We start from the raw sequence: 57,671 nt of genomic DNA on the forward strand, positions 1-57,671 counted from the left end.
TTACCTGGACGAGTTTTGTTACAAGCTCAACAGAAGATACTTCGGTCAAAAACTCTTTGACAGACTCATCATTGCTTCGATTTAATCATACTGGCAAGATTGCGGATATACATATAAAAAAAATTCAAATTTTACTTGATTAATAAAGCTTATTTCAATTTGAAGAAGAATACCGGAGTGTTTTTATGAATTGCACTAAATCTGGAATTTCTTCTTTCCATTTAACCTTCTGAAGGCGATGTTTAATTACTTACATCGCCTTCAGATTTATCAAGAATCAAGTCTTGAGATTTATTTCGAGGTCGAAAAAAATCCATTTTCACAAGTCCTTTTTCATATTGAAAGTCGGTAGGGTATGCTGATACAATCTGTCCCATTTTGATACTGTCAAAATAGTCTTTCTCCTCTGGAGATTGAGCGGATTTGATCGATAAGTTACCATTGAAGTAATACTCCTGTAGAAATAATGTAATACCAGCGTTGGAGCGATGCACCACTTTTCCTTGGATTTGTTCTCCTTCCTCCATCTTCTCGAGAATTATTTTGACACTTTTTCGCTGCGGGATGTCGAGTACATATGCACAGACTTTTTCCTCATCTTCACTTTTAGTTAAAATAAAACGAACCCAATACCCAACTTTTTCACCGAGCCATTCCTCAGGTTTTTTGGAAGATAAACTTATGTTTACATTGACTATCGCTTGGGTTTCTCGATGTCGGATACAGAAGTTTTTCCCGAAACTCATCAGGGTTCCCACAAGAAACTCGCGCTGAGTACTCATCCGAATCATATCCAGACGATGAAAGTTTGCCATCCGAATCAATCCAGCTGCAACCGGCGGATCATCATCTCTAAAGTTGGGCCTTAAGGTAAAGGATACGGTATCTCCAACCGTGGCATAGTATCGCTTGAGAATCAAACCTTCTTCTAGATCGACTATAAAATTTTGCTCTGATTGATAAAAAAAATATTTTGTACCACTCTGATCCTCCACAAAACCAAAATGCTTTTCAGGATTAAAAGACACAATCTCTCCAAAAATCCGACTGGCATGTATAGAATCTTCCATGGCAAAAAAATACAAACTGAATTGTTAATTTTAATGCTTTCTAAAAAAATATTTTGGAGTTTTTTTTTAAACCTTAACTAATCAGTAATCCATTACCAAATAAAATTCGGTTTAAATCAATTTCCTTACCTTTGCCCCCTTGATTTACCTGAGAAAGGGGGGAATTGAAAAAATTCCTTCTTGCCTAAACCTATTATTCCGATGAAGAACTATCTCAACCTCTTTGACTTCAGTCAGCGAGTCGATTATAAAACTGAAGTGCTTTCTGGACTTACGGTCGCAATGGCTCTGATTCCAGAAGCAGTTGCTTTTGCATTCATAGCAGGTCTTTCTCCACTTACTGGCCTATATGCCGCGTTTATGATGGGGTTGGTAACTTCCATATTGGGTGGAAGGCCGGGAATGATCTCTGGCGCAACAGGAGCTGTGGCAGTAGTGATCGTTTCACTGGCTGCTACGCATGGTGTTGAATATGTTTTTGCAGCAGTAGTTTTGGCTGGAATACTTCAAGTATCTGCAGGAGCTCTGAAACTCGGTAAATTCATGCGTCTAGTTCCACATCCCGTGATTTTTGGATTTGTAAATGGTCTGGCGATTATCATTTTCATGTCCCAACTAGATCAGTTCAAGGACAGTACCGGTGCTTGGCTAACAGGCACTTCACTCTACTTGCTTCTCGGATTGGTACTTTTGACTATGCTGATTATTTGGGGATTACCGAAATTGACCAAAGTAGTTCCATCTTCCCTAACAGCAATTTTGGTTGTATTTGGGGTAGTATCCCTTTTAAACCTAGACACAAAAACCGTCGGTGATATTGCCAGTATCCAAGGTGGCTTCCCTCCTTTTCACCTACCGGCAGTTCCCCTGACTTTTGAAACCCTACAAATTATATTTCCCTATGCTGCAATTGTGGCAGGAGTTGGATTGATCGAAAGCTTATTGACACTGAATATTATCGACGAAATCACAGAGACCAGGGGTCGAGGTAATAAAGAAGCCGTAGCGCAGGGCATTGCAAATATGCTTTCAGGAGTATTCTCAGGAATGGGTGGCTGTGCGATGATTGGTCAGTCGCTGATCAATATCTCTTCCGGAGCTCGTGCGAGACTTTCCGGTATTGTCGCTTCCGTGATGCTTTTGGTATTTATCATGTTTGGAAGTAGTCTAATTGAGCAAGTGCCAATGGCTGCTCTAACCGGTTTGATGATCATGGTATCAATAGGAACCTTCGAGTGGGCGAGTTTAAGAACCTTCACCAAAATGCCAAAATCAGATGTATTCCTGATGGTTTTGGTCACCTTGATCACTGCAGTGCTACACAATTTAGCATTGGCTGTATTGATCGGAGTGATCTTAGCTGCACTATTCTTTGCCTGGGATAATGCTAAACGAATTCGAGCTCGTAAATCAATTGACGCAAATGGGGTTAAGCACTATGAAATGTATGGCCCGCTTTTCTTTGGATCTGTAGCTGCTTTCGCAGAAAAATTTGACATTCAAAATGATCCAAGCGAAGTTATTATTGATTTTGCGGAAAGTAGAATCGTGGATATGTCGGCGATCGAAGCGCTCAACCGGATTACAGAACGCTACCTGAAAGTAGGAAAGACTGTCCATCTGAAACACCTGAGTCCAGATTGTCTCAAGCTTATTGCCAATGCAGACAAATTGGTCGATGTCAATGTGATTGAAGATCCAAAATACAAACTAGCGATTGATAAGCTTTAAATAGCTGCTATAAACCAGCATTCCATTCGGAAGGAAAATTAAAAAGGATCAAATCTTCTGACTTGATCCTTTTAACTTTGTGTTCTTCGTGTCACACCTCAGCGATCGCTGTGGTTAAAAAAGCAGCTTATTCCACTGCCGCAAAAACCATTTGTCGGAATTTCCAACCGGTTTGATCTCCGTTTCCGCCTTGGGTTTGCTTCATCAGGATTCCAATCGTTTTGGTCACCGGATCAGCAAAATATTGGGTATTGAAATAGCCTCCCCAATCAAAGGTTCCGACACTTCCATTTCCCCCGTTTAGAAAACCTGCTTCGTTAACGATTCCAAATGCTAGCCCATAGCTTTCCGCTCCGCCAGAAATCAAATCCCCCACTTGGTTGGACATGATGAGTTCGATGGTTGTAGGACTCAAGATTCTTTTCCCATTATATATACCTCCATTAAGATACATCTGAAGAAATTTAGCATAATCCTCTGCAGTGGAACTCAGCCCTGCTCCTCCGGAAAAAAATGCTTTCGCTCCCTTCTTAGGATAATCCGGATCATAAAAAGTCACTGGCATTGGCCGCCATTGCCCATTTGCAAATTGATGAACTGTAACCAGCTTTTCTCCTTGTGTTTCATTTAGGTAAAATCCGGTATTTACCATTGTCAAAGGCTGAAAAATCCGAGTTTTCAAAAACTCGTCAAAGGGCATTCCTGATACAATCTCAATAAAATAACCCAAGACATCTAGGCCTTCAGAATACGTATATTTTGATCCCGGATCATGGTGGAGCGGAAGCTTTGCAAGCTTCTTGATATTTTCCCCAATGGTAACCGGCTCCGTGGTATATAGATCAATGATTCCTGCTTTTTGATAAATCATTTTCATCCGCTCATCACCATCAATCATCCCATAGCCAATGCCGGAAGTATGTGTAATTAAATCTTTAACTGTAATCTCTTTTGAAGCAGGCCGGGTGGAATAGGTACTATCTGCAAAACGAAAACCTGTTATCACCTGAGGATTTTTGAATTCAGGAATCCACTTCGAAATTGGATCGTTCAGTTGAAATTTCCCCTCCTCCCAAAGCATCATTACCGCAGTAGAAGTAATCGCTTTAGTTTGGGAGGCGATTCTAAAAATCTGATCCTTCTCCATTTCACGCTGGGAAGGCAGATCAGCTAATCCTTTCGCGGAATGGTAAACTATTTTCCCATCTTTGACAATCATCGCCACCAAACCAGGAATATGATTGGCTTGGACGCTTTCCTCGAGCATCTGATCGATTCGATTGATTCGATCTTGGGAGATTCCTTTGGGAGGTGCCGTGCTGGCAGGCATTAACACTTGAGCATGCAATCCGATAGCGATCAAAAATGCTAAACTGGCTATTAGGGCTTTTTTCATAGATAATCAATTTGTTAACCATCAAATTACAGAAAGCTTTTGAATAGACATAAAAAAAGCAGGCTGGAAAATTCCAGCCTGCTGTCAATTAGAAGTTCGGGGTGATTAATCAACTTCTACTTCAAAGTAGTATTCTGTCCCATCCTGGAACATTCCAAGCACTACAATTTCTTCTCCCTGAAGATCATTTAAAATCTCAACAAGTCCTTCAGCACCTTGCACTCTCACTCTTCCATCACTAGAAATAATCGAGGTGATGATAAATCCAGGTCTAGCACCTGCACTCCTCCATTTTCCTCCAGAAACTGTACTGATCACAGCTCCTCCTTGGATTCTCAGAGCCTCTTTTAGTGAATCTTTGATATCTTCAAAAACTACTCCTTCAAATTCAAAAGTCTTAGGAATCACTTTTTTCACGATATCTGTATCCCCAGCAAAATTTTTCAGAGTTGCAGTTGTCTTATAGGTCTTACCCTCTCGAATATATTCCACTTCGACTTTATCACCAGGTCGTTTTCTAGCAACCATTTCCTGAAGATTTGCGACTGAATTGGTCTTTCTTCCATCAACACCGATAATGATATCACCTTCTTTCAATCCTGCTTCTTTGCCGCCACTATTATCATTAACTCCTCCGATATATACACCTTGCTCCACTGGGAATTCTTTTCCTAAGAACTCTCCTAACTCAGGACTGATGTCTCGAATATTCACTCCCAATAACCCTCGCTGCACAGTTCCATACATCATCAGATCATCCATAACTTTCTTGACAAGCGTACTTGGAACAGCAAAGGAATACCCGCTGTAGGAACCTGTTTTGGTGGCAATAGCAGTATTGATTCCGATCAATTCTCCTGCTAAATTAACTAATGCCCCTCCTGAATTCCCCGGATTTACTACCGCATCAGTCTGCAGGAATGATTCCACCTGAAGATTATTTTCTACGTTCTCAAGAATCCCAATATTTCTCGCTTTTGCAGAAATAATCCCTGCTGTAACGGTTGAGTTTAGATTAAAAGGATTACCAACGGCTAGAACCCACTCTCCAACTCTAGTTTTATCTGAATCGCCAAATTTCACGAAAGGCAAACCAGTAGCTTCAATTTTCAGGAGTGCTAAATCTGTACTGGGATCAGTACCAATAATTTTTGCTACATAGCGCTTATTGTTTTCAAGGGAAATATCAACTTTGGTAGCTCCATCCACTACGTGATTGTTAGTCACGATATAACCATCGGACGAGATAATAACTCCAGAACCGGAACTCATCGGCATAGGCCGCCCCTGATCCCCTCCATCTCGTTGAGGAAACTGGAAGAATTCCTGAAGTGGATCACGCTGCTGCCTTCCTGAATAAGAAATAGTCGTATTTACATGAACGACCGCAGGAGTTACGATCTCTGCGGATGCCACGAAGTTGATTCCATCGGGAATCGTAAAATCTTTGTCTGACAACAAGTTTACAAAACTTGTTTGTTGTTTTTCATCAAAATTTGACTGGGGCTGGGGTTGAATAAAAAAGCTCACACCTGCCAATGCCACCACACCACCTATCAAGGAGGCTAGAAACATTCCTAAGAAGAATTGTTTTTTGCTCATATCTTTTATTCTTTTTGTTGTAACTGATAAACGAACTACAGGAATTAACATTCCAAAAACCGGGCTTATTTCTGCGTCAGAATCTCCAAATTAACAAGAATTAACCGCTTTTTTAGGCTCTTATTAAACTAAACAAAATATAAAGAGTGGGGTTTTCCCACTCTTCACATTATTTCACTTCGATAGCCTTTTTTACTTCAGTTTTCTCTTTTTTAGGAATAAGTACTTTAAGAAGTCCGTCTTCATAAGTCGCTTCTATAGCATCTGCTTTCACATCTTCAGGCAGAAAGAAAGATCTTTTGAAAGAACCATATTGACTCTCAATACTGTGAAAATTTTTACCTTCTTTCTTTTCTTCCAGCTTTCGCTCACCGGATATGTTAAGCTTACCATCAACAAATTCTACGTTGAAATCTTTCTTCTGAACTCCAGGAACTGCCACATGGATTTCAAAATTCTTCTCATCTTCGGCAATATCCACTGCTGGATTAAAGGGCTTCTCTATAGCGCCAAATGAATCATTGAAGAACTTATCCAAAACACTACTAAAGTTTGATGGATACATTGGATCAAGTTGGTTTGTCTTTACGATTTTCATAATAATTGTTGGTTTTAGTGAATAATTCAACTTTAAAATCAATTTAGAAAAATCCGTTCCACTACTATTTTTAAGTCATTATGACTTATTTTTCCTGAAAATTGATGGAGAAGACTGCCTATCTGGCAGAAAAACAGAGGTTTTTGTATTATTTTTACTTTTACTAAATTGAAAACTCAGATTAAAAAATCATTTGTCAATCTTCGCTTTTACTTTCAATTTGGTAATTAGTAAAAACCCAAAAAATATGTCAATCCGAGCTTTGTTCTTCCTTCAATTTTTTTTCTTTGGATTATCGTTTTTGGGTTTCGGACAATCACAAACACTCCCTGATTCTACAGTAAATGAATCTTCTTTGGTTGTTGATACCCTTTTCTTGACTTCAAAGGAAAGCGTTAAAAACAATCGTATTGGTACTTATTTGAGCCAAGTGCTAAAAGGGTCAAAAAATTATGCAATTGAACTCGGGAAATTAAAACTAATCTTATCTGAATTCCCTGATACTACTGAAATCAGTGAACGTTTACCTACTTTAAAACAATCGACTGAAACGTTGAAGGACTTGACCTCAAGAGATCGTGATTTATTGAATCAGCGCTACTTGAAAGGTGTAGAAAACTTTATTAAATCACTTGAAAATGAAAAGGAATCTTATGAAGTATTAGTAAATCGACGGATGGATGATCTAATTGATGTCGGTAAGTCACTTGCAAGTATTCGTAATGACTCCTTATTGAATCTTACCTTACGAGACACCACAAGTTTCCCTCTAATAACCAAAGAAATAAATAATCTAAAAACCACCATAATAGAATTGGACAGCGTCCTCTTCCAACAAGAAATAATCCTCTCAAATTTTCAAGCGAGTCTCTCAGAGATTACGATTTCAATACTCGACTTATCCCAATTTTTTAAGCAAAGCTCTGTAGCAATCAGACAAAGATCATGGCAAAAGGAGGTTAATTATATCTGGGAGCCCAAAAACTACAAAAATCAAGTCCCAGTAACGACTGAATTTTTAAGCTCCATTAAGGTAAATATGTTTGTCCTGAAAAGATATTTAGAGGAAACCCAAACCTTACTTGGGATTCTATTTATTGTAGTCCTCCTTCTCTATTTCAAATTAAAAAGCATACTCGATTCCATATCAAAAAGAAAAGAATTTGCTGATATTATCTTGGAGCGTGTAACCTATTTAAGAAAAAATCTTTTTGCTTCTTGCATTATCATCGTTTTACCCATTTTTTTTCTTTTTTTCACTAATCCGCCCATTGTCTTTAGCTCGATCTTTTCACTCATCATGGTTCTGTTTTCGGGACCTATCCTACTTTTCCATTTTGGAAAAAGGATCTTTCTTATTTGGTTATTATTCATGCCTCTTTATTTGGTAGGACCTACTATCGGGCTTCATTGGCAACTAACCTATGCTGAACGTCCGATTATTTTTGCAATTGCATTAGGAGGCTCACTTTTGGGAATCTTGATGTTTAGGGAGACAAAAGGAAAGGTATTTAATGAATCCTGGGTATTACAATTTCTATCAATTTTTATTTTGGCATTTTCAATTTTCTCTTTGGGAGCCAATTCATTGGGGAGATTTAGTATTGCAAAATCTTATGTCATCCCAGGAATCACGGGGTTTTACAGAGGACTTGCACTTTTCTTGTTTACGCAGGTCTGTCTAAAAGCAATCTATCTGTGGATCGAATCTAGAAAAAAAGAGACTGATGTCATCTCCACATTTTTTGATTTTCAGGAGATTCAAAAAAGAATTCAAAGTATCTTAAATATTCTGGCTTTAGCCATTTGGACCTATAGCATTATTTATTACCTGGGTTTCTTCGATCCTTTATATGATTCAATTGTTAAATTTCTTTCAGATGAACGGACTTTGGGTAATGCTACTTTCGAGTTTGGCACTATACTTCTTTTCTTCCTGATTTTAATAATTTCATCTTTTCTGGCAAATAACATCGCTTATTTTGCTTCTATTCAGGATCAAAAAATCGCCCAATCAAGAACAAAGCGACTCGGTAGCTCGATCCTTTTGATCCGTCTTGGAGTCATAATAATCGGCTTCTTTATAGCGATGACTGCTGCCAAAATCCCTTTTGATAAGCTTACGATTGTATTGGGAGCCTTATCTGTTGGTATCGGTTTCGGTTTGCAAACCATTATAAACAATCTGGTATCAGGGATAATTTTAGCTTTTGAAAGACCGATTCAAATTGGTGATGAGATCCAAGTCGGTACGCTAATGGGTACTGTCAAGGAGGTTGGAATTCGAGCGAGCAAAATACAGGCTTATGATGGATCTGAAATAATATTACCAAATGGTGATCTGCTTTCTCAAAGTTTGATTAATTGGACTTTATCGGATAAGAGAAAAAGAGTAGAACTTATGATAGGCGTGGCATATAATTCGGATATGGAAAAAGTAAAAACCCTGATAGAAAAAGAGCTGGAGAATGAAAAAATCTTAAGCACCCCTAAACCTAAGGTCTTGATGCAAAATTTTGGAGATAGCTCGGTCGATTTTAGAGTATTGTTCTGGGTAGAAAGCTTCGATTATTGGATCGATATCCGAGCAGAAGTCATGAGTGGTATCTTTCAATCTTTTGCTGAAAATAATATCGAAATACCGTTTCCGAAACGAGATCTATATTTAAAATCTGTTCCATCTTCTTGGCAGGAAAAAATCTCCAGACCGTCTGAAAACATTTCCATTCCAACCAAAGAAAGTGATCCAAAAAGCGATGAAAACAAAAAATCCTCCGAGATCTAAATCTCAGAGGATCAATTAACAAGAACTTCAAAAATGCTTTATTAGGCTCTTCTGACGTTAACGGCATTTGGTCCTTTTTTGCCATCCTTGACGTCGTATGTAACTTTGTCGTTCTGGGCAACCTGGTCCACCAATCCGGTAGCGTGTACGAAAACTTCGCTTTGCGTGTCATCGTCTACGATAAATCCGAATCCTTTGGCTTCATTGTAAAATTTTACTGTTCCGGTAAACATAATAAATTGTTATAAATAATAAATAATTGCGTTAAAAGTAAAGATTCAGATAAAAAAAACAAAATAATCGTCTCTATTTTAAGGGTATGAGAAAAATAATCTTCCTGCGGCACGCAAAATCATCTTGGGATAATGCATATCTCGAAGACCATGATCGTCCACTTTCCGAGCGGGGATTACGAGACGCTCCAAGGATGGCCAAACGCCTTAAGGAAAAAAACATTATTCCGGATCTTATTCTTTCTTCTACTGCAAAAAGAGCTAAACAAACAGCCGAAATAACAGCTAAAAGTCTGGGATTAAGTCAATCCATCATTTGCTTCGAGAAAAATCTTTACCATGCTTCTCCAAAAGAAATCCTGAACCAAATCAAAATACATGCTGACCAATCCATTGAAACCTTGATAGTGGTGGGGCACAACCCCGGATTCAATGATGTCATCGAATACCTCGGGGGATCGATCGAAAATTTACCTACAGCTGGTCAATTTGGATTCAAATTATCCATTCGAGAATGGTCTGAAATCTCACCAGAAAAGACTGAAGTTTGGTTTTTTGACTATCCGAAAAAAGAAAACTAAGGCAAATCAAAATCCCTTACATCCTGAATTACCCCTTCAAACTTATCCGGATTACTCAATAAATAATCTATTTTCCGAGACACGGCCTCAGCCGAAGAAAGCGCCCCCTGAGACTTATAACTTTTGAATCGCTCCAAATCCGGAAAATCATCTTCACGGACCGACCTTATCTCACCCTGCATCCCTGTATCCACTATTCCCGGTGCCAGACTGAAGAAACGAATTCCGGTATGCTCATTTTCCTTTTCGCAGACCTTCGAAAACATAGCTAAAGCAGCCTTACTACTACAGTACTCCGACCAACCTGAAACTGGCTTATGAGCTGCTCCTGAGCTTATATTACATACTATCCGCTTAGAATTCTGATTTTGATACGCCGCTACAAATGCATTTGTCAAACAGATCGGCGCTAATAAGTTGATGCTCATCAATTTTTTAAGATTGGAGGGTTGGAGTTTTCCAACTGGCTTAATTTCTCCAATCCATCCTGCATTATTTATCAAGTGAATTTCCTCAAAATCTCCTTTGGGAAATAAATTTTCTAAGACCTTTTCCAATTTATCGAGCTCGCTAAAGTCAAGGCTTATCTCTTTAAGTTGAGGAAAGTCCAAGCCCAAACAAGTTCTGGAAATAGCAAGTATTTCAAATCCTTCCTTTTGTAAGTAAGTATCCAGAATAGCTCTTCCGAGTCCTTTACTGTGACCGGTAAGAATTAATAATGATTTTGCCATAATGAAAAAAAGCACCAAAAACGGTGCTTTAGATTAAAGTATGTATTGAGAAAGATCTCGATTTTTGACCAAGGTACTTAAGCGATCTTGAACCATTTCACGAGTTACCATTATCTTGGAGTTAGCCTCGATTGTATCAGGGACATCAAACAGAAAGTCATTTAACAAGTGACTCATCACTGTATGTAATCTTCTAGCCCCGATATTTTCCACTTCTTGATTAATCAAAAATGCAAGCCGCGCAATTTCCTCGATTGACTCATCATTGAATTCCAGGTATACTTCTTCCGCTTCAAAAAGTGCCTGATATTGCTTTGTCAAAGCATTTTTTGGCTCTCTCAGGATACGTGAGAAATCCTCTTGAGTCAAGCTTTGCAGCTCCACTCGAATTGGAAACCTACCTTGAAGTTCAGGGATCAAATCGGAAGGTTTAGCTACATGAAAAGCACCTGCAGCTATAAACAAGACGTGATCCGTATTGACTACTCCATATTTGGTATTTACAGCGGAACCTTCCACGATAGGAAGTAAGTCACGCTGTACACCTTCTCGGCTGACATCCGGTCCACCTCCACCTTTGCCTGATTTGGAAGCAATTTTATCAATTTCATCGATGAATATGATACCATTATTTTCAGCAAGCTTAATTGCTTCCTCTTTTACTTCATCAAAATCGATCAACTTTGACATCTCTTCCTCAAGTAATACTTTTCTAGCCTCGGAGATTGACAGCTTTCGTTTTTTTACTTTTTTAGGCATCATGTTGGAAATCATATCCTGAAGACCAGCCATGCTGGCATCGTCCATCATTCCATTTCCAATCATTCCTACTCCTACAGGAGATCCAGCTTTTACATTGATCTCGATTTTCCGATCATCAAGTTCACCATCTCTGAGTTTTTCTCGGAACCTCTCCCTGGTTCGCTCATTCAATTCATGATCATTAGACGGTTCTCCAGATTCATTAAGATCCACCGTTGCATTTCTGGTAAATCCTGCACTTTTGACAGGTGGAATCAGAATATCCAAGATGATCTCTTCCACGGCTTCCGAAGCTTTGACTTTGACCTCCTCGTTTTTCGACTCTCGAACCAATGCCACAGATTGCTCCACCAGATCTCTAACCATACTCTCGACATCTCTTCCCACATAACCTACTTCGGTAAACTTTGATGCCTCAACTTTAGTAAAAGGTGCATTTGCAACTTTGGCTAGTCTTCTGGCTATTTCGGTTTTACCAACTCCTGTCGATCCAATCATCAAGATATTATTGGGAACGATATCCTTTTGAATATCTGATTTCACCATCAGGCGGCGAATCCTATTTCGAAGCGCAATGGCAACATTCCGCTTGGCATCATTTTGACCGATGATATATTTATCTAACTCAGCAACAATTTGTCTTGGAGTTAGTGATGGAATTTGACTCATGTTTTTTTTGGTTTAACTCTGGAATATCCTGCCAGAGTAGAATAAAACTTGTACTTCCTGAATCGAAAGTTTAATCGTTTTTAGCACTGGGTTCTGGAGAAAAACTAAAATGAAGAGGACGGTCTACTTTTGATTTCAAAAGTGCGATATCCAACACCTCTTCTACTCGATCTACAAAATGAAAATCGATTCCTTTGATATATTGTTCATCTATCTCCTCAATATCCCGCTTATTTTTTTTACAAAGAATAATCTCTTTAATTCCAGCACGCTTGGCAGCAAGAATTTTCTCTTTAATTCCACCGACTGGCATCACTTTTCCAATCAATGATATTTCTCCAGTCATTGCTACTTTAGCTTTCACTTTTCGCTGTGTGTAAACTGAAGCCATTGCGGTAAGCATGGTAATACCTGCTGAAGGACCATCCTTTGGAACCGCTCCTGCGGGCACGTGAATGTGTAGATCATACTGATCAAAGACACGGTGATCTATCCCCAAGGTTTCAGCCTTCGATTTCAAATAAGATAACGCAGTCATTGCAGATTCTTTCATCACATCTCCAAGTTGACCAGAAAGTGTCAGTTTCCCTTTTCCTCTACTCAAACTAGACTCAATAAATAAAATCTCTCCTCCTACACTTGTCCAAGCCAATCCTGTAACTACACCTGCCACACTATTGTCTTGGTAAATTTCCTTGTCGAAAATCTCCGATCCAAGAATTCTCCGAATTGCTTCCGGGGTGATTTTTGAATCATATTCTTCTTCCATCGCAATGGATTTAGCCACATTTCGAACTACTTTACCTATGACTCTTTCCAGACTTCTTACACCAGATTCTCTAGTATAGTCTTCTATCAATTTCACCAAAGCCTTTTTCTCAAAAGTAATTTGGGTAGCCTTCAAGCCATGCTCCTTTCGTTGTTTTGGAACAAGATGCTTTTTAGCGATTTCCACTTTTTCTTCTTGGGTATAGCCCGTTACTTCAATGATCTCCATACGATCTCGAAGTGCGGGCTGGATTGTATCCAACGAATTAGCTGTTGCGATAAACAACACCTTGCTCAGGTCATATTCTACTTCTAAATAGTTATCCAAAAAGGCAAAATTTTGCTCGGGATCAAGTACTTCAAGAAAGGCTGAACTTGGATCGCCTCTAAAATCTGAGGATAGTTTATCAATCTCATCCAATACAAATACCGGATTGGAGATTTTTACCTTCTTCATATTCTGGATGATTTTTCCAGGCATCGCTCCAACATAAGTCTTTCGATGACCTCGAATCTCAGCTTCATCATGAAGACCACCAAGTGACATTCGAATGTATTTTCTGCCCAAGGCTCTGGCGATGGATTTTCCTAATGAAGTTTTTCCAACGCCCGGAGGACCATATAAGCAAAGAATAGGACCTTTTAGATCATTCTTTAACTTTAATACAGCGAGGTATTCAATGATTCTTTCTTTGACTTTCTCCAAGCCAAAGTGATCACTATCTAAGATTTTCTTGGCATGCTTCAGGTCAAAATTGTCCTGCGTATATTCATTCCAAGGCAACTCCACCATCGTCTCAGCATAGTTGAGTGCAATTGGATATTCTGCTGCAGCAGGATTGATCCGTAGTATTTTGTTAAGTTCTTTTTCGAAGTGATTATGAACCTCTTGATTCCAAAGTTTCAGATCACCTCTTGCACGAAGGTCTTCCACCTCTTTTTCAGGCCCTTCTTCCCCAAGCTCGGTTTGAAGTACCTTCATCTGTTGACGTAGAAAATAATCACGCTGCTGCTGGTCAATATCGGTATGCACTTTCTTTTGAATCTCGGACTTCAACTCCAGCATCTGGATGTCTTTCATCATAAATTCAAGCAAAAGGGTTGCCCGCTCCACTCCATCGTTGATTTCCAACAGGCGCTGCTTCGATTCAACCGGAGCATTGATGTTGGATGAAAGGAAATGGGTAAGGAATGCCGTATTGTCAATATTATCCAAAGCAACTTGCGCCTCACGCGGGATCTCTGGATTCAAATGAAGAATTCGAGTTGCCGAGTCTTTCAAAGACTCCTCCAGTGCCTGGATTTTTTTGGAGCTTTTTGGAAAGTTCTCCTCCAAGTAATCCACTTTGGCAATGAAATAAGGATCATCAGTAACCTGCTCCTTAATCCTGAATCGTTTTTTCCCCTGTATAATTATCGTCGTATTTCCATCAGGAAGCACTATCATTTTGATGATCTTGGCGATTGTCCCTACTTGGTAAATATCTTCCCATGAAGGGTCATCATTACTTGCATTGATCTGAGCACATACTCCAATCAACTTATTTCCCTTTTGTGCTTTCTTTACCAAACGGATTGATCGCTGTCTCCCCACAGTAATTGGAATCACTACTCCAGGGAAAAGAACAGTATTTCTAACAGATAGAATCGGAATTTCCTCCTCGAAGCCTTCCTTTCCAGGTTCTTCACCTTCTTCTTCGGTGATTAGTTGGATCAAATCCCCTTCACCTGCAAACTCCCCTACCATTAGATTTTGAAATACAGTATTTTCGAATTGGCTCATATAGACAGATTGACAGATACGCTGTCGGTTTATTGCTAAAATAAAAGAAGAACCTTCCAAAAACGAAGGTTCTTCCTAAAATGTCAAGGGCTATGCCAATTGAGGCGAATGGTCAGATTGGCAGATAATCAGGTACATTTTAATAATTTCAAAACTAATCAATCAAAATATTCTGGATCAATCCTAAAAAGTAAAGACCTGGAGGTATTGCCCAGGATTATTATCTCTCCATCTGACATAGCCATGGTATTGGCCAAAAGCGGGTAAAAACGCGCCCTACTTTTTACTTTTTTTGCCTCAATATCAAGTTGGATATTTTGCCCTCCCTGATGAAAATATGCGTAATTCCCTTGAACAACCACATTAAAGCCATAAGTGGGATAGTCACTATAATCCAAAATCTTTTCAAGTTGGAATTGTTGAATGGAAGAATCCCAAGTAAATAACCCAAATTCCAAATTCGAATTCTTATCAGGGCCTAAGCCTAGAACATATAATTTACCTCCATATTGAAAGTCAGCATAGGTATTTACAAAAAACTGGTTATTTCCTTCAACCCTATCCCACTGACTTTTGCTGAATTCATAGCTGTACCTGAGGTATTCCATTTTTCCATCTTTGTAATTCCATAAGTCAAAAAACAACTTGCCTTCTACTACAAATGTGCCTATCAAATTGCCATTTTCGGGAATATTTCCAAGTTGGCGTAAATTCCCACTCTGTGGATCAAATTCAAAAAAGGGAGCTGGACTTTGCGATTCAATTTCGCTGAAATTAGAAAAGTAAATTTTGTTATTATGCTGCTCTACAAATCCAAATCGACTATTTGGGGTTTTCGGAAATACTTGGATCTCCTTTATGCTATTCTGGGATAAATCGACAGAATAAATTTTATCTAAATCGATCAAGTAACTCTTATCTCCTAAACTGACCGACATTAATTGATTAAGTAGACTTAAACTTGAAGGAAGTCCTAAGATTGGAAATACAGGATTTTGATAAATAAGGCTAAATTTTGTGCTTGACTTTGATCCGAAATTATTAAGGTAAAAGTCAAACTCCCTTGCGGTAAAAGGCCCTGTAGGAAAAATAGAAAAATCAAAACTAGTGTTTGATACGGAAGAAACATTCAGCTCAACCTCCTGAGGATAAGAATCAAAGATAATTTTACTACCTAAAGCCTTTGTATTAATATTTTGCCCCTTTACAGTAAAAAGAGAGTTATAAGATTTTTCAACGAACTGTTGCCCCGCTAAAACATTGCTATCATTGATTTTTATTTGATTTGTCGTATGCTTTCCATTGCGGATCCTAACCTCAAGAACAGGATTTTTCTCTTCAAAATAAGTGTCAGGCTGAAATCTGATCGTCTCATCATCATGATAGACGACAGGAAGTGATTTAGGAACAACCCCGTTGAAATAAACCACCTGTATGCCGTTAGAGAATAAATATTCTCCTTTCAACTCCCATTCATCAGCATAATCGAGTGCTCTCTCCGGTCCAAATTTAGGTTTCTTGAATTTCAGGTTGATTGGCAAATCATAGATTTGATCACTTATTTGGACCGTAATCTTAATGATCCCCTGCTCAAAAATCCGATCGTCATATCTGAATTCCCTTGGGACTTGGATTTTAAATCCTTCCAGAGAATAATCAAAAATGGGTACTTCCACATCTTCGAATTTCACCTTTAACAAAAACTCAGTAAAATCTTTGAGATTTGCTGCCTGGATGGTAATAGTGTCACCGAAGTACACCTCTTCGTTAGAAATTATATTTTGAAGGATGAAATTTTTAGACCCTTTACTTACAAAGTCGATGGCTTCAGAATAGTAAGTCGTGTTCGAGGTTCGAAGAAACGAAGCCACATAATAAGTTTTACCATTGAGTAAATCCTTATCAGCCTTAAGGGTAAATGACTGTGGCGGCACTCCTGCCAAAGACACTTTGGGGTCTGAATCTAAATCAGGCCGATCAGAAACCCCATAGACAAACCCATATTCCAAAACAGGATCTATCCCCAAACTTTTGACTTCCGCACTGAACTCTGCACCATTTTCATCAACTAAACCAACGGTCGGAACCGACACACTCATACCAGATATCGGTATCAAATCCTCTTCCTTGCAAGACCAAAGCAAAAATAAAATACAAATAAGGAGTCCAAATGCTTTCATGTGTTTATAATTTGCTTTTCAGTTGCCACATGGAATCTCGCATAGGTTACAATCATTCCAATGTGTGTCGATTCCGACATGCTCGATTTCATAGATCCTAAAATTCTATTCCAATTTGAAAAGAAACGCCTGCACGACTGAAACTTGATCGCTTCGCCAAAATATTGGTTGTATAGTAATCCAGCTGTAAATCCCCCTGCAACTCTGAGAAGATGACCATTTTTCCAAACGGGAATTTTGCGCCTAATTTCAATCCAGGCACAAAGAGTCGATCTACTCCAACCAAAAATGAGTCTTCGTATAGATTAGTTCGTTCACTATTTAAAAACTGTTCTTCAATCATTGCCCCTTTTGATTTTATACTACTAAACCAGACCGATGTAACCAGTCCAGCATAGACATCCAAATTTTGTCGCCTAAATACACTGTAATTGAAACTTAAAGGGATGAACAAATTGGTTTCGGAAAATTCTTCCGAAGCGGAAATCCTCACAACTCCCGGTCTCTCGAAGCTGCTTACAAAATTCGAATTCAAAAGCTCCACCCCAACTCTGAAATCAATTGAAAGCCTTGGTAACTTTCTGAAATCATGCAGACGTATTCCGGCCTGAAGTCGCTGAGTCATTTTACCGTCCAAGTCATTAATCTGCCCTGTTTCCACAGATCTGTCATAAATCGAGGCTGAACCCAAGCCGGCCATCACAACCGGTGAAACTTTTAAGAATTGAACATTGCTGACGTGGACTTTATAGGGTAAACCACTACACTCGTGATACTTGCTGAATAAACGAATAAAATCCAACTCCTCCATTTTTGTGTTTTCAATCAAGTCATTCAGTTGAGTACCACAGTCACCTGCCATCTGGATTTTTAGGGTACTAATGTATGCCTTCACATAGCGCTTGAGCTTATTTCCATCGATTTGCCCTTGAGTATAAAACGCCCTCAATTCAAGCATTTCAACACCGTTGTCTAGAAAATATCGATTATCATAAAAATTAAGCTGCAATTCCCCTGATAGCAGTATTTGGACAAACTTTGGGTCAGATTCTCCTGGAAGAGTTTTGGTCATGAAGAATCGGGAATTAGTCAACCCAAATGCCTGTAAATCTTTAGGACTATAGGTAGTCTCTACTCCATCATTTGCAAAAACCACAGCCCGATAAGTAGCTTCATCATATTTACTGATGATCTTGCCAAATACCTTAACACCGGATTGAGTAATAATGAAATCCCCGACTTCTCCAGTACTTGGATTGATATTTCCCCAGATACTTTCTGGAATAAATCCGCTTTGAGCATTAGCGGAAAGTGAAAGGATCAGAAGTAAAAAACTTACTACCCCAACTGCAGTTTTTCTCATCATACGTAATGAAATTTCCTGCATAACTATTAAAAAAAATTGAACTAATACACAAAAGAGTAAAAAATAGTTTTTCAATTAGTGACTAGGCCTAAACAATAAAAAAACCGAGCCTTTCAGCACGGTTTTTTTGAAAAGAATTGGGCGCTAATTATCAACCAGTAAATATTTTCAGAATATCATTTCCTATCGCAAAGACCATCAAAGCAAGCAAAACTACCATCCCGACTTTCTGAGCATTCTCAAGAAATTTATCCGAAGGAGCCCTACCTGAAATCATCTCATACAATAAGAAAATAACGTGCCCTCCATCCAATGCTGGAATCGGAAGTAAATTCATAAATGCAAGAATCATAGAAATCAAACCGGTAATGCTCCAGAATTTTGTCCAATCCCAGGAATCACCATAAATCTTTGCCATCCCGATCGGTCCAGAAACATTTCGAGTCGAAACTTCTCCCGTAAACATCTTCCCAAGTGCTTTAGCATTTACAATCACCACACTGAAAGCTCTTTCTGTTCCTTTGGACACGGCTTGTGCAAAACCATATTCCCTGCGAACAGGCTCAATCAAAGGCTTAACCGCAATATCAATCGTCCCACGCTCTGTTACGGCTACTTGTGTAAAAGTGGTGTCACCATTAGACAGCAGGGTAATTTCAGCTTCTTGACTTTTAACTTTTGCGAGCTCGGATTGCAACTCGTCAAAATAATTCACAGGATTACCATTTACAGCCAAAATCTTGTCTTCAACGGTGATCCCAGCTTGATCTGCTGCGCCGCCTTTATCAATAACTGACAGTGCAAAGGGATATCGAATTTCAACGAAATTACTTAACGCTTCTTTGCTGTCAAATGAATTGATAAATCCACGAGGAATATCGATTTTCATTTGCTGGCCATCACGCTCAATTGTGTAAAAACCATTTTCACTCAACAAAGCCGATCCACTACTCAGATCATTAATTGAAGTATAAGGTTCTCCGCTGATATCCAGAATTCTATCACCAGTCTTAAGACCAATAGATTGTCCGATATCATACGCTACAATACCATTTTCCACGACTTGATCTCTGGAAAAATAGGTCTCCCCATTATTATAAACCAGGTAGACAAAAATGATGATACCTGTAATCACATTGACGATTATACCTCCGAGCATGACAATTAATCTCTGCCAGGCAGGCTTTGATCTAAATTCCCAAGGCTGAGGTTCTGCAGACATTTGATCCGAATCCATAGATTCATCAATCATCCCAGAAATCTTTACAAATCCTCCCAAAGGAATCGCTCCTATGGAATATTCTGTTTCTCCCCATTGGAATCCCGCAATTTTTGGAGGAAATCCGATCGAGAACTTCTCTACCCGCATGCCAAACATTTTGGCGGTAAGCAAGTGGCCCAACTCATGTAATCCAACCAGGATGGATAATCCCAGCAGCAATTGGCCCACCATTATTAAAGTATCCATTATTTATTCTTCTTAATTAGTTCTTGTGTAATTTCTCTAGCTCTCAAATCGGTGGCAATGTAATCGTCCAAAGTTGGATGAGCAATAAACTCAGCTTTTGCCAATGCTTCCCCTATCAAATCAGACATTTCCAGAAAGCCAACTTCTTCCCTCAGAAAAGCAGCAACGACAATTTCATTCGAAGCGTTCAAAATGCAAGGAGCGTTTCCGCCTTTTGCCAAGGCATCAAATGCCAATTGAAGGTTTTGAAAGGTGTTTTTATCAGGTTGCTCAAAAGTGAGATTAGGATAATTTAAGAAATCAAATCGCTCAAAATCACTTTTCAGTCTATCTGGATAACTTAAAGCAAACTGAATTGGCAAACGCATATCCGGAAGTCCAAGTTGTGCTTTCAAGGATCCATCTTCAAATTGAACCAGAGAATGAACAATACTTTGCGGGTGCACGATGACATCGATCTGTTCAGTTTTCAACCCAAAAAGCCATTTAGCCTCAATCACTTCCAACCCTTTGTTCATCAGAGATGCAGAGTCAATGGTGATTTTGGCTCCCATTTCCCAATTAGGATGTTTAAGCGCTTGGGCCTTAGTGACAGACTTCAGAAATTCCCGATCTTTTCCACGAAAAGGCCCACCGGAAGCGGTTAGGATAATTTTTTCGATGGGATTATGAAATTCACCCACTAGGCACTGGAATATAGCCGAGTGCTCCGAATCCACCGGATAAATATTTACGGCATTTTCTTTTGCCAAAGCAGTGATAATTTCTCCAGCCACTACCATGGTCTCCTTATTGGCCAGTGCAATTTGTTTACCTGATTTAATGGCATGGACTGTAGGGATCAAGCCAGAATAACCCACCAAAGCAGTAAGTACTACATCAATGGTTTCCATTTCCACTACTTGAGCAATTGCCTTTTGTCCAGCAAAGACTTTGATATCTTTTGGAATTAAGGCTTCTTTTACTTTCAGATAGTGCTGCTCATTTCCAATTACTACAGCGTTTGGGTTGAACTCCAAAGCTTGTTCGATCAATAAGTCAGCATTATTTTGAGCTGTAAGCACTTCAACTTGAAAGTCGGAAGCATGTTGGCGGATCACCTCTAGAGTTTGGGTACCTATACTTCCGGTACTACCTAAAATGGCTACGCGCTTGGGTTCTGTCATTCGTTTGGATTTTGATCAAATAAAAACCTTCTCAATTTGCAGAAGGTTTTATTATCAGGCTGACAAAATTACAAGATGCCTAGACTTTTTACATACAATTCGGCAGTTTTTCCGAAATGGGCTGATTTTTGTCCAAATGAGGATCAGTTCAGAAGGAATACTTCTTAAAAAATGTGAATCACTCGATCAACGACGAGTTCTTCCCGTCAAAAGAAAAAGCTTATGAATAATTCAATCAAAACAATCGGAATCTCTTTTTCCATGGGCCTTTTAGGCGCAGCTATTTGGACCAATTTCTTTTTAAATGATCCGAAAACTGGGATCATGCTAGAAAATCGGGATTCTCAAGAGATAAGTTTTACCAATCAATTTGCAAGTGGAAATGAGTCTACTTTTCGAAACGACCCTCCTATCTCATTTGTAGAGGCTTCAGAAAACAGCACAGAATCCGTGGTGTTTATCAAAAATTTTTCCGGAACAGACCCCAGAAGATATAGTATGTTTGACTATTTTTTTGGAAACGGGCCCTCACAACAAGTAAGTACTGGATCAGGCGTAATCATTTCGGAGGATGGCTACATTGTTACAAATAATCATGTAATTTACAGAGCAGAAACAATTGAGGTAATTCATAAAAAAAGAACCTATACCGCTCGATTAGTTGGGACAGATAAAAACACGGATATCGCCGTATTAAAAGTTGAAGGGGTAAAACTTCCGGCCATCAAAAAAGGAAGCAGCCGTGATTTGAAAATAGGAGAATGGGTGCTTGCAGTCGGAAATCCATTTAACCTGACCTCCACCGTGACCGCTGGTATAGTATCTGCTAAAGAGCGGCAGATCAATATTCTTGGTGGTGATTTCCCGTTGGAAAGCTTTATCCAAACTGATGCCCCAATTAACCCAGGCAATTCTGGAGGAGCTTTGGTGAATATCAGTGGGGAATTGGTAGGAATCAATACAGCGATCCTATCAAGAACAGGCTCATACACGGGCTATGGATTTGCAGTCCCAGTAGATATAGCGATGAAAGTAGCAAATGACTTGATCCAATATGGAGAGGTTCAAAAGGCAATACCAGGAATCGAGGCAGTAGAAATCACGCCTGAACTTGCAGAAGAAATGAAGCTAAACACCCTGGATGGAGTCATCGTATTGCACGTGCTCAAGGATGGGGCTGCCTACCAAGCAGGAATACAGAAAAATGACGTCATCACAAAATTAGGAGATCAAGCTATCACCGGAATGGGAAGTTTTGAGGAAGCCCTATCTTATTATTATCCTGGTCAAAAACTAACGGTATCTTTTAATAGAGGTGGTTCCACAAAGACTACACAGCTTATTCTTCAGAATTTAGAAGGTGGGGAAGGCGTGCTCAAGCGAGAGTATTTCAGTTCGGCCATCCTTGGAGCTAGGCTAGAGGCTGTAAATGCGATCGAAAAAGATCGATTGGGAGTTGATTTTGGTGTAAAAATCACAGCTTTGACTCGTGGATATTTAAGAGATCTTGGGTTGCGAGACGGGTTTGTGATCACTCAAATCAATCGTGAGTCTGCTAAAGACCCCAAAATAGTCGGTAAATACTTAGAGGAATTCAGCGGAAAATTACTTTTGGAGGGAGTAGCTCCAAATGGGCAGCCATTTATGCAAAGCTATAATGTGAGATGATGATGCCTTTTTAAAGAATTTTAGTACCTTTTTAAAAAGATCACTAATATGAAATTTCTCCCAAAAAGCTGCGAAGACTGTCTCAGTGAATTTTCTACTGCACTTGATGACTTACGGACATTTATCAAACGTGCTAAAAATGGAAACTTGACAGAAGCTCAATCACGAGAGTTGATCATCAACTTTGAAGTTACTCATGAGTTGGCTCTAAAAGTTCTTACCGCCTATTTCAAAAAAGAGGAGAAAGGACCGTTTACAGGCTCAAGGGATTTAACTGTTGAGGCTTTTCATGCTGATCTGATCGATGATGGTAAGTCTTGGCTGGACATGATTATTGATAGAATCCAGTACAATCCAATTTATGCTATAGATACCCAAGGGAAGTTTTTAGATAATATTCAGAAAAAATATCTGAGACTTTTGGATCGTTTTGAAAACACGATGGAGAAAAAAATGGAAGCCTAGTATCGAATCAGCTGATATAACGCCGATTTAATAAGATCGCATCTTGAATTTCTTCTTCAATTCGTTTACTGCGTTTCGAAATGAGGAATCCGTCTCCATGATATCGTTGACAGTCGTGATTGCATGAATAACAGTAGAGTGATCTCTTCCACCAAAATGATACCCAATCGACTTAAGCGAATGATTTGTGAATTCTTTGCAGAAATACATGGAAACTTGACGAGCTACTACGATTTCTTTCTTTCTGGTTTTTGCTTTTAGATCTTCGATTGCAATGCCATAATATTCGGCAACTGATTTCTGGATAAAATCAATTCCCACCTCAGTTTCAATATCCTTGATGATATTTTTCATCACGGTCTTAGCCAATTCCAAACTGATTTCGACACGATTCAAAGATGCATGAGCAATCAAAGAAATCAGGATACCTTCCAATTCTCTGACGTTGGTATCCACCGTGTAGGCCAAATATTCTACCACATCATCAGGGATAATAATCCCTTCTGATTGCATTTTCCTTCGAATAATCGCTACTCTGGTTTCAAAATCCGGCATCTGAAGATCAGCTGTCAATCCCCACTTGAATCTGGAAAGCAATCGCTCTTCAAGGCCTTTCAAATCCCGAGGAGGACAATCTGAGGTCATGATGATTTGCTTTTTACTTTGATGCAAATGGTTGAAAATATGGAAAAACATCTCCTGAGTTCGGTCTTTTCCTGCCAAGAACTGAATGTCATCAATGATTAATACATCGACTTGCATGTAGAAATTGGTGAAGCTTTTGACATTTCCATCCTTAATCGAATCCATGAATTGATTCACGAATTTTTCAGAAGAGACATAAAGCACAAATTTATCCTCAGGACCATTTTTGATCTCATTACCGATCGCCTGTACAAGGTGGGTTTTCCCCAGACCAACTCCACCATATACCATAAGTGGGTTGAAAGAAGTAATCCCAGGTTTGGTTGCCACTGCAAAACCTGCAGACCTGGCAAGTCGATTACAATCTCCTTCTATATAGGTAGTAAAAGTATAAGTAGGATTTAAATTACTGTTTGTAAGTGCCTCTGCATTGAGCGATTGCATCTCAAAAGGAGTCTTATGATTCTCCTCCACAGTAGGTTTTTTAGAACCCGAATTACCCTGCGGATAGGAGACTACGTAAGGTTGATTCGATGAATTACCCTTATCCACTACCACAGCATACTCTAATTTACCTCCCTGACCAAGTGTCGTTTTGATAGCAAGTTTTAAGACTTGAACATAATTATCCTCCAACCACTCGAAAAAAAACTGGCTAGGCACCTGTATGGTAAGGTTTGTACCTTCCAACTTAACAGGATTGATAGGCTTAAACCAAGTTGAAAAGCTCTGCTCATTGACGTGCTGTTCAATAACACGTAAACACTCATTCCAAACTGCGGTAGCTTCTGAACTCATTAGAGAAGATTTCTGAAAAACATTGACCCGAAGGCGGGTCCAAGGGTGTCAAAATTGAAGAAAATTAAGGTAAATAAAAAATCAAATTCTTTATAAAAATGTCATAATTCTGTAAATCTATACGAAAGCCCGAAAAAAACTTGGTCTATGGAAATAAACTTGCATAACATTTTTTTTCTCGCGAAAATCACACAAGAATAATAAGCTCCATAATTTCTATTTCTATCCTTTTTAGACACGATTAAAATCTTGGAACCCTAATCCACACCGGGGGCTTTAATCATTTCTCTTGGATTTCACTATTTTTGAAAGTAAGTGCCAAATAAGCCTTAATCAAAACCCAAATATGATCGAAAGAGATTTTTATCCATTTCCGGATTCTTCATATAACGATTGGATTGAACAGATTCAAAAGGATCTAAAAGGAAAAGATTTTGATTCAACTCTGACTTCCAAAGTTTGGGAGCACATCAAAATCTCTCCTTGCTATACAAAAGAAGCTGGAAAAGCATTTTCCCATCCTATTTTATTTAATCAACCTTCTCCATATCCCGGTCAAAATCCCAGAATCTCGTCAAATGTTGTTTCCATTTTTCCTGAGGATGAAAAATCTGCCAATAAGGAAATTCTTGAGACCCTCAACAATGGAGCTGAAGGACTAGTCCTGCACCTCACAGGTATAGAAAACCTCAATCAAATTTTAAGAGGAGTTCTGACAGAATATATTCAAATCTACTTCAATCCAATTGATGACCCTGCGGCAATGTTTAGTCAAATCGAAAATTGGATCGAATCGATCAGTTTGCGAACTGACATGCTTAATGGAGGTATTTTATGGTCACCTTCCTCCTCGCTATTTATGGGGCATGAGCAGTGGGATCAAGAGATTTCGACTGGAATTAGTCTTTTAAATTATTTCAAAAAGTTCAAGAATTTCTTCCCTATCACCATTGATCTCGCGCGCTATGCAAATGCAGGAGGTACAGGAATTCAAGAATTGACCTTTGGTCTCGGGGAGCTAGTAGAACTATTGGATGCCTTTGTGAGTAAAGGAATATCGGTAAGTGAGGCAATCGAACAGTTTGCTTTTTTGGCTTCTGCAGGTGAATTGCATTTTCCTGAAATCGCTAAGCTTAAAGTACTCCGGATTCTTATTTCCGAATTGGCTTTAAATCTTGGAGCGTCTAATTCTGAGGATTCATTTCACTTAATCGTATCGACTAGCCTGTGGACAAAAAGTCGAATGGATAAAAATTCAAATTTGATCCGGCAGACGTATGAAACTATGGCTGGAATAATCGGAGGAGCAAATTCAATTTGGGTAAGGCCGGTATCAGAAAAAACAGCCTCTGTTCTTGAAAAAAGGATTGCTCGAAACATCCCGATTATTTTGAAAGAAGAAAGTTATCTGGACAAAATCATGGATCCATCCGCAGGAGCTTATTTTCTGGAGGACTTAGAAAAGCAAATACATGAAAAAGTCTTGGCCCAATTAGCTGAATTGGAAAAAAACGGAGGTTGGAAAGTCAATTTTGATTCCCGCATAATTCATGAACAGATCAAATCCACAAGAAACTTCATTCAGGAAAGCGTACTTCAAGGTGATAAAAAACTGGTAGGTGTAAATAAATATCAAGGGAAAGCAGGTACTGTTGAAAATCTCTCATTTGAAAAAATTGAGGAAAAGGACTTTGAATTACTGCCTTCAAGAGCAAGTTATTTACTTGAAATCCAAAATTTAGCCAACTCATGAGACCAGATTTTAAAAATTGGAAAACTAAAGTAAGTTCTGTTCCTGAAGTAACGCATTCAGAAAGCTGGGAAACTTCAGAGCAAATCATTGTGTCGCCAGTGGTAGATGAAAAAGTATTTTATCAGCTGAGTCATCTGAATTTTGTGGCAGGCATTCCTCCATATCTCCGAGGCCCCTATTCTACCATGTACGTGATGCGTCCTTGGACTATTCGACAGTATGCGGGATTTTCTACGGCCGAAGAATCCAATGCCTTTTACCGAAAAAACCTTGCTGGAGGCCAAAAAGGTCTTTCAGTTGCTTTTGATTTAGCCACACACCGCGGTTATGATTCGGATCATCCAAGAGTAGCTGGAGATGTAGGTAAAGCTGGAGTCGCTATTGATTCTGTCGCAGATATGAAAATTCTGTTTGATCAAATTCCGCTTGATCAAATGTCGGTCTCAATGACTATGAATGGGGCAGTAATTCCAGTTTTGGCATTTTACATCGTAGCGGCAGAAGAACAGGGAGTCCCTCCTGAAAAGCTGAGTGGAACAATCCAAAATGATATTCTGAAGGAGTTTATGGTTCGAAACACCTATATCTACCCTCCTCAGCCATCGATGCGAATCATTGCGGATATCTTTGAGTTTACCGCTCAAAAAATGCCAAAATTCAATTCTATCTCTATTTCCGGTTATCACATGCAGGAAGCCGGAGCAACTGCTGATATTGAATTAGCCTATACACTTGCCGACGGATTAGAGTATTTGAGAACTGGAATCAAGGCTGGATTGGATATCGATGACTTTGCGCCAAGGCTTTCTTTCTTTTGGGGGATTGGCATGAATTATTTTATGGAGATAGCCAAAATGCGTGCAGCTAGACTGCTGTGGGCGAAAATCGTAAAACAATTCAATCCGAAATCCGAGAAATCTTTGGCACTTCGAACCCATTGCCAAACCTCCGGCTGGTCTTTGACTGAGCAGGACCCATTCAACAATGTAGCCCGAACTGCAATCGAGGCTCTGGGAGCAGTTATGGGACATACGCAATCCCTTCATACAAATTCACTGGACGAAGCCATCGCTTTACCAACTGATTTTTCCGCTAGAATAGCTCGAAATACGCAATTGATTTTACAGGAAGAGACTGGCGTCACAGCTACCGTGGATCCTTGGGGTGGATCGCATTATGTCGAATATCTGACAGATCAATTGGTGAACCGTGCCTGGACACTTATTGAAGAGGTGGAAGAATTGGGAGGTATGGCCAAAGCAATAGAGGCCGGACTACCAAAGCTGAGAATTGAAGAAGCCGCTGCAAAAAAACAGGCAAGGATTGACAGTGGAAAGGATATTATCGTGGGGGTCAATCGATTCCAAGTGGACGAAAAGTCTGAAATTGAAGTCCGTGATGTAGATAATGAAGCGGTGAAAGAGATTCAAATCGCAAGATTAAATCAGCTCAGAAAGGAACGAGATGAAAAGGCAGTTGCCCAAAGTCTTGCCGCACTTACGGAAAGTGCAAAATCAGGAAAGGGTAATTTATTGGAACTTGCCATCGAGGCAGCAAGAAAAAGAGCTACTTTAGGTGAAATCTCTCTTGCAATGGAGGAAGTTTTTGGAAGACATCAAGCCAAAACTCAATCGATCTCAGGAGTCTATGCATCTGCAATGGAAAATCAGGATTCATTCAAAAAGGCTACAGAATTATCTGAAAAATTCGCGACTCTTGAAGGGCGAAGACCTCGGATTATGGTTGCCAAAATGGGTCAAGATGGGCATGACCGGGGTGCCAAAGTCATTGCAACAGGATTTGCAGATCTAGGGTTTGATGTAGATATCGGACCACTTTTCCAAACACCTCAGGAGGTCGCAGAGCAAGCCATAGAAAATGATGTACATATCGTCGGGGCTTCTTCTCTGGCAGCAGGCCATAAAACATTAGTCCCTCAGTTGATTAAAGCTTTGAAAGAACTTGGACGTCCAGATATTATGGTGGTTGCAGGCGGGGTGATTCCTGCTAAAGACTACCAATTTCTTTATGATGCTGGAGTTGCAGCCATATTTGGACCTGGAACTGTGCTATCCGAGGCAGCGATCAGGATTTTGGAGAAGTTGATGGAGGACGAACATAAAGCCTAGCCAACCTCTATTTCCATTTCTAGTAAAGCGTAACTCAGTGACTTTCCATGGGTATCCATACCTATGGAAGTGGTGACTCCAGTGCCAAGGGCTTCAAAACAGGTGAATTGGATTGCATTTAACTCCGGTAAGACATATCGTTTTACCTCCCCTTGCAACTGGTTTTTTAAATGAATCTTTACTTTTTCGGCAGTTACATTATTTACAAGTTTGGAGAAGTCCTCCGGTTTAAAAGGAATCAAAGAAAGCAAAAGTGTATTTCCTTTATCCCCAGCTCTACCATGGGCAATGTTGGCAAGTTTTATCTTCATTTTAATGAGTTTTGAGAGTAATCAAGATTCCAGAATCGTGAGTATCGGATTGATTTTTTTTCTGTCCATTAGAATAGATACAACCCCCATTAACTCTTGAGTGTTTTTTCTCGCCCCACCGCCTCCTGCAGGGCCATTGGTATAAAGTGCTTCTACTTCCTCCCCAACAAGGTTAGCCAGTGTTTTATCAAAAGTCTTACCTACTGCTCTTACCCTTATTTCATAGGGACTTGAATCTTTGGAAAGCTCCATCCCGTGAAGTGAGCTTAAACCTATGTAGTCAATCCGGAACTCGTCATAGAGTTTCCCGATTCTCTTTTCAATGATTTCACCGGCCAAAAAAGCTCTTTCTTTAGCATTTGCTCCCGCATAAGAAATTTCACCTTCTCCTAAATATCCAGCGTTATAACCAACACTCACCTTCAAACTATCTGGAGCTTGTTTACCTAAACCTCCTGAAATGGAGATCTTATCAATCCCAATTTCTTGAATTTTTACTTTTGAAAAATCTGCTACCACATCTGGCGTGAGGTAGGCATGAGGATCAATGACTTCATAAAGCAATTGTTCCTTTGCGGTTTGAGAGGAAATCAAACCACCAGTTCCTGAAACTTTGCTAATTGTGGCATTTCCATTTGCCTCAACATCTACAAAAGGATGTCCCAATGTATCCATGTTCGGCACGGGTTTGCTTACCGGGTCTGCAAAATAACCTCCGGTAATTTGCCCTGCACATTCCATTAAATGTCCAATCATTGTTCCTTGCCCCATGAGATTGGGTTCATTTATATCCCATCCAAACTCATAAGCCAGTGGCGCAAGAAATAAGGAAGGATCTGCCACTCTTCCGGTAATAATGATGTTCGCATCAGTTTTTAAAGCAGGGATAATGGCATCGATTCCCAAATACGCATTGGCGGAAACCAAATCACCATACTCTTCCAGCAATTTCCCAGACTCCAGCGTAAATTCATTTCCAGTCAACTTCTCAAAAACATCATCTCCCTCTACGACTGCAACTTTCACAGGGATATTCAATGATTTTGCAATTTCAATGATTTTTTGTGCTCCTGCTTTTGGGTTTGCCGCTCCCATATTGGTGATTAATCGGATTCTGTTTTTGATTAAAAAAGGTAGAAGTCCTTTAATCCGCCTTTCTAGAAGTGGATCATAACCCAGATTTGGATCATTCTTTTTCCGCTTTTGTGCCAAAGAGATGGTTCTTTCAGCAAGGCATTCTAAAACCAAATAATCAAGATTTCCATATTCTGCAAGAATTAGTGCCGGCTCTAACCTGTCTCCAGAAAACCCGGCTCCGCATCCAATCCTAATTTTTTCTTTCATCCTAAACTGAGATAATACCCATTAAAATTGAAACTAATAAAATCACTAAAGTCACTAAAAAGGCAAGCGGAATTGTTTTCTTTTGATGATCTCCGAGCTCTACTCCTGCCAAACCGATCAATAAAAAAGTGGAGCCAGTCAACGGACTGATTGGAAACCCGGTCGTCATTTGGCCCATGATGGCAGCTTGTCCCACTTCCAGACCACTTGCTCCAAAATGCTCCGCAGTTGAAGAAAGTAAAGGCAAAATTCCAAAATAAAATGAATCCGGATCGAAGAGTAAACTGGCAGGCAAAGCAAGCAGCCCCGTCATCAATGGAAGCTGTCTTCCCAATGAATCGGGGAGAAAAGTTTCCACTGTAGCCGCCATTGCTTCCATCATTCCGCTGCCTTTAAGAATTCCTGTGAAACACCCGGCTGCAAATAAAATACTTGCCATTAACATAGCTTCCTTGGCATGTGAATCGATCCGCTGTTTTTGCATTTCCACTTTGGGGTAATTGATTAGCAAAGCGATTGCAAAAGCAACCATAAATACAACATAGGGAGGAGCCCAACCCAAAATAATGAAGGTAATCGCAGAAAGGATCAGAAGAATATTAATCCAAAAGAGTTTGGGTCTATGTAATGGATTTATTTCCTCATCAATAGATACCCTCGTGAGTGAATTTGGATCCTGAATCATCTTTTTTTCACTTTTACCCATAAAAAAAGCAATCCCTAACACGGTTACCAAGCCTGCTAAAAAAGGAATTAAAATCGGATTAAATAATTCCGTAACAGAAATATTCAATGCTGAGGCTGCCCGAATAGTTGGCCCTCCCCAGGGTAAAATATTCATAGTTCCTGCCGAAAGAGCAACAATACAGGCTAACGTAATCCGCCTCATCCCCATCTGATCGTATACGGGCGCCATTGCTGGAATCACCACTAAAAAAGTAACTGCCCCAGAACCATCCAAATGGACCAGCATTGCTAAAATGGCAGTAACCACGGTGATTTTGACGGGGTCATTCCCCGCAATTTTAAGCAATCTGGAAATGATAGGCTGGAAAGTCCCGGCATCCAAAAGGATCCCAAAAAAAAGGATCGCAAACACGAACATTACTCCTGTGGGTGCAATAGCCTGAAGTCCTTCACCAATCATCAGAGGAAGTTCTGAAGTTTTACCGGCTAGAATTCCTGTAATTATTGGGATGAGAGTTAAGGCAATGACCGGAGATGCCTTTTTGGTAATTACAATAATCAAAAGAAGAACAATAGTCAAAAGCCCTAAAAATGCTAGCATCACTTATCGATTTAAACTTTCAAGAAATTTGATCTGCGGCCAGAAAGGTAAAGCTCGGGATTGGACTTTATCACCTAGGTCAATCACTAAAGGGTTTTCAGGATCAAAAATAGGCCATTTCGGCAATCCCTCTGCATTCGGATTTCCGGTTTTCACAAAATTAATCCAGTAGCTTGACATCGTTTTTTCCAAGTCATAATCTTCTTGTTCAAAAGGCCGGTTCCAGTTTCTTAAGGTATGTAAAGCATAGCTAAACTCGGCTGAATGGAAAGCTCCATAATTGGGTTCTCCAGGTGGAACTCTGGTGAAATAGTAAACATATGCGTCTTTTGTCCCTAATTCACTTTGCATTTTAGCCCAGGTATAATTCTGTAATCCGAAGGATAATACAGCTTGCATATTTTGGGTCTCAGTAAGTTCTTCTATACTGGTGGCGGGAAAAAGATCAAGAAATTCTCCTGCACGCCCTCCATATTGTTTTTTGGCATTAGACTTAAATTCAGCCGGTGTCATGGGTGGATTTCCTGAAACACGGTCGTCTGCATTCCAGCCTGTCAGCAGAGTCACATCGGAGAAACTTCTGTTTTCAAAGCTTTGTCTGACGTTGGGAATTACCTTATTATCGATCACTGGACCAAATCTTCCCGGGATTTTCAAAAGACTATCTGCTGGTATTTCTCGAAGCTCTGTAACAGTGAAAATCCCAGCATTTTCTAACATCTTCTTTCCGTTTTCCTCAGCACCCGTAAGTCCGGACACCAAACCTGACCCTCTATTAAACATCCCTCCACTTTGAGCAATAGCTTTATGAAAAAGACCCTTGGCTTTTGGGGAAACTACCAAGGCATTTACACTGAAAGCTCCGGCAGATTGTCCGGCAATGGTGACATTATCAGGATCACCTCCAAATTGAGCAATATTTCTTTTTACCCATTCCAAAGCAGCGATTTGGTCTAGAATCCCATAATTTCCCGAGGTTTGATCTGGATTTTCCTGAGACAATTCTGGATGTGCCAAAAATCCGAAAATGCCTACTCTGTAATTTAAATTAACTACTACAACTCCCTCTTTAGCTAAATCTTCTCCATCATATAAGGGCACAGTATTTCCTCCGGAAGCAAAACCTCCTCCATATATCCAAACCATCACTGGCCTTTTTTCATTGGTATTTTCTGCCGCAGTCCAAATATTCAGGTAAAGGCAGTCTTCAGAGATCGGTTCTTTTGGTATCAAAAATTCAGATGACCAAGAAAAGAAGGGAACCGGTGGATCCTGGATTGGAGCTGCTGGATTTTCAGTGCAAGCTTTAATACCCTCCCAAGGCTGGACGGGCTGAGGGGCCTTCCATCGCAATTTGCCAACGGGAGGAGTTGCGAAAGGAATCCCTTTAAAAATCTTTACTTGTCCCGAATTGTCGATTTTTCCTGAAATAAATCCTCCCTCTACTTCCATTTTTTCTATTTTAACCAAGGTGAAATCCTGAGTATTTTGACAGGAGAAAAAGAAGATCATTATAATGAAAGCTGGCAACAGAAAAAGAATTCTCATAGGGATTTAGGTTTGTATAAATTCAAATTGTATCCATGATCAATACATATTTGAAAGAATACATTTCTAAGTAAATACGATTTTTCATGAGAAGCAATTAATAAAATGCTGACTGGTAGTACATCTCCAGAAACTGAATATTCCTTTTCTGAGCTTGTGAACTGGTGATTTTTTTAAGCCCTGACTACAAATTAAAAGAAGTTGAAATAAAAAAATCAGGGTAATCTTTCTCCTCTTTAGTATTTAACTCAAAACCATCAAAAGTCAAAAGATTAGTACTGCTTTGCTATTCTCACAGATCACTCCACTTGGTCTAGTCACCAAAGCACAATCTGAAATTGCTCCCGATCGCTTGTTAAAATCCGCCTGCAACTCAGTGTAGCGTTGAACCAATTCCAGAAATCTCTTCTCATCGATTTTTCTTGAATACGCGATGTAAGCCATCGGGCCTCCACAAGGCTTACTTCCAACTGGCGTGAAGGTCCAGTCATTCGCATCCGTACAATTCTGAGAGCTGGCAAGTTGATTAATTTCTGTCCAAAGTTGATCCAAGGCAATTGGTGAGGCATCAACTGCGCCATCGTTGCTTGAAAGATTACAACCAATTACTAAAAAGAAGGATAGAAACAACGCAACGTTTTTCATTGTATTTAGATTTCGAAAATAGAACGGCTAGCTTAGAAGCAGGTTTTGGTTTGGGATGAAAATCCTATTCTTTCGAATAAATAATTTTCCCGTCCACAATTGTAGTTTCAACTTTTACCTGATGAATTTTCATTGGATCAATAGTGAAAACATCATCGGAAAGAACTATTAAATCAGCAAGGTATCCGGCTTTCAGTAGTCCTTTTCGATCCTCTTCAAAGGAAGAAAATGCGCCCATAAACGTGTAAGCTTTCATCGCGTCAAAAATACTGATTCGCTCTTGAGGGACCCAGCCTTCTTCGGGATAGCCGGAAGGATTTCTGCGGTTTACCGCATCATGAATCCCGCGAATTGGGTTTATGCTGATACATGCTGGCCAATCGCTGCTAAACACCAACTGGGCATCTGCATCCAAAAGTGATTTCCAAGCGAAGGAAAAAGGGAGGCGCTCCTCTCCTACAGCCTTTGACCAAACTGTCGTAGTACCAGGTTCGGCATGAATGGGCTCCATACTTGGCAAAATCCCGGCTTTTGCAAAACGAGGTATATCATCAGGGCTAATCGTCTCGATATGCTCCACACGATGTCGTTTGCCTTGGGAATTATTCTCCGACATCGCTTTTTCATAGGCATTCAAGACTTCGCGAACACCTCGATCTCCGATCGCATGCGTATAAAGTCGGAAACCATTCGCATCAAGAGTTTTAACCAGTCTCTGGTAACCCTCGATAGTAAAATTCAACTGGCCTAAAGCCAATGGATCGGTTGTCGGAAGATCTGAATATGGTGCTAACATAGCTCCGGTGTGACCTTCGATGACACCATCGATCATAAACTTGATGGCATCAGCTCTTAGCCAAGGGTTCGCAGTTCCGACACTGTCTTTCAAGAATCTGAAGCGATCAAGTTGGTCCGATGGAGTCTCCTCTGAAACTGAAAATGCCGCAGCATAGCGAAGTGTTAATTCCCCATTCTCATATAATTTTTGGAAAAGTCGGAGGTCATTTTCCGAACCAGAAGCATTTTGGACCGAAGTGATTCCAAGAGAAGCTGCGTAAGTCAAGCCTTTTCGAAGTCCATTTAATTGATCTTCGAAAGTATCCTCCGGAACAAATTTCCCAACCAAACCCATGGCACTTTCCTTCAATGCACCGGTAAGTTTTCCGCTTCTATCCTTGACGATTTCTCCAAATCCAGTAAATTCAGTTTGTTCATCCAGTCCTGCTATCTCCAGTGCTTTCGGATTAGCATAGGCCGAATGCCCATCATACGCTTTGATAAAAACTGGTCGGTCAATATCCAAAACCTTCATTGTTTCGTGGTCTGGAAGCCCCGATTCAAAGAAGGTATATTGCCAACCTCTGCCAGTAATCCATTCTTTATCTGGATTCTCCGCAATGAATTTTAAAGTGCTATTGATCGCTGCTTCATAGTTTTCCGCTCCTGATAGTTCTACTTGGGTCAAGCCCATAGATCCTCCCAAAAAGTGGATGTGTGCATCATTGAAACCTGCCGTGACCAATTTCCCACCCAAATCCAAAAGTTGGGTTTCCGCTCCTGCCAAAGCCAGAATTTCCTCCGAATTGCCAGTGGAAATAATCAAGCTATCCCGGATAGCAATTGCTTCTACAAAAGAATTTTCAGACTCCCCTGTCCAAACTTTTGCGTTATAGAGAATCAAGGTTGGGGGCTTAACTGCTTCTTTACACTGAAAAAAAAGAAGTGAAATAAAGATTAGAAAGAGTGATTTTCGCATGGGTAAAATTAATTAATTCCCTGAACTGGGTAGCATATTTCGAATGGCAGAGATTCTCCACTTTTTATCGCTTTCTATCACCATGAAACTACTCCACATTTTCCTGACAGTTCCATCCGGGTTTTTTATTTCATATCGGGCATCAACCAGAGCTACTGTTTCTGCTAAAAACCTGATTCTTTCCACATGAAGTGTTCTTTCACTAGGATTAGAGGTTGAGCTTTCCATCATTCCCTTGATTGCTTCGTTGATACCAGATCGCCAAACGCCCGACGATACTAATTGGTCAATGTCCTTGGTGAGTATTTGTTTCAACAAGACGGTATCTTTCGTATCTCTGGATTTGGTGTAGGAATTAATCAGGTTTAAAATCGCCTGGGAATCCTCCTTGGTATGCGCAGAAGTCTGGGCGTAGGTTTGCGCAATCGAAAGAAAAATCACCAAGGTAAAAAAGAACGTTTTCATCAGCAGCGGTCATTAATATTTTACAAATTAAGAATTACTGCCCAAATAGATCTTAAAAATTAGACTGTTTAGAAAGGTTGAAGTAAAGAGTTCACCTCCCATTTAGAAGATCAAAAAGACTCCAAACATCCTATTTTATGTAAATTGCGCCGGTCAACCAGCCTAATTAATATTAATTGCGCCGGGTAACCAGCCTAATTAAAAAAAAATAAGTTACTTTTATACTTTCCAAGATTTCAAAATCAAATTTTCAAATGGAAGTAGCACGATTCATTGAGACCAAATTAATTGCCCAAATAGGCAAGCAAAAGGTATTGATGCTTTTTGGAAGTCGGCGAACTGGGAAAACGACCATAATCGACCGTATCAATGAAGCTTACAAAGAAGAAACACTGATGCTACTTGGCGAGGACATTCAAGTATCCGAGTATCTGCAAACTAGAACCGTAACCCAATACAAAGAATTGATTGGCGATAAAAAACTGGTGATTATCGATGAGGCACAGGTAATTCCAAACATAGGTAAGATCTTGAAATTGATGATCGATTCGATCAAAGGAATCACCATAATCGCTACAGGAAGCAGTAGTTTGGATTTGGTCAATAATACCGGAGAACCTTTAGTTGGAAGACAATTGGAGTATCAGCTTTTCCCATTGGCTCAAGTCGAATTATCCAAAAATGAAAACAAGCTGGATAGCATTAATCACCTGCCAAATAGATTGATTTATGGCGGATATCCAGAGTTGATACACCTCGATTCACTTACTGAAAAGGAAGCGTACTTGAAGTCTTTGGTCAATTCCTATTTATTGAAGGATCTATTGGCTTTGACTATGGTCAAGGGAGCAGATGTTTTATTGAAACTTTTGAAACTACTTGCCTTTCAAATCGGTAGCCAAGTAAGTACGGTAGAGCTTGCAAATAGCCTTCAAATCAATAAGGAAACCGTGGATCGGTACTTGGATCTGCTTTCAAAAGTCTTTATCATTTTCCCGCTAGGTGGATTCAGCCAAAACCTGAGAAAAGAAGTCTCAAAATCAAAAAAATGGTACTTCTACGACAATGGGATTCGAAATGCCTTAATCAATAACTTTAGCCCCCTCAATTATCGAAATGATATCGGTCCGATGTGGGAACAATGGATGATCACCGAGCGAATGAAATTAAATGCTTCAAAAAACTATTTTCCAGCTTATTACTTTTGGCGAACCTACGATGGCCAGGAAATAGATCTCTTGGAAATCAATAGTCAACAGGAAATGCAGGGTTTGGAATTCAAATGGACTAAGGGAAAATCGAAAATTCCTGCTGCTTTTGCAAAAGCTTATCCCAATGCAAAATGGGATGAAGTCTCTCGGGAAAATTATTGGGACTGGGTGGTATAAGCTAAAAAACACTTAAATGATAATTCATTGAATTCGGGTATTGACTGTTTTTTAGTATAATGAAAAATCGACAAACAGTAGGGATTTCATTATCGCTGAAATCCTCAATAGCCCACCCTGTATTTTCCAACTTATCTATCAATTCTTCATCTAACTTATCGCCAAAGCCTTTCAACACTTGAACATCATTCCAATAGTTCAATCGGTCTACAGAAACCTCGAAAACTGCATAGGCTGGAGTTGAGCTTGATGTTTTCAATTTCCAAAGACCACTACTGAAATCACTACTTCTAAAATCTACCTCAAATGTTAAGGCAGAGCCCAAGTCAAGTTGCTTAAGCTGCTTTAAAAGCGGAATCTCCTCATCATCCTGTTGAATATAATCTAAAGGAAACCATCTCGAACAATAGCTTAGAAATGGTTTTTTTAAGATCTGATCCTCATACAGATAAACCAAAAACTCTTCTCCAGGATGTAGATAAATAGTACACATAGTGGGAGCTGTATCTGGGTTTAGAATAAAAAATTCTTTGATTTTAATTCCTTTGATACTCTCATAAACTTCAAATTTAACCTTGAGCAAACTTGAATCATTGGGATAAGATTCAACAGCAATGACCTTCCCTGAAACTACTGCAATTGAGCTGAGATAGGATTGACTTAAAGGCAAAGGGTAACAAGAACATCCTATTGCCACAAGTGAAAAATGAAAAAAATAAGGCCAATTTGAAAGTTGTTCCCATGTATCCAAATTAAAAAAAACCACTCCTTTCGGAGTGGCTTTAACAATTCTTAATTATCTATTGGCAGTAATTTAAACTACATCTTCTCCCCTTAACTTCACCACAGCTCCCTCCAAAATATCTCCAATTCGGATTTGGCAGGCCAAACGGGAAGTCGGGTAATATTCGGGCAGGTTTTCCAATTGATCCAATTCCACATCGGTGGCATCGCCCAATCCTTCTTTTCCTTCCAAAATCTCCACATGACAAGTCGCACAAAGCGCCATTCCACCACAGGTGGCCAATATAGGATATTCGTAAGCCTTAAGAATTTCCATCAAACTTAAGCCCATATCCTCCGGGGCTTCATGCTCCTGACGATTGCCTTCCTGATCTTCTACGGTGAAATTTATCATGCTGCAAAAATAGAATTAAAATGCATTTACACCATTTACTGTAGTGTATTTGAAACTTAATTTTTGATCTGGGTAGACGTATTTGAAAGCAGAATGCATCATAATGGCCGCTTCATGGAATCCACAAAGGATCAGTTTCAGTTTTCCTGGATACGTATTGATATCGCCGATCGCGTAAATTCGCTCCACTCCTGTAGAGTAATCACGTGTATCCACTTCAATCGCATTCTTATCGATACTCAAGCCCCAGTCTGCAATAGGCCCCAATTTCGGACTTAAGCCGAAAAGCGGAATCAAGTAATCTGCTTCAATTTTTATTTCTTCTTTGGACTTCCCTTCTAAAGTCACTGAATTCAATTTTCCATTGCCATTTACTTCTTTCAAATTGGCAGAAAGTATCAAATCAATTTTACCTTGATTGGCCAAGTCAAATACTTTAGCAGCGGAATCAGGTGCACCTCGGAAGGTCTCATTTCGGTGTACCAAAGTTACTCGCTCGGAAACCTTTGAAAGGTAAATAGCCCAGTCTAAGGCAGAATCTCCTCCGCCCGCAATGACTACTTTTTTGTCACGGAAGGTTTCGGGATTTTTTACCATGTAGGTAATTCCTTTGCCTTCGAAAGCCTCCAGATTTTCCAAAACAGGCTTTCTTGGTTCAAAACATCCTAATCCGCCAGCGATAATAATCACTTGAGCGTGCACATGTGTTTTGTCGCTTGTAGTGACGATAAATGAACCGTCAGCTTGCTTATCTAAGTGATCTACCCGCTCACCCAATGTGAAGGTTGGCTTGAAAGGCTTGGCTTGCTCCATTAAATTATCAACTAGATCCTGAGCTTTCACTTCAGGATAACCCGGGATATCATAAATGGGCTTTTGAGGGTAAATCTCTGAAAGCTGACCACCAATTTGTGGCAGGGCATCAATCAAATGACAACGCATTTTGAGCAATCCTGCTTCAAAAACTGCAAATAGGCCAACCGGGCCGGCTCCGATAATACAAAGATCTGTGTGAATCATTCGCTGTAGACTTTATGGGAAAACCCCTGAAAACTCAATATTGTTCGTATAAATATTATTCGTGCACTAACTTTATTATTCCAATTCCTGACCACCTAGATTTTGGTAAATCGTATCCAGAATTCGCTTGAATTCTTGAAAATCGTTATCTGAAAGATTCTCCCATGCTTTTTCTCGAATCTCCAGAATTTGAGGGCGAAGTGCGCTGACCTTCGCCAGCCCGGTTTCAGTAAGGTGTAATTGAAAACTGCGGCGATCCATGGGATGGGGAACTCGCTCCACATATCCTTTTTTACAAAGCAAATCCAGGATTCGAGTGAGTGTTGGATGATCTTTGAAAACCAAATTGGCTAATTCAGTTTGACTCAAATGACCATTTTCTGAAAGATTTTTTAAAACCAACCATTGATCGACGGTAACATCAAAGTCTCCTGACTTGAACTGCTGCTGCGCATATTGCTTCACTTTTCGCGCCGTGCGATCGAGAAGAAAAGAATAGCGAGCAAATTGTTCTTGTGTCATACCAATAATTAGTATGACAAATATATAAATTTTCTTTATCCGAATTATAATTCTACCTGAAATTGCATGTCAGAAACCTCTTTCAGCCATTGAATAACGGGCTTATTCTAATAGCTTTTCTGATTAAAAATAAAATCAACTAACTCTCCGATTCGATGAAATTCCTGATCTAAATAACACAAGGTAAAATCACCCTCCGAAATAAAAACAGGGTGTTCTAATTCGTTGATCCCTGCTTTTTCAAGTGCCTTTTTCACCCAGAAAGAAACTACAGGATTGCCTTCAAAGATCATTTTTGAAATAGGCTTTCGTTGTTCAATTTTTCCTTTTTCGATATTAAATAGGAATTCCTCTCCGGGTAAAATCCGGTCTAGTTGACCAGTGACTACCAAATCCTCCGGAAGTCCGGCAATTAAAGGTACACCCGCACCCAAAAGCAGAAGCCGATCGGCTGTCTCTAGGGCAATTTCCAAATCGTGCGTTACCACTAAAATCGATTTATGCTGTTTCTTAGCTATCTCTCGAAGTAGATGCATTATTTGATAGCGGTTCACCAAATCCAAATGTGCGGTGGGTTCGTCAAGTACCATCAACTTCCCGTCCTGTGCCAAGGCACGAGCTATCATTGCTTTTTGACGCTGTCCGTCACTGATTTCGGACAATCGCTCATCTTTGAGATATTCTATTTTGGTGAGATACAGTGCGTTTTCGACCAAATCCCGATCATGGGCATCCAGTCTACCTGTCCATCCGGTATGTGGAATTCGCCCCAATGCCACCAACTGTCCTACGGTCATATTTCCAGGAAGTACCGGCTCCGAAAGCACTACAGACAATGCTTTGGAAAGTTCGGAAGTTGAAAAGCTTTGGACATCTTTATTATTCAAAATCAATTCCCCTCCCCATGGTTTCAGCTGACCAAGGATTGCTTTAATCAAAGTCGATTTACCAACACCATTCGGCCCCAAGAGACAAGTCAATTCATTTTCAAAAAGTTGAAAGCTCAAATTTTCAAGAACCGCTTTTTTCGGTTTTCGATTTGGATAGCCGAGAGTCAGATTTTTTGCTATGATTGTTGCTTTCTTCATGGCTAGAATTCCTTACTAAAATTTCTCTTTAAGACCAACCCGATCACAATGGGAGCGCCTACCAAAGAAGTCACCGCATTGATAGGAAGCGTCTGCGCCGAACCTGGAAGCTGTCCGATTACATCGCACAATAGCAACAAAATAGCCCCAAGCAAAGCAGTGGCTGGAAATAAGACCCGATGATCTGCTGTCTTCCAAATGATTCGAGCAAGATGAGGCACTGCAATTCCGATGAATGCAATCGGTCCACAAAAAGCCGTAATACTGCCAGCAAGCAAGCCCGTACTCAGGATCATCATCCAGCGTAGGTAAGCGGGGTTTACTCCCATACTTTTTGCATAGCGCTCACCCAGTAACATCGCATTGAAAGATTTGACAGAAAATATAATCGGAAAAATCCCGATCAGCACCACAGTACTCAAGACCAAGACTTGAGGCCAAGCCAAACCTCCGAGGCTACCCATAGACCAAACGGTAAATAGCTTCAGCGCATCCGCTCCAGAAAAGTATGACAAAACCGAAACGATCGCAGAAACTGCCGATCCAAACATCAAACCAACAATCAAAAGAGTCATACTATCTTGGATGCGCCATGCAACCAAACTGACTAAAACCATCACCAAACCTGCTCCAAGTGTTCCTGCTCCCACAATTGCCCAGGCACTCAAACCGCTACTAAGGGCTGCGATACCAAAAGCAGATCCTGCTAACATCAGCAAAGCCACGCCCAAACCAGCACCTGAACTAATACCTAAAACAAATGGTCCTGCTAATGGATTTCTGAAAAAAGTCTGCATCTGAAGCCCGCTTAAACTCAAACCAATGCCTGCCAAAATTGCCACTGATGCCTTCGGCAAACGGTAGTTTAAGATGATTTGGGCATGGGAAGTTTTGATCCAGTCCCCAACAAGTAAACCTTCCAGAATCTCATCAGGATAAATGGAAACTGAGCCCAAACTGATGTTCAGTAGAAAACTGAATATCAGAGCCAGGATTGCTATAAAAAAGAGAACAGTGGTTCGACTATTTTTCATTGAGTTGCTTGTAAAAATACAACTCATAGTCAGGAAGTAAGTTTGGATGGAGAATTTTCATAAGATCTTTTAAGATTAAATCGGGTCGCATGTAACCTAATTCAAAATATTCCAATCCACCAGTACCCCCTCTTTTCTGGGTATATGTAAATACATTTCCATCCTTAAACGCTTTAATGGCTTGATATCTTGGCTCGATTTCCCCCATTTTTTGCAAGGAAACAAAATCCGCAGAACCAATCCAAAAATCCGACTCCATTGCTTCTTCCAGGACAAACTCATAATTCAACTGCAAACTTCCCGTACCTGCTTGGTCTTCGAAAACGTAGTTGCCCCCAGCATTTTTGAGAATTTGGGCACCCCAACTATCACTTCCCGGGGCATACCAAATATCTTGATACATCACCCCGCTTAAAACTGTTGGTTTTCCTATTTCCGGGATTTCATTTGCCAACGCCATCGCTTGAAGATATTCTTTCTCCACTTGCTCAAAAACAACTTTTGCTTCTTCGTATTTCCCCAAAAGAATCCCGGTAAACTTAATCCACTCAGCTCTTCCCAAGGGATGCTGTTCTACATATTCTCCGTTGATAATCGCCGAAATTCCAGCCGTCTCTAGGAGCTCAAAATACCTTAAATCATCGCCAAGTGTAGAAATCATGACCCAATCCGGATCAAGTTCGATGATCATCTCCGGATTCGCTGCAGGACCGGAACCTAGATCTTGAACTTTTCCATCTTCGATCAACTTCCTTGTGATTTTTGATGAAATCAAATCAAGCTGGGGAAAACCAATTAGCTTTTCACTTTCTCCAAGAAGATCCAAATGGGGGATTTGTGTAGTCGATGTCAATATTACTCTTGAAATTGGTAGCTGGATCAACCCATCAAAATCACCCTCAGGTATTTTCTCATTTTCTTCTACGACCACATAGCGAAAAGTCTCCTCTGCACCTGTCCAAGGCTGAGTCACCTCGATCTCCCAAAACCCATCTCCCTTCGAAATCGAAAAACCTTTTGCATAGGACAATTCAACTTTTTCAGAAGTTACCGCAACTGATAAATTCTCCTGATTACATCCAAAAATGGATAGAATCATACTGAGAATCAGGAATTGACCGAAGCGATTTTTCAAGAGTAATGGGTGATTTATTGGTCGGCAAATTACGGATTAGAACTTCCCCTTTCCAAAAAAGTAAAGCAATGATCTTTTTTCATCTTAGAAATGAAGCTATGTTTGCATTGGAAATAGGTTCCCAATCTCGTATTCTGAGCGCTTGGGATTAAAAGGGAATTCGGTAAATGCCGAAGCTGTCCCCGCAACTGTAAGCCCTGTGGAGTGATCCACAAAGATTTGTCACAAAAAGCCATTGCTCCGAAACGAATTCGGAATGAGAAGGCGGCAAATTGGGGTGAGCCAGGAGACCTGCCTGATTCCATGATTCTGTGCTTTCGGAGGAAAAGCGAAGAAGATTTGTATCAAAAGTCAGCGGGTAAGCTCGTTTGGCTCAGTTTCATGTCTTCCTATTTCTCTTCAAGCCCGAATCGAATTTGATTTTAATTCGATCAGGGATGAGTTTGTTGCTTTGGATAGGTATGTTTTTCGGCTTTCAGCTACAGAGTAAAGACACTGTGCTTTTGACTCCTGTGGAAGTCTATGCGCCTCCTTTGGATCGATTTACTCAAGGTCAAAAGATTAAATCCTATTCCAATGCTGAGCTATATTCCTATCAGGGAAGGTCTCTTGGCGATTTATTACAAGAAACTTCGCCGATTTTTATCCGCCAATATGGAGCCGGAATGCTGGCTTCTCCCTCTTTTCGTGGTACTTCAGCGGGACATACTTCGGTTTTTTGGAATGGTATTCCGGTCAATAGCCCTTCACTCGGACAATCCGACCTCTCCATTTTGCCAGTGGCAGCAGTGGATCAGGTTGCAATTCATTTTGGAAATGGGGGAGCCTTATTTGGGAATGAAGCTATTGGAGGCTCGATTCATTTGGGTACCAAAATTTCATTTTCTGAAGGCTTTCACAGCACTTTTTCCCAACAATTCGGAAGTTTTGGACAAATCAACAGTTATCTCAAATCATCTTTCTCTTCAGAAAAATTCAGCTCCCAAACTCGCTTTTACAGAGAATCTGCCACAAATGATTTTCAATTCAAAGATCTTGGTCAAGCTGGAACTCCTATCGTTAGTGCCCAAAACTCAGAAATGAAGCAATTGGGAGTCGTTCAGGATTTGGCTTGGAATCTTAGCAAAACTGCGCAACTAAAGGCAAGTTTTTGGTACAATCAGGCAGATCGAGAGGTTCAGCCTGTGATGGGTTCAAATACGAATGATATCCAAAGCGATCAGAATTTTAGAATGGCAATTGATTACTTCCACTTTGGCGAAAAGTCGATTTTGAATCTAAAAACCGGTTTGGTCCGTGATCAGCAACTCTTCAATCAAAGTGAGAATAATACGGTTCAATATTTTCTATCCGGAGACTGGGATAGTGCTCTGGCACCAAACTGGAACTTGAAAACAGGACTCCGGTTGAATTTTATCCAAGGAGAACTCAGTACCTACCAAGCTTCCGATCAGCGAATCGAGTCTTATCAATCACTTCGCTTTCAACCTGAGGAAAACCTAAAAATCTCACTCAATATGAGACAATTAGCCTATTTGGATCAATTTGAGCCATTTATTCCAAGCTTGGGTGCAGATTGGGATTTTTGGAAAAACTCGAGAAATCAACTTTCCCTCAAAGCTTCCTTGGCAAAAGGAATCAAAGTGCCAACACTGAATGATCGATTTTGGGAACCGGGAGGAAATCCCGATTTGATCCCTGAGAAAAGCCAAAGCGGTGAAATCGGTCTGAATTGGCAGAAAACCGGGGGAATCAGCTGGGAAAATAGCCTCACTTATTATCGAATGCAGGTAGATAATTGGATCATTTGGATTCCCAAAGCAAATTTCTGGACACCAGAAAATATCCGAGAAGTCCAAAATCAGGGAATCGAATATGAAGGTCAGGTAAGTACAGAAATGGGAAACTGGAACTTCACAGCAAACTGGGCTTATACATGGAGTCGGGCAATCTCCACAAAGGGCATTGGTGAAAGCGATCCAGCCATCGGAAAACAACTCCCCTATACACCAGAACATCAGGCAAATGGAAAAATCACTGTATCGAGAAATGGTTTTTCCACTTTTATCGGGACTTTTTTCGTCGGGGAAAGACGAGTCACCACAGATGGTCAACGGACGATGCCATCCTACCAACTTTTCAACCTCGGGATTTCTTACGAAAAACTTGCTTTGGGAAAAGTAAAACTCCCTCTCCTCTTTCAAGTCAATAATTTATTCAACAAGGGTTACCAGGTGCTTTACCTCCGCCCTATGCCGGGAAGATCTTATCAATTCACACTATCAATACAATTATGAAATTTAAACTAAACCAACTCATTTGGGCTTTCACCCTTATTTTTCTTTCAATTTCCTGCACAGAAAGCGATCCAGACAGACCGCTTGGGGAATATGAAACCGGTATACTGATCATGAATGAAGGTGCTTTTGGGAGTAATGATGGCGAGATATATCATTTGAATCCTAGCACAGGTGAACTTAAAGCTGACATTTTTGAAGCTGCGAACAACAGACCTTTTGCAGGACTATTGGAAGAGATGGTAAGAGTAAATGATCGGCTTTTCCTGATAGCAAATACTGGGAAAGTAGAAATCGTAAATGCAGCCGATTTCAAAAGTCTGGGGACAGTATCCGACGATCTGGATCAGCCAAGATCCTTAGCTGTAGTAGGAAGTAAATTATTCATCAGTGATTATGGTCCTTACGATGCTTCTTACAATACTCCAGAATCTTTTATCGCCGTAGTGGACGGGTTAAATGGTGGCACAGTCAAGAAGAAAATCAAGGTTTCCAATAAGCCGGAGGACCTTTTTGTTTTCGGGAAATACGTGTTTGTAGCTGGATCTGAAGAAGGAAAAGTTGAAATAATAGATGCAGAAAGGGAAACCATCTTCAAAACCCTGGAAGTCCCGGGAAGACCTATTCAATTTTTCGAGATGAGAGGTGATCTATGGCTGTATTCGATCGGGGATGATGAAATATTTTTCCAATCTTTTCACCTCGATAATTTTACCAGAAAAATTCAAACCGGATTTCCATTGCCAAATGCTACAGGTCGAATTGCTTTTGGAAATGATGATCTGATCTACGTGAGTAGTAGCTCCGGATGGCCAGATTACAATGATACTGTCACTAAACTCTCTATTTTCGAAAGCGTTTTTGAGCAAGATTATATTACTGAAACAGGGATTTATGGCATTGGATATGATAAAAGAAACTCAAATCTAATTCTTGCTTTTTCAAACGGTTTTCAGGGAAATGGAACCCTAAAAATCTACAATAATACTCCTACAGAAATTCTTTCAATGTCCGTAGGAAGAGGCCCCTCAGGGTTTATGTTTATGGATTGAGATTTGAAATGAGTTCATTTTCAGGTAACAAAATGTCTTTGTTGACTAGCAAATAGGCGACTTTTATGGATTGTAATCCATAAAAGTCGCGACTATTGTGGATTTAATTCCATAAAAGTCGTATTTTTATTTCATGAAGTTCGATAGAATTCACCTTAAAAGCCTTTCTTCCAATCTGAAAAATGGAAAAGTTATTCTCTTAATCGGTCCTAGGCAAGTAGGGAAGACAACCCTGATTCAAGATTTACTTTCCAACAAGGACTTTCTATTTCTAGATGGTGACGATCCCACAGTCAGACAAATTCTGGACACTCCGAATACCCTGCAGATCAAATCGATTTTGGGGAATAAGCAATACGTATTTATAGACGAGGCTCAGCGGATTAAGAATATTGGTCTCACTGCTAAAATCATTCATGATCAATTCCCGGAGGTACGCTTGATTCTGAGTGGATCCTCTTCCTTCGAACTTTCAGGTTTGACTCAGGAACCTCTTACTGGCCGCAAGAGAACATTTCATCTCTATCCGATCAGTTGGAGCGAATTTGAGAATCAAGTAGGCTATCTTGCTGCTACACAAGACTTACCCAATCGACTGGTTTACGGGTTTTATCCGGAAATCATCACTCATGTCGGGGATCAGGAGAACTTACTTTATGAATTAACCGAAAGCTACCTTTACAAGGATGTCTTGGCTTTGGGTATCATAAAAAAGCAGGATGTTATATTTCGTCTCCTGCAAATGCTTGCTTTCCAGATGGGTAGTGAGGTCTCTTATAATGAATTGTCGCGGGCGCTTCAAGTGGATGTCAAAACAATCATTAGCTACATAGATCTTTTGGAACAAGCATTTGTCATCTACCGCTTGGGGACTTTTAGCCGAAATCTGCGGAAAGAAATCAAAACCAATAAGAAAATCTACTTCTATGATAATGGTGTTCGAAATGTCTTAATCAAAAACCTACAACCTATCTCTGTGCGAACAGATATCGGCGCTTTATGGGAAAACTTTCTCATGACTGAGCGAATGAAATACTTGGAGTATAATGGAATTCGTGCCAATCGCTATTTCTGGAGAACCAAATATCAACAGGAGATAGATTATATAGAAGAGAAAGACGGTGGCTTAAAAGCTTTTGAATTTAAATGGAATCCCGATGCAAAATGGTCACCTCCATCCTCCTTTAAAGAAACCTATAATGCTGATTTCAAAATCATCCATCGAGACAATTTTCGCGAGTTTTTAGGTTAAACTTACATCCTCACAATCCCTTTTAAATCTTCCAAAGAAAAATCCAACTCGGTATATCCCATGGCATAGGAGCCAATCTCGTATGGAATATAAATCAGGTGAAATTTTCCATCCTTGAATCCCATTGCGTTTGGTAGGAAAAAACCAGTTTCAGGCAGAAAAAATCTTCCATCCTCCTCCAAACTTTTCTCAGCATCCACTTCATGAAACTCCCGGAAGGCCTTTTCAGCGATTTCTTTCATTTTATCTTGATTCAGAATAAGACGATCTATTGACAAAAATTCGCCCGTATTCCGATCAAAATTCATAAAGTAATTGCTGGAATTTGGGTGGGCCCCTCCACTGTAATTAAACTCTGTAAAAAAAACAGTAAGCGTATTAAGCGAGTCAAAACTAATCGCTGCCTCAACTTCTATTTCCCAGCCTCCGGACATATCAGGAAAATCTGTTTTGGTATCCAAAAAGCTATTTAGATAGCTATCAGTTTGTTCTTCCAAAGTGGTCTTCCCCACAGAATCTGAGTAAAAATAGGACAGTAATTGCTCTTGTATCGCCTTATTAAGCCTATCCCCTATTTCACTTTTTTCAAACTCAGGCCAAGTGAAATTTACTGTTGCGCACGATTCATCTATACAGGTTTCCTTTGAAAAGTTTTTGATAACTGATTTCAAATCAGTATTCATTTCCGACTTTTCTGGGGAGCAGGAGATAAATAGGATTGAAAAAATGGTCAGGAAAAATCTCATGATTATGAATTTTAAGATTTTAGAAATAGCTGAGTCAATTTTTTAGCCAAAATGATCGGACTTAATTCACCTGATTTGATTCGAACTTTGGAAGCTTCCAATAAATCATTGACCTTTTTGTCTGAGAGAAAAGCTTTGCCTAATAAATCCTGAACATATTCATTCAGCCAGTTCAAACGTTGATTTTCACGATTCTCTTGCCAAAAACCTCTCTCCACGGTGATTGCTTCAAACTCAGAAATCATTTTCCAAACTTCCTCCAGACCAGTCCCTTCAATCGAAGACCCTAGCAACACCTTTGGCGACCAGCCATTTTCTCCAATAGGAAAAAGATGCAATGCATTGGAATAGTTAGCTTTCGCTTTTTTGGCAAGAGCTAAGTTTTCGCCTTCTGCCTTATTGATAAAAAGGGCATCAGCCATTTCCATGATCCCTTTTTTAATTCCCTGAAGTTCATCTCCAGCGCCCGCCAGCATCAACAGTAAGAAGAAGTCCACCATGCCTTTCACTGCGGTTTCAGATTGGCCAACCCCAACCGTCTCAATCAAAATCACATCAAACCCTGCTGCCTCGCATAGAAGCATGGCTTCCCGGGTTTTGGCACTGACACCTCCGAGGGTAGATCCTGTTGGACTGGGCCGGATAAATGCTCGCTTATCTGCCGCCAAATTTTCCATTCTTGTTTTATCTCCAAGAATGCTCCCTTTGGTTTTTTGACTGGAAGGATCCACAGCCAGAACTGCGACTTTATGACCTTTTTCCAGCAATAATTTGCCAAAAGATTCAATAAAAGTACTTTTCCCGACACCCGGTACACCTGTGATTCCGATCCGTTTGGAATTCCCCGTTGATGGGAGAATCTCCTGAACTAGCTGAGAGGCTAATTCTGCATCAGATTCCAAAGCACTTTCTACTAGGGTAATCGCGCGGCTTAAAATCGCACGGTTACCCTCTAAAATTCCATTCCGATATTCTTCGAGCGATAAGCGCTTACTCATTTTCTGATTTAAATCTAATTTCTCCCATTGGAGTTTTTTCGTAGCTGGCTATTAAATAAGGTCCCAAGGCCTGCATAAAGTGTGGTTCTTTTGGAGAAAGTTTTATCTCCTCATCGATTTCACCATTAAAGAAAAAAACTATCGTACGTCCATACTTGGTATGTGGAAGTGAATTTCCATATTCTTCCATCCAGGCAAAATCCGAATCAATGGCTTTTACTGCGTAAATCCGAATCACCGGACCAGTATTGTTTTCATTTCGGTAAGTTCCAAGCTCTTTGTATTTCCCCTCAAATCGCTCCATACCGGGTTGAAAAAATGATTCTTTGGCAATCATTATGACCAATGCCACCACAATTCCTGCAAGAATATAGTAAATGAATTTAGTGCTTTTCAAAATTTAAGTGTGGTTGTAAAGTTTAGGCCTTAATTTAGCCGAAAATTCTGAGAATGGGTTTCGAGTACATCAAAGCACTTCATATCATTTTTGTAGTCACCTGGTTTGCAGGGCTATTTTATATCGTTCGATTATTTATTTATCAGACCGAAGCGATGGAGCGACCTGCAAACGAGCGGGACATCCTCAAACCTCAACTTGACCTGATGGCATATCGTCTCTGGTATATTATCACCTGGCCTTCTGCCGTACTTACCCTAATCTTCGGCACGCTTGTCCTAAGCTATCGTTGGGGCTATTTGGAGCTTGGCTTTATGCAGGCAAAGCTTGGTTTTGTAGTTCTATTATATGTATATCATATTTTTTGTCACAAACTCTTCAAAGAATTGCAGGTCGGGAGAACTCGATGGACTTCTACGCAGTTGAGACTTTGGAACGAAGCCTCGACGCTGCTATTATTTGCCATTGTCTTCCTTATCGTTTTGAAAAATACGATGAGCATGGTATGGGGAATCCTAGGATTGTTGGGATTGGGTATCACCCTAATGATTGCTATCCGCCTTTATAAAAAGTATAGAACAAAATCTTAATCACCAATGAAATCTGCTTTATCAATTCTCTCGGTTCTCATCCTTGCAATCACAAGTTGGCAATGCACCCCTTCCAATACCTCAGAGGCCGAAAAACCACTTCCAAAACTTGGTAACTGGTACTTGGAAGGTCAGGATACGGTTTACCATCAAATTGCAGATTTTGAATTTATAAATCAATTAGGAGACACTATCTCCAGTAAAACAGTGGAAGGCAAAGTGTATGTAGCCGATTTTTTCTTTACTACCTGCCCTACCATTTGTCCAATCATGAAAAAAGAGATGCTTCGGGTTTATGAAAAGTTCGATTCCAATCCTGATTTTTTGATTCTGAGTCACTCCATTGATCCCACTTACGATACTCAAGAGGTCTTAAGGGATTATTCTCAGAAACTTGGAATCGAAGATGCCTCCACTTGGAATTTTCTAACAGGCGATCAAGAAAAGATTTTTGAAATTGGACAAACAAGCTACCTGACTACTGCTATGGCAGATCAGGCAGAGCCGGGAGGATTCCTCCACTCTGGCGCCTTCATTCTGGTAGACCAAGAGGGCCATATTCGTGGAGTCTATGACGGAACAAAAGCAGATCAAGTCGATCGATTGATCAATGATATTCCAAAACTTCTTGGGAAATGAGAATCCTAATTTTGATTTTGCTAGTCATCACTTCTTGTTCGCCAAAAGCCACCAATGATGAAAACACACTTGCGGGGATCTCAGATCCTGAAGTGATGAAATATGCCATTGAAGGGAAAAGACTATACGAAAACTATTGTGCAAACTGCCATCAAAGTACGGGTGAAGGCCTTGGAAAATTAATCCCACCACTCAAAAACGCAGATTATTTCCGGGAAAGCATCTCTAGAACAGCATGGATCATGCGGAATGGGCAAAAAGGAGAAATCTTGGTGAATGGTCAAGCATATAATCAAGCCATGCCTGCAAATCCAAATCTAACACCTTTGGAAATCTCTCAAATCAGCACTTACCTCTATAATATATGGGGAATGAGCGAGGGTGTTATTCTCTCCTCTGAGGTGGAAACTTACTTAAAAAAAGCTCCAGAAGGTTTGAATTAATCCTTCAAAACCTCCTGAGCTTTTTCCAAAGCAGCTTTGATATCAGCGTTTACCTCATTGACTTTTACCATCTGCTCTTCAAGATAAAGCTTGATCTCTTCAGGAGACTTCCCTTCGTCTTCAATAGAATACTGACGCATCCAGACAAACATCCCTTCGTATGCTGCATTTAGATCAAAGGCCAAAGCTTTAAGATTTTCAATCTCATTCAAATCCGGATTTTCGGACATTTCAAGTGCTTCTATTTTTGCCTGAACTTCCTTCTCCAAGTTTTTGAGGGTACCCATTTTCGGCATCACTTCATCATGGACAGCTATCACTTCTGCTCTTTTTTCTTTGTTCTGCTCGACTAGGCTTGGCTCACATGAGGTAAAAAACAACAAAAGAAGTGATGCGGGAAGGATTCTAAAATATCTCATACGATTATAATTTCATTTTTAAAGTTCAAATGGAATCTCGCATTAGAAGAATACCGAAGTGTGATATTCAGAGTCATGCTAGATTTCAAGATTTTGAGTGATTACAGCGCAAATTTACTTTTTATTCCCCTAAAGATTTGCAAAAACTCTTTGCAATTAATCCAAAGTCAGGCAGTAATTTTAGTCAACTTATTCAAATTGCTATGAAACTATTTTGCTTTGCCAATGGCAAAATCATCCCAACAGAGAGTGCAACCATTCATCCAATGGATTTGGCAATAATCCGTGGCTATGGGATTTTTGATTTCTTAAGAACAGTGAATTACGTTCCTCTTTTTTTGGAGCACTACCTTGATCGTTTTATTGCCTCAGCTGAAAAAACATTTATTCCTTTGGAGTATTCTAGAGAGGAATTAAGACAAATCATCAAAGATCTCATCGAGAAAAATGACCTTAAAGAAGGAGGGCTTCGATTAGTATTGAGTGGTGGTGTTTCTGAAAATCATTTTTCACCTGCAAAAGGAACACTTTTCATTTTTGCAGAATCCTTGATTTTCCCTGCGCAGGAAAAGTATGAAACTGGTATTAAATTGCTTTCTCTTGAATATGTACGCTCGATCGCTGAAATAAAAACCACCAATTATGCCTATCCTGTATGGCATAGTAAACAATGGAAAGATGCAGGTGCTGAGGATGTGATTTACCATATGGACGGAGAAATCAGCGAAAGTTCAAGAAGTAACATCTTCATCATCAAAGATGGCCTTGTTAGTACGCCGGAGAAACATGTGCTAAGAGGAATCACTCGAAAGCATGTGATGGATATTGTAGGGGATGTAGCTGTTCGTCCGGTTTATTTTGAAGAAATGTTAGAAGCAGATGAAGTCTTTATTACGAGTACTACAAAAGTTCTTCTTCCAGTGACTCAAGTAGACAATCATAAAATAGGAACTGGGAAAGTTGGAAAACGATCATTAGAAATTCTGGAAAAATTCAAAGCTTTAGAAAAAGAGCTTTGCTACTAAAAGAACAATAGCGAAGGAAAAACTCTAGAATTAACACAAAAGCCGAAGGTATACTTCGGCTTTTATGGTTTAAAATCCTTGATGATTCATTCTCAATTCACCAAGGTGGCATCTTTAAGAATGTACATCAGCTTTTCAGGATCTTTACTATTCAAGGTTAGTTTGCCACGAACCTTGACTCTATTAGAGGTGTATTTGATCGGATTGGAAAGCATGACTTCCATGACAGTTTCCGGACCACCCGAGCCGCAAAAGAAGCACTCCGCAAGCGGTAAACTAGAAAGGATGATATGCTCAGGTTTAAACATACCTTCAAAAGGAATAATGTAACCATCAGCTTCCACTACTTTCCCTTCTAACTTGGTAATGTTAGCAGAGAAGACAGGGACATAAAGCTCCCCAAACTGATCTTCGCTGATTTTATAAGAAACTTCGGAAAGGCTTTTCCACACATTCTGGGTCTGGGCAAATACTCCGCTTTGACTTAGTATGGTGAATCCTATTACCAAAAGAGCTGATTTATAATTTTTCATAGACTTATTTTTCTTTTTATAATTCCTTACCCTCGGGTGAGTTGCTTTGAAATATCTGTTTTATAGGCTGAAAATGCTGGAATCATTGATGCAAGTAACCCAACACTTAACGCATAGATCACTAGCCAAAGTTCTTCTTTTAAGAATACCCAAGATTCGAAAGCAGCAACAACTCCAGTATCATTCTGATTAACAAGAATTTGTAGAAATAAATGCCCCAATAAAATTCCAATGAGTGCGCCGATAAAGGTAAGCATGATTCCTTCCAAAAAGACTAAAAACAACAACTGAAACCTTGAAGCCCCAATCGCTCTGAGGATAGCCAAGTCATATTTTCTTTCTTTCAAAGAATTATACAGTGCAATAAAAATCCCTATCCCTGATATCCCCAAAAGAACTATAGCCAACCCCTGCAATAAACTCACTCCTACTCCAAGCAACTCAAACAGGCGCGCCATCTCAAATGAGGGCGAAGCAGCTTGCATCGTTGTTCTTGAATTGATCATTCTTGGCAGTTGAATCGCCGCCATAGGATTTCGGTATTGGATCAAAAGCGAGGTGATTTCCCGTGGCTGATCCGAATCAGGGAAGCCTGTTTGTGCTACTTTCTGATGAAATTTTTCATGATTTACAGATTCCAATGGCAAGGAATTGTTAAGTGAATCAGTCTCAGTTTCTGATTCATCATGAGTCAACCAAACTGACTCAATACTGGTAAGTACTAAGCGATCTAGAACATTTCCCTTTTGCTCCAAAACACCAACTACTTTATAATCATGCTGATCATGATCGTGGCTGCCAACGCTGATTCCATGGCTACCGGCGAAAGAATCTCCAACAGAAAGTCCAGTTTGCAAAGCAACTTCAGACCCTAAAACCACATCGAATGGATATTCCCAAAGCGAACCGGATTTTGGGATGGACTCATAGACTTTCAAGTAGTCGTAATTCGTTCCTACTATCCTGAACCCTTTGAAATTATCTCCAAGTGCTAAAGGGATGACGCCTTTCACCAGCCGATTTTTGGCTAGTTTTTGAGCCTCTTCCATCGGAATATTTCCTGTGGGGAAATCCACATGATAGACACTTGATAAGACCAGTTGAAGTGGACTTCCTTTAGCTCCTACTACCAGATCAATTCCTTTTGCATCTGTGGTCACTTTCTTTTCAAACTGATCCTGAATCAGAATTAAAACAGTCATGATTGCTAGTCCAAGAGCTAGCAACAAAACATTCAAACCTGTAGAAAGTGGTCTAAACGTTAAATATTTCCAACTTAGCTTGATCAGATTCATGCGCTTTTCACTTCAATAAAATTGGAAATATGGGCTTTAACCCGCTGATCATGCGTAACTATAATCAAACCGGCACCGATACTTTGTGCTTGATTTTTCAATAATTGGATCACTTTACTCGTATTTTCATCATCCAGACTTGAAGTAGGCTCATCTGCTAGAATCAACTTTGGTGAATTCACCAAAGCTCTTGCGATAGATACGCGCTGCGCTTCTCCTTCACTTAGGGTATTTATGGATGAATTAGCCTTTGATTCGAGTCCTAAAACAGCAAGCAACGAATCGATATTTTGACCTTTCTTGTGGGAAAAAGACTTTGCAATCTGAAGGTTTTCTTTCACAGAAAGTGCCGCGATGAGGTGAGGTTTTTGAAAAACAATTCCTATTTCAGACCCACGAAGCCGATCCATTTCTTGTGATGAAAGTGAATTCAAATCCACACCATCCAATAAGACACAGCCAGTATGAGGCTTGAGTAATCCTGAAATAAGGTTTAGCAAGGTGGTCTTGCCGCTACCTGAATTCCCTAATACCAAAAGAGATTCTCCTTTTTCTAATTCAAAATCAAGAAAATTTAAATTCTTTTGGCCAGCATGAGTAACGCTTAAATTTTGACAGGAAAGCAGCATTTTATTTACTAACTGGAATTGTGACCTTGAATGTTGTTCCTTTTCCTTCTACACTTTCAAATTCTATGGTTCCTTTCATCACCTCAATACATTTTTTCACAATGGAAAGTCCGAGGCCTGAGCCCTCTATGATACCTACATTCTTTGCTCGAAAAAAACGGTCGAATAGCTGATCTTGTTCACTTTTGGGAATACCAATACCTTGATCCCGGATTGTACTGATCAATTGACCATTCTCGAATGAAATATTAAAATCAACCTTCTGACCATCTGAAGAGTACTTGATTGCATTGGAAAGCAAATTTTCAAATATTTGGTAAAGCAACTCTGAGTCAGTGGTGAGAGTTTTTGGAATATTCCCCGTCTCCATTTTAATTTCCACATCGTTTTCTTTGCCTGCATTCAGGGTATCCATTAGCTCTTTAAGAAATGCACCCATGAACATCTTTTTTGGACGAAATTTCATTTGATCGGCATCGGCTTTCCCAAAAAACAGAACGCTTGTCAATAAATTATTCAATGCTCTTACCGAATTTTCAATTTTACCTGCATGCTTTGCAATCTTAACCTTAAAAGGATGATCCTTCTCTCCGTAAATTTGGAGCAACTGAGCTGAGCTAAGAATAGATGTTAAAGGGGTTTTAAATCCATGCGACACGTTCAAAACGATTCGGGATTTCAACTCATTAATTTCTCGTTCTTTCTCCAGTGCCTTTGTCAATTCCTTGTTGGCATCATAGAGTTCTACAGTCCGCTGCTTAACTTTTTCTTCCAACTCATTATTGAGCTTTTGCAGTTCTTTTTCTTTTCTATCCTTAAAAATCGCCAACTCAATAACCATGTTCAGTTCTCGGATATTGAATGGCTTAATTACGTAAGCACTTGGGTTAGTGCCTACTACTTTATTCAAAGTCTCTGCATCTGAACTAGCACTGAGGTAGACAACTGGGATATCATATTTTTCATTGATAATCTCGGTGGTTTTGATCCCATCAAGTTCCCCAGCCAAATTGATATCCATCATTACGATATCGGCATGATTTTGAGTCAGAAGCTCCAAAGCTTTTTCACCAGAATCAGCAATCCCTAAAATTTCATGCTTATTCTTTTCCAAGGCTTTTTGAAGTAGAAGTGCAGAAACTGCGTCATCTTCTACGATGAGTATTTTGAGGCTAAACATTCAGGTTCTTTTCTTTTTTTCTTATAAATATGTGCTGAAAATACAAAAATTATATGCTTAGATAGGAATTTTGATAGTGATCATAGTTCCAGTGTTCTTCATGCTTTGGACATCAATGGTACCTTTCAGCAAATCGATTAGATTTTTGGTGATACTTAGTCCTATGCCAGTTCCATCAAATAGACGATCGTTTCCAGTACTTTCTTGCTCGAAGGGTTGAAAAATTTTTGCCATAAACTCCTCCGACATCCCTACTCCTGTATCTTCTATTTTCAACAGAAGCTTTCCATCCTGCCGATCTACCTGTAGGTGAATTTCGCCCTCTTCAGTGTATTTAATGGCATTACTGATGATATTGTTTAAGATCATTTCTAAAAATCTCTTATCTGTATTTCCCAGAATAGAGGAGGAAAGGTAAGTTTCGCGAAGCACGATTCCTTTTCGATTTGCAAGGTTTTTTAAGGGTTTTACTACTGTGTTTATAAAATTATTGATCTCAATTGGCTCGAAATGTACATCCATTTTATTGGCTTCAATTTTCGCCATATCCAATATGGAGTTAATTGTGCTTAGCAAGCGTTCACCACTTTGCAAAATGATATCCAGTTGAGAAATCAATACTTTATCTTCCTCATGATTCATCATGATATGTTCCGTACCTCCTAAGATCCCATTTAGTGGAGTTCGTATTTCATGACTGATATTAGACAGTAAGCTGGATTTAAACCGATTCGCCTCTTCTGCTTTTTCTTTCGCATCCCGAAGACTATTTTCAATTACTTTTTCCAAAGAGATATCCCTGAAAATACACATAATCAAGTTTTGACCTCGGTAATCTTTTTGAATCAATTTTGTGTAAAGCATCATCTCCACAGAATTACTTTTCCAAGGAAATACAGCTTCCAAAGAAATCCCCTGCTCTAATTTGGAGATGTTTTCCGGCTCAAACATCTGTATTTTATTTTGACAAAAACCCGGCTCACTAAAAAGCTCATGCATAAATTTACCGGGTAAGGCAGTTTCTTTCTCACCAATCAATCTTGCGAATGATGGGTTTACAGCAACGATTTCTTCCGAATCCAAGGTTAAAATCAAGCAACCTTTGGAGCTATCCCAAACATTTTTGAATTGCTGTTCCGATGCGATT

51 protein-coding genes and 1 riboswitch (1 of these 52 running past the window's edge) are annotated in these 57,671 nt (G+C 39.8%); of the genes, 15 read left to right on the top strand and 36 right to left on the bottom strand.

All coding sequences use genetic code 11. From position 1 onward, the window contains the following. Positions 1-242 precede the first annotated feature (242 nt). Complete coding sequence (locus P8O16_RS15755) at positions 243-1,070, bottom strand: hypothetical protein (RefSeq protein ID WP_300316395.1); 828 nt, start codon at positions 1,068-1,070, stop codon at positions 243-245. A 201-nt stretch (positions 1,071-1,271) separates the two neighbouring features. On the opposite strand from P8O16_RS15755, the gene P8O16_RS15760 reads away from it, so the two are divergent. Then, positions 1,272-2,801, top strand: coding sequence for a SulP family inorganic anion transporter (locus tag P8O16_RS15760; protein WP_300316396.1), 1,530 nt, complete (start codon positions 1,272-1,274; stop codon positions 2,799-2,801). A gap of 127 nt (positions 2,802-2,928) precedes the next feature. On the opposite strand, the gene P8O16_RS15765 is transcribed toward P8O16_RS15760, so the two are convergent. From P8O16_RS15765 to P8O16_RS15775, 3 genes are all read right to left on the bottom strand, one after another. Next, complete coding sequence (locus tag P8O16_RS15765; RefSeq protein ID WP_300316397.1) at positions 2,929-4,197, bottom strand: serine hydrolase; 1,269 nt, start codon at positions 4,195-4,197, stop codon at positions 2,929-2,931. A 105-nt stretch (positions 4,198-4,302) separates the two neighbouring features. Continuing rightward, positions 4,303-5,799 carry a trypsin-like peptidase domain-containing protein gene (locus P8O16_RS15770; protein WP_300316398.1) on the bottom strand — a complete coding sequence of 499 codons (1,497 nt, stop codon included), beginning with the start codon at positions 5,797-5,799 and terminating at the stop codon, positions 4,303-4,305. Positions 5,800-5,968: 169 nt separating this feature from the next. After that, complete coding sequence (locus tag P8O16_RS15775; protein ID WP_300316399.1) at positions 5,969-6,397, bottom strand: Hsp20/alpha crystallin family protein; 429 nt, start codon at positions 6,395-6,397, stop codon at positions 5,969-5,971. A gap of 247 nt (positions 6,398-6,644) precedes the next feature. On the opposite strand from P8O16_RS15775, the gene P8O16_RS15780 reads away from it, so the two are divergent. Then, positions 6,645-9,182, top strand: coding sequence for a mechanosensitive ion channel domain-containing protein (locus P8O16_RS15780; protein WP_300316400.1), 2,538 nt, complete (start codon positions 6,645-6,647; stop codon positions 9,180-9,182). 41 nt (positions 9,183-9,223) lie between these two features. On the opposite strand, the gene P8O16_RS15785 is transcribed toward P8O16_RS15780, so the two are convergent. Further along, positions 9,224-9,415: a cold-shock protein gene (locus tag P8O16_RS15785; protein ID WP_075349718.1), complete on the bottom strand. Its 192-nt coding sequence runs from the start codon at positions 9,413-9,415 to the stop codon at positions 9,224-9,226. 86 nt (positions 9,416-9,501) lie between these two features. On the opposite strand from P8O16_RS15785, the gene P8O16_RS15790 reads away from it, so the two are divergent. Next, positions 9,502-9,996 carry a histidine phosphatase family protein gene (locus P8O16_RS15790; RefSeq protein ID WP_300316401.1) on the top strand — a complete coding sequence of 165 codons (495 nt, stop codon included), beginning with the start codon at positions 9,502-9,504 and terminating at the stop codon, positions 9,994-9,996. On the opposite strand, the gene P8O16_RS15795 is transcribed toward P8O16_RS15790, so the two are convergent. From P8O16_RS15795 to P8O16_RS15825, 7 genes are all read right to left on the bottom strand, one after another. Next, a complete protein-coding gene (locus P8O16_RS15795; RefSeq protein ID WP_300316402.1) occupies positions 9,993-10,727 on the bottom strand; it encodes an SDR family NAD(P)-dependent oxidoreductase in 735 nt (244 codons plus the stop codon). The genes P8O16_RS15790 and P8O16_RS15795 overlap by 4 nt on opposite strands. A gap of 33 nt (positions 10,728-10,760) precedes the next feature. Then, positions 10,761-12,158: an ATP-dependent protease ATPase subunit HslU gene (hslU, locus tag P8O16_RS15800; RefSeq protein ID WP_300316403.1), complete on the bottom strand. Its 1,398-nt coding sequence runs from the start codon at positions 12,156-12,158 to the stop codon at positions 10,761-10,763. Between the two features lie 70 nt (positions 12,159-12,228). Further along, on the bottom strand, positions 12,229-14,709 hold the full coding sequence (lon, locus tag P8O16_RS15805; RefSeq protein WP_300316404.1) for an endopeptidase La: 2,481 nt from the start codon (positions 14,707-14,709) through the stop codon (positions 12,229-12,231). A 158-nt stretch (positions 14,710-14,867) separates the two neighbouring features. Then, positions 14,868-16,889: a hypothetical protein gene (locus tag P8O16_RS15810; protein WP_300316405.1), complete on the bottom strand. Its 2,022-nt coding sequence runs from the start codon at positions 16,887-16,889 to the stop codon at positions 14,868-14,870. Positions 16,890-16,986: 97 nt separating this feature from the next. Beyond that, the gene (locus P8O16_RS15815) at positions 16,987-18,255 is read right to left on the bottom strand and encodes a hypothetical protein (RefSeq protein ID WP_300316406.1); all 1,269 of its coding nucleotides are present in this window, start codon (positions 18,253-18,255) and stop codon (positions 16,987-16,989) included. A 151-nt stretch (positions 18,256-18,406) separates the two neighbouring features. Next, on the bottom strand, positions 18,407-19,723 hold the full coding sequence (gene rseP, locus P8O16_RS15820) for an RIP metalloprotease RseP (RefSeq protein WP_300316407.1): 1,317 nt from the start codon (positions 19,721-19,723) through the stop codon (positions 18,407-18,409). Then, a complete protein-coding gene (locus P8O16_RS15825; RefSeq protein WP_300316408.1) occupies positions 19,723-20,889 on the bottom strand; it encodes a 1-deoxy-D-xylulose-5-phosphate reductoisomerase in 1,167 nt (388 codons plus the stop codon). The genes rseP and P8O16_RS15825 overlap by 1 nt, the downstream gene beginning before the upstream one ends. 222 nt (positions 20,890-21,111) lie before the next feature. Between P8O16_RS15825 and P8O16_RS15830 the strand changes: the two genes are divergently transcribed. Both P8O16_RS15830 and P8O16_RS15835 read left to right on the top strand, forming a co-directional pair. Beyond that, positions 21,112-22,557 carry a trypsin-like peptidase domain-containing protein gene (locus tag P8O16_RS15830; protein ID WP_300316409.1) on the top strand — a complete coding sequence of 482 codons (1,446 nt, stop codon included), beginning with the start codon at positions 21,112-21,114 and terminating at the stop codon, positions 22,555-22,557. 48 nt (positions 22,558-22,605) lie between these two features. Beyond that, positions 22,606-23,022: a nucleotidyltransferase substrate binding protein gene (locus P8O16_RS15835; RefSeq protein WP_300316410.1), complete on the top strand. Its 417-nt coding sequence runs from the start codon at positions 22,606-22,608 to the stop codon at positions 23,020-23,022. Between the two features lie 27 nt (positions 23,023-23,049). On the opposite strand, the gene dnaA is transcribed toward P8O16_RS15835, so the two are convergent. Beyond that, on the bottom strand, positions 23,050-24,465 hold the full coding sequence (gene dnaA, locus P8O16_RS15840) for a chromosomal replication initiator protein DnaA (protein WP_300316411.1): 1,416 nt from the start codon (positions 24,463-24,465) through the stop codon (positions 23,050-23,052). Positions 24,466-24,811: 346 nt separating this feature from the next. Between dnaA and P8O16_RS15845 the strand changes: the two genes are divergently transcribed. Continuing rightward, the gene (locus tag P8O16_RS15845) at positions 24,812-26,218 is read left to right on the top strand and encodes a methylmalonyl-CoA mutase family protein (protein WP_300316412.1); all 1,407 of its coding nucleotides are present in this window, start codon (positions 24,812-24,814) and stop codon (positions 26,216-26,218) included. Further along, complete coding sequence (gene scpA, locus P8O16_RS15850) at positions 26,215-28,347, top strand: methylmalonyl-CoA mutase (RefSeq protein ID WP_300316413.1); 2,133 nt, start codon at positions 26,215-26,217, stop codon at positions 28,345-28,347. Before P8O16_RS15845 ends, scpA begins: the two co-directional genes overlap by 4 nt. Here scpA and P8O16_RS15855 read toward each other — a convergent pair. The 7 genes from P8O16_RS15855 to P8O16_RS15885 form a co-directional block, all read right to left on the bottom strand. Continuing rightward, the gene (locus tag P8O16_RS15855; protein WP_300316414.1) at positions 28,344-28,658 is read right to left on the bottom strand and encodes a hypothetical protein; all 315 of its coding nucleotides are present in this window, start codon (positions 28,656-28,658) and stop codon (positions 28,344-28,346) included. The two genes, scpA and P8O16_RS15855, sit on opposite strands and share 4 nt — an antisense overlap. Before the next feature lie 21 nt (positions 28,659-28,679). Further along, on the bottom strand, positions 28,680-30,002 hold the full coding sequence (locus P8O16_RS15860; RefSeq protein WP_300316415.1) for an acyclic terpene utilization AtuA family protein: 1,323 nt from the start codon (positions 30,000-30,002) through the stop codon (positions 28,680-28,682). A 1-nt stretch (position 30,003) separates the two neighbouring features. Continuing rightward, positions 30,004-31,290, bottom strand: coding sequence for a citrate:proton symporter (locus P8O16_RS15865; RefSeq protein ID WP_300316416.1), 1,287 nt, complete (start codon positions 31,288-31,290; stop codon positions 30,004-30,006). Positions 31,291-31,293: 3 nt separating this feature from the next. Next, on the bottom strand, positions 31,294-32,838 hold the full coding sequence (locus P8O16_RS15870) for a carboxylesterase family protein (RefSeq protein ID WP_300316417.1): 1,545 nt from the start codon (positions 32,836-32,838) through the stop codon (positions 31,294-31,296). 264 nt (positions 32,839-33,102) lie between these two features. Further along, a complete protein-coding gene (locus P8O16_RS15875) occupies positions 33,103-33,483 on the bottom strand; it encodes a hypothetical protein (protein WP_300316418.1) in 381 nt (126 codons plus the stop codon). A gap of 64 nt (positions 33,484-33,547) precedes the next feature. Further along, positions 33,548-35,239: an amidohydrolase gene (locus P8O16_RS15880; RefSeq protein ID WP_300316419.1), complete on the bottom strand. Its 1,692-nt coding sequence runs from the start codon at positions 35,237-35,239 to the stop codon at positions 33,548-33,550. A gap of 12 nt (positions 35,240-35,251) precedes the next feature. Further along, positions 35,252-35,704 (bottom strand): SgcJ/EcaC family oxidoreductase, encoded by a 453-nt coding sequence (locus P8O16_RS15885; RefSeq protein ID WP_300316420.1) that lies wholly within the window; start codon positions 35,702-35,704, stop codon positions 35,252-35,254. A 254-nt stretch (positions 35,705-35,958) separates the two neighbouring features. On the opposite strand from P8O16_RS15885, the gene P8O16_RS15890 reads away from it, so the two are divergent. Then, a complete protein-coding gene (locus tag P8O16_RS15890; protein ID WP_300316421.1) occupies positions 35,959-37,092 on the top strand; it encodes an AAA family ATPase in 1,134 nt (377 codons plus the stop codon). Position 37,093: 1 nt separating this feature from the next. On the opposite strand, the gene P8O16_RS15895 is transcribed toward P8O16_RS15890, so the two are convergent. The 7 genes from P8O16_RS15895 to P8O16_RS15925 all read right to left on the bottom strand — a co-directional run bounded on the left by P8O16_RS15895 (position 37,094) and on the right by P8O16_RS15925 (position 43,029). Continuing rightward, a complete protein-coding gene (locus P8O16_RS15895) occupies positions 37,094-37,762 on the bottom strand; it encodes a hypothetical protein (RefSeq protein WP_300316422.1) in 669 nt (222 codons plus the stop codon). A gap of 144 nt (positions 37,763-37,906) precedes the next feature. After that, on the bottom strand, positions 37,907-38,230 hold the full coding sequence (locus P8O16_RS15900) for a 2Fe-2S iron-sulfur cluster-binding protein (protein ID WP_300316423.1): 324 nt from the start codon (positions 38,228-38,230) through the stop codon (positions 37,907-37,909). A 15-nt stretch (positions 38,231-38,245) separates the two neighbouring features. Beyond that, positions 38,246-39,250, bottom strand: coding sequence for an NAD(P)/FAD-dependent oxidoreductase (locus P8O16_RS15905; RefSeq protein WP_300316424.1), 1,005 nt, complete (start codon positions 39,248-39,250; stop codon positions 38,246-38,248). Positions 39,251-39,325: 75 nt separating this feature from the next. After that, positions 39,326-39,772 carry a MarR family winged helix-turn-helix transcriptional regulator gene (locus tag P8O16_RS15910; RefSeq protein ID WP_300316425.1) on the bottom strand — a complete coding sequence of 149 codons (447 nt, stop codon included), beginning with the start codon at positions 39,770-39,772 and terminating at the stop codon, positions 39,326-39,328. Between the two features lie 107 nt (positions 39,773-39,879). Then, a complete protein-coding gene (locus P8O16_RS15915) occupies positions 39,880-40,860 on the bottom strand; it encodes an ABC transporter ATP-binding protein (RefSeq protein WP_300316426.1) in 981 nt (326 codons plus the stop codon). A 2-nt stretch (positions 40,861-40,862) separates the two neighbouring features. Beyond that, on the bottom strand, positions 40,863-41,894 hold the full coding sequence (locus P8O16_RS15920) for an iron ABC transporter permease (RefSeq protein WP_300316427.1): 1,032 nt from the start codon (positions 41,892-41,894) through the stop codon (positions 40,863-40,865). Beyond that, positions 41,884-43,029, bottom strand: a complete 1,146-nt coding sequence (locus P8O16_RS15925; protein ID WP_300316428.1) for an ABC transporter substrate-binding protein — start codon at positions 43,027-43,029, stop codon at positions 41,884-41,886. Before P8O16_RS15925 ends, P8O16_RS15920 begins: the two co-directional genes overlap by 11 nt. A gap of 98 nt (positions 43,030-43,127) precedes the next feature. Continuing rightward, positions 43,128-43,343, top strand: a riboswitch (cobalamin riboswitch). A 123-nt stretch (positions 43,344-43,466) separates the two neighbouring features. Here P8O16_RS15925 and P8O16_RS15930 point away from each other — a divergent pair. The 3 genes from P8O16_RS15930 (at position 43,467) to P8O16_RS15940 (ending at position 47,630) form a co-directional block, all read left to right on the top strand. After that, on the top strand, positions 43,467-45,326 hold the full coding sequence (locus tag P8O16_RS15930; protein WP_300316429.1) for a TonB-dependent receptor: 1,860 nt from the start codon (positions 43,467-43,469) through the stop codon (positions 45,324-45,326). After that, the gene (locus tag P8O16_RS15935; RefSeq protein WP_300316430.1) at positions 45,323-46,378 is read left to right on the top strand and encodes a YncE family protein; all 1,056 of its coding nucleotides are present in this window, start codon (positions 45,323-45,325) and stop codon (positions 46,376-46,378) included. Before P8O16_RS15930 ends, P8O16_RS15935 begins: the two co-directional genes overlap by 4 nt. Positions 46,379-46,511: 133 nt before the next feature. Then, positions 46,512-47,630: an ATP-binding protein gene (locus tag P8O16_RS15940; protein ID WP_300316431.1), complete on the top strand. Its 1,119-nt coding sequence runs from the start codon at positions 46,512-46,514 to the stop codon at positions 47,628-47,630. 2 nt (positions 47,631-47,632) lie between these two features. Here P8O16_RS15940 and P8O16_RS15945 read toward each other — a convergent pair whose 3' ends face one another. The 3 genes from P8O16_RS15945 to P8O16_RS15955 are packed head-to-tail and all read right to left on the bottom strand — an operon-like array spanning position 47,633 to position 49,771. Next, positions 47,633-48,376 (bottom strand): DUF4163 domain-containing protein, encoded by a 744-nt coding sequence (locus tag P8O16_RS15945; RefSeq protein WP_300316432.1) that lies wholly within the window; start codon positions 48,374-48,376, stop codon positions 47,633-47,635. Between the two features lie 11 nt (positions 48,377-48,387). After that, positions 48,388-49,374, bottom strand: a complete 987-nt coding sequence (gene meaB / locus P8O16_RS15950) for a methylmalonyl Co-A mutase-associated GTPase MeaB (RefSeq protein ID WP_300316433.1) — start codon at positions 49,372-49,374, stop codon at positions 48,388-48,390. Beyond that, a complete protein-coding gene (locus tag P8O16_RS15955) occupies positions 49,367-49,771 on the bottom strand; it encodes a hypothetical protein (protein WP_300316434.1) in 405 nt (134 codons plus the stop codon). The genes meaB and P8O16_RS15955 overlap by 8 nt, the downstream gene beginning before the upstream one ends. Before the next feature lie 53 nt (positions 49,772-49,824). On the opposite strand from P8O16_RS15955, the gene P8O16_RS15960 reads away from it, so the two are divergent. Genes P8O16_RS15960 through P8O16_RS15970 form a run of 3 tightly spaced genes read left to right on the top strand, consistent with a single transcriptional unit; the run spans position 49,825 to position 51,443 of the window. Beyond that, positions 49,825-50,361 (top strand): CopD family protein, encoded by a 537-nt coding sequence (locus tag P8O16_RS15960; RefSeq protein WP_300316435.1) that lies wholly within the window; start codon positions 49,825-49,827, stop codon positions 50,359-50,361. Positions 50,362-50,367: 6 nt separating this feature from the next. Further along, positions 50,368-51,000 (top strand): SCO family protein, encoded by a 633-nt coding sequence (locus P8O16_RS15965; RefSeq protein WP_300316436.1) that lies wholly within the window; start codon positions 50,368-50,370, stop codon positions 50,998-51,000. After that, complete coding sequence (locus P8O16_RS15970) at positions 50,997-51,443, top strand: cytochrome c (RefSeq protein WP_300316437.1); 447 nt, start codon at positions 50,997-50,999, stop codon at positions 51,441-51,443. Before P8O16_RS15965 ends, P8O16_RS15970 begins: the two co-directional genes overlap by 4 nt. On the opposite strand, the gene P8O16_RS15975 is transcribed toward P8O16_RS15970, so the two are convergent. Then, positions 51,440-51,862 carry a hypothetical protein gene (locus P8O16_RS15975; protein ID WP_300316438.1) on the bottom strand — a complete coding sequence of 141 codons (423 nt, stop codon included), beginning with the start codon at positions 51,860-51,862 and terminating at the stop codon, positions 51,440-51,442. The two genes, P8O16_RS15970 and P8O16_RS15975, sit on opposite strands and share 4 nt — an antisense overlap. Before the next feature lie 203 nt (positions 51,863-52,065). Between P8O16_RS15975 and P8O16_RS15980 the strand changes: the two genes are divergently transcribed. Further along, complete coding sequence (locus P8O16_RS15980) at positions 52,066-52,887, top strand: aminotransferase class IV (protein WP_300316439.1); 822 nt, start codon at positions 52,066-52,068, stop codon at positions 52,885-52,887. Between the two features lie 92 nt (positions 52,888-52,979). Here the strand turns inward: P8O16_RS15980 and P8O16_RS15985 are convergent, their stop codons facing one another. The 5 genes in view from P8O16_RS15985 to P8O16_RS16005 are tightly spaced (at most 57 nt apart) and all read right to left on the bottom strand, a layout consistent with a single transcriptional unit that may run on beyond the window. Then, the gene (locus tag P8O16_RS15985; RefSeq protein WP_300316440.1) at positions 52,980-53,420 is read right to left on the bottom strand and encodes a hypothetical protein; all 441 of its coding nucleotides are present in this window, start codon (positions 53,418-53,420) and stop codon (positions 52,980-52,982) included. Between the two features lie 26 nt (positions 53,421-53,446). Further along, complete coding sequence (locus tag P8O16_RS15990) at positions 53,447-54,715, bottom strand: FtsX-like permease family protein (RefSeq protein ID WP_300316441.1); 1,269 nt, start codon at positions 54,713-54,715, stop codon at positions 53,447-53,449. After that, on the bottom strand, positions 54,712-55,344 hold the full coding sequence (locus P8O16_RS15995) for an ABC transporter ATP-binding protein (protein ID WP_300316442.1): 633 nt from the start codon (positions 55,342-55,344) through the stop codon (positions 54,712-54,714). The genes P8O16_RS15990 and P8O16_RS15995 overlap by 4 nt, the downstream gene beginning before the upstream one ends. A 1-nt stretch (position 55,345) precedes the next feature. After that, positions 55,346-56,524, bottom strand: coding sequence for an ATP-binding protein (locus P8O16_RS16000; RefSeq protein ID WP_300316443.1), 1,179 nt, complete (start codon positions 56,522-56,524; stop codon positions 55,346-55,348). Positions 56,525-56,581: 57 nt separating this feature from the next. Continuing rightward, positions 56,582-57,671 carry the end of an ATP-binding protein gene (locus tag P8O16_RS16005; protein ID WP_300316444.1) on the bottom strand. The gene runs 2,027 nt beyond the window's last position, so only the last 1,090 of its 3,117 coding nucleotides appear in the window; its start codon lies beyond the right edge, outside the window; its stop codon occupies positions 56,582-56,584.

It is taken from the genome of Algoriphagus sp. (assembly GCF_029254265.1).
Taxonomy (GTDB): domain Bacteria; phylum Bacteroidota; class Bacteroidia; order Cytophagales; family Cyclobacteriaceae; genus Algoriphagus.

What these genes read in the sequence shown, in the direction of transcription:
- P8O16_RS15780 (WP_300316400.1), top strand. Translation starts at nt 6,645, where the DNA reads ATGTCAATCCGAGCTTTGTTCTTCCTTCAATTTTTTTTCTTTGGATTA.
- P8O16_RS15785 (WP_075349718.1), bottom strand. Translation starts at nt 9,415, where the DNA reads ATGTTTACCGGAACAGTAAAATTTTACAATGAAGCCAAAGGATTCGGA.
- P8O16_RS15905 (WP_300316424.1), bottom strand. Translation starts at nt 39,250, where the DNA reads ATGATTCACACAGATCTTTGTATTATCGGAGCCGGCCCGGTTGGCCTA.
- P8O16_RS15815 (WP_300316406.1), bottom strand. Translation starts at nt 18,255, where the DNA reads ATGATGAGAAAAACTGCAGTTGGGGTAGTAAGTTTTTTACTTCTGATC.
- P8O16_RS15870 (WP_300316417.1), bottom strand. Translation starts at nt 32,838, where the DNA reads ATGAGAATTCTTTTTCTGTTGCCAGCTTTCATTATAATGATCTTCTTT.
- P8O16_RS15790 (WP_300316401.1), top strand. Translation starts at nt 9,502, where the DNA reads ATGAGAAAAATAATCTTCCTGCGGCACGCAAAATCATCTTGGGATAAT.
- hslU (WP_300316403.1), bottom strand. Translation starts at nt 12,158, where the DNA reads ATGAGTCAAATTCCATCACTAACTCCAAGACAAATTGTTGCTGAGTTA.
- P8O16_RS15915 (WP_300316426.1), bottom strand. Translation starts at nt 40,860, where the DNA reads ATGAAGAAAGCAACAATCATAGCAAAAAATCTGACTCTCGGCTATCCA.
- P8O16_RS15990 (WP_300316441.1), bottom strand. Translation starts at nt 54,715, where the DNA reads ATGAATCTGATCAAGCTAAGTTGGAAATATTTAACGTTTAGACCACTT.
- P8O16_RS15765 (WP_300316397.1), bottom strand. Translation starts at nt 4,197, where the DNA reads ATGAAAAAAGCCCTAATAGCCAGTTTAGCATTTTTGATCGCTATCGGA.
- P8O16_RS15900 (WP_300316423.1), bottom strand. Translation starts at nt 38,230, where the DNA reads ATGATAAATTTCACCGTAGAAGATCAGGAAGGCAATCGTCAGGAGCAT.
- P8O16_RS15920 (WP_300316427.1), bottom strand. Translation starts at nt 41,894, where the DNA reads ATGAAAAATAGTCGAACCACTGTTCTCTTTTTTATAGCAATCCTGGCT.
- rseP (WP_300316407.1), bottom strand. Translation starts at nt 19,723, where the DNA reads ATGGATACTTTAATAATGGTGGGCCAATTGCTGCTGGGATTATCCATC.
- P8O16_RS15825 (WP_300316408.1), bottom strand. Translation starts at nt 20,889, where the DNA reads ATGACAGAACCCAAGCGCGTAGCCATTTTAGGTAGTACCGGAAGTATA.
- P8O16_RS15835 (WP_300316410.1), top strand. Translation starts at nt 22,606, where the DNA reads ATGAAATTTCTCCCAAAAAGCTGCGAAGACTGTCTCAGTGAATTTTCT.
- P8O16_RS15910 (WP_300316425.1), bottom strand. Translation starts at nt 39,772, where the DNA reads ATGACACAAGAACAATTTGCTCGCTATTCTTTTCTTCTCGATCGCACG.
- P8O16_RS16000 (WP_300316443.1), bottom strand. Translation starts at nt 56,524, where the DNA reads ATGTTTAGCCTCAAAATACTCATCGTAGAAGATGACGCAGTTTCTGCA.
- scpA (WP_300316413.1), top strand. Translation starts at nt 26,215, where the DNA reads ATGAGACCAGATTTTAAAAATTGGAAAACTAAAGTAAGTTCTGTTCCT.
- P8O16_RS15960 (WP_300316435.1), top strand. Translation starts at nt 49,825, where the DNA reads ATGGGTTTCGAGTACATCAAAGCACTTCATATCATTTTTGTAGTCACC.
- P8O16_RS15845 (WP_300316412.1), top strand. Translation starts at nt 24,812, where the DNA reads ATGATCGAAAGAGATTTTTATCCATTTCCGGATTCTTCATATAACGAT.
- P8O16_RS15865 (WP_300316416.1), bottom strand. Translation starts at nt 31,290, where the DNA reads ATGCTAGCATTTTTAGGGCTTTTGACTATTGTTCTTCTTTTGATTATT.
- P8O16_RS15880 (WP_300316419.1), bottom strand. Translation starts at nt 35,239, where the DNA reads ATGCGAAAATCACTCTTTCTAATCTTTATTTCACTTCTTTTTTTTCAG.
- P8O16_RS15810 (WP_300316405.1), bottom strand. Translation starts at nt 16,889, where the DNA reads ATGAAAGCATTTGGACTCCTTATTTGTATTTTATTTTTGCTTTGGTCT.
- P8O16_RS15940 (WP_300316431.1), top strand. Translation starts at nt 46,512, where the DNA reads ATGAAGTTCGATAGAATTCACCTTAAAAGCCTTTCTTCCAATCTGAAA.
- P8O16_RS15795 (WP_300316402.1), bottom strand. Translation starts at nt 10,727, where the DNA reads ATGGCAAAATCATTATTAATTCTTACCGGTCACAGTAAAGGACTCGGA.
- P8O16_RS15980 (WP_300316439.1), top strand. Translation starts at nt 52,066, where the DNA reads ATGAAACTATTTTGCTTTGCCAATGGCAAAATCATCCCAACAGAGAGT.
- dnaA (WP_300316411.1), bottom strand. Translation starts at nt 24,465, where the DNA reads ATGAGTTCAGAAGCTACCGCAGTTTGGAATGAGTGTTTACGTGTTATT.
- meaB (WP_300316433.1), bottom strand. Translation starts at nt 49,374, where the DNA reads ATGAGTAAGCGCTTATCGCTCGAAGAATATCGGAATGGAATTTTAGAG.
- P8O16_RS15760 (WP_300316396.1), top strand. Translation starts at nt 1,272, where the DNA reads ATGAAGAACTATCTCAACCTCTTTGACTTCAGTCAGCGAGTCGATTAT.
- P8O16_RS15875 (WP_300316418.1), bottom strand. Translation starts at nt 33,483, where the DNA reads ATGAAAAACGTTGCGTTGTTTCTATCCTTCTTTTTAGTAATTGGTTGT.
- P8O16_RS15770 (WP_300316398.1), bottom strand. Translation starts at nt 5,799, where the DNA reads ATGAGCAAAAAACAATTCTTCTTAGGAATGTTTCTAGCCTCCTTGATA.
- P8O16_RS15755 (WP_300316395.1), bottom strand. Translation starts at nt 1,070, where the DNA reads ATGGAAGATTCTATACATGCCAGTCGGATTTTTGGAGAGATTGTGTCT.
- P8O16_RS15930 (WP_300316429.1), top strand. Translation starts at nt 43,467, where the DNA reads ATGAGTTTGTTGCTTTGGATAGGTATGTTTTTCGGCTTTCAGCTACAG.
- P8O16_RS15975 (WP_300316438.1), bottom strand. Translation starts at nt 51,862, where the DNA reads ATGAGATATTTTAGAATCCTTCCCGCATCACTTCTTTTGTTGTTTTTT.
- P8O16_RS15885 (WP_300316420.1), bottom strand. Translation starts at nt 35,704, where the DNA reads ATGAAAACGTTCTTTTTTACCTTGGTGATTTTTCTTTCGATTGCGCAA.
- P8O16_RS15965 (WP_300316436.1), top strand. Translation starts at nt 50,368, where the DNA reads ATGAAATCTGCTTTATCAATTCTCTCGGTTCTCATCCTTGCAATCACA.
- P8O16_RS15985 (WP_300316440.1), bottom strand. Translation starts at nt 53,420, where the DNA reads ATGAAAAATTATAAATCAGCTCTTTTGGTAATAGGATTCACCATACTA.
- P8O16_RS15970 (WP_300316437.1), top strand. Translation starts at nt 50,997, where the DNA reads ATGAGAATCCTAATTTTGATTTTGCTAGTCATCACTTCTTGTTCGCCA.
- lon (WP_300316404.1), bottom strand. Translation starts at nt 14,709, where the DNA reads ATGAGCCAATTCGAAAATACTGTATTTCAAAATCTAATGGTAGGGGAG.
- P8O16_RS15855 (WP_300316414.1), bottom strand. Translation starts at nt 28,658, where the DNA reads ATGAAGATAAAACTTGCCAACATTGCCCATGGTAGAGCTGGGGATAAA.
- P8O16_RS15830 (WP_300316409.1), top strand. Translation starts at nt 21,112, where the DNA reads ATGAATAATTCAATCAAAACAATCGGAATCTCTTTTTCCATGGGCCTT.
- P8O16_RS15860 (WP_300316415.1), bottom strand. Translation starts at nt 30,002, where the DNA reads ATGAAAGAAAAAATTAGGATTGGATGCGGAGCCGGGTTTTCTGGAGAC.
- P8O16_RS15890 (WP_300316421.1), top strand. Translation starts at nt 35,959, where the DNA reads ATGGAAGTAGCACGATTCATTGAGACCAAATTAATTGCCCAAATAGGC.
- P8O16_RS15995 (WP_300316442.1), bottom strand. Translation starts at nt 55,344, where the DNA reads ATGCTGCTTTCCTGTCAAAATTTAAGCGTTACTCATGCTGGCCAAAAG.
- P8O16_RS15775 (WP_300316399.1), bottom strand. Translation starts at nt 6,397, where the DNA reads ATGAAAATCGTAAAGACAAACCAACTTGATCCAATGTATCCATCAAAC.
- P8O16_RS15935 (WP_300316430.1), top strand. Translation starts at nt 45,323, where the DNA reads ATGAAATTTAAACTAAACCAACTCATTTGGGCTTTCACCCTTATTTTT.
- P8O16_RS15945 (WP_300316432.1), bottom strand. Translation starts at nt 48,376, where the DNA reads ATGAGATTTTTCCTGACCATTTTTTCAATCCTATTTATCTCCTGCTCC.